The 53,092-nt window shown below is 66.3% G+C and carries 47 protein-coding genes and 1 pseudogene (1 of these 48 only partly in view); 38 read left to right on the top strand and 10 right to left on the bottom strand.

What is annotated here, in order from left to right:
* The 11 genes from gmd to K3A85_RS15995 all read left to right on the top strand — a co-directional run.
* Positions 1-59, top strand: partial view of a GDP-mannose 4,6-dehydratase gene (gmd, locus tag K3A85_RS15945; RefSeq protein ID WP_225207522.1) — the end only. The gene continues 1,015 nt to the left of window position 1, outside the view; only the last 59 of its 1,074 coding nucleotides appear in the window; the start codon falls outside the window, past its left edge; the stop codon is at positions 57-59.
* Positions 56-745 carry a hypothetical protein gene (locus K3A85_RS15950; RefSeq protein ID WP_225207523.1) on the top strand — a complete coding sequence of 230 codons (690 nt, stop codon included), beginning with the start codon at positions 56-58 and terminating at the stop codon, positions 743-745. Before gmd ends, K3A85_RS15950 begins: the two co-directional genes overlap by 4 nt.
* A 55-nt stretch (positions 746-800) precedes the next feature.
* A complete protein-coding gene (locus K3A85_RS15955) occupies positions 801-2,291 on the top strand; it encodes a lipopolysaccharide biosynthesis protein (protein WP_225207524.1) in 1,491 nt (496 codons plus the stop codon).
* A gap of 27 nt (positions 2,292-2,318) precedes the next feature.
* Positions 2,319-3,266, top strand: a complete 948-nt coding sequence (gene fcl / locus K3A85_RS15960) for a GDP-L-fucose synthase (RefSeq protein ID WP_225207525.1) — start codon at positions 2,319-2,321, stop codon at positions 3,264-3,266.
* Positions 3,263-4,504, top strand: coding sequence for a WcaI family glycosyltransferase (locus tag K3A85_RS15965; protein ID WP_225207526.1), 1,242 nt, complete (start codon positions 3,263-3,265; stop codon positions 4,502-4,504). The genes fcl and K3A85_RS15965 overlap by 4 nt, the downstream gene beginning before the upstream one ends.
* Before the next feature lie 63 nt (positions 4,505-4,567).
* A complete protein-coding gene (locus K3A85_RS15970; RefSeq protein ID WP_225207527.1) occupies positions 4,568-4,993 on the top strand; it encodes a hypothetical protein in 426 nt (141 codons plus the stop codon).
* Positions 4,990-6,771, top strand: a complete 1,782-nt coding sequence (locus K3A85_RS15975) for a hypothetical protein (RefSeq protein WP_225207528.1) — start codon at positions 4,990-4,992, stop codon at positions 6,769-6,771. The genes K3A85_RS15970 and K3A85_RS15975 overlap by 4 nt, the downstream gene beginning before the upstream one ends.
* Before the next feature lie 138 nt (positions 6,772-6,909).
* A complete protein-coding gene (locus K3A85_RS15980) occupies positions 6,910-8,139 on the top strand; it encodes a glycosyltransferase (protein WP_225207529.1) in 1,230 nt (409 codons plus the stop codon).
* Positions 8,136-9,611: a hypothetical protein gene (locus K3A85_RS15985; RefSeq protein ID WP_225207530.1), complete on the top strand. Its 1,476-nt coding sequence runs from the start codon at positions 8,136-8,138 to the stop codon at positions 9,609-9,611. The genes K3A85_RS15980 and K3A85_RS15985 overlap by 4 nt, the downstream gene beginning before the upstream one ends.
* On the top strand, positions 9,608-10,726 hold the full coding sequence (locus K3A85_RS15990; RefSeq protein ID WP_225207531.1) for a glycosyltransferase: 1,119 nt from the start codon (positions 9,608-9,610) through the stop codon (positions 10,724-10,726). Before K3A85_RS15985 ends, K3A85_RS15990 begins: the two co-directional genes overlap by 4 nt.
* 63 nt (positions 10,727-10,789) lie before the next feature.
* Positions 10,790-11,635, top strand: coding sequence for an ATP-grasp domain-containing protein (locus K3A85_RS15995; RefSeq protein ID WP_225207532.1), 846 nt, complete (start codon positions 10,790-10,792; stop codon positions 11,633-11,635).
* Between the two features lie 13 nt (positions 11,636-11,648).
* On the opposite strand, the gene galU is transcribed toward K3A85_RS15995, so the two are convergent.
* On the bottom strand, positions 11,649-12,536 hold the full coding sequence (galU, locus tag K3A85_RS16000; RefSeq protein ID WP_225207533.1) for a UTP--glucose-1-phosphate uridylyltransferase GalU: 888 nt from the start codon (positions 12,534-12,536) through the stop codon (positions 11,649-11,651).
* 134 nt (positions 12,537-12,670) lie between these two features.
* Between galU and murA the strand changes: the two genes are divergently transcribed.
* Positions 12,671-13,954, top strand: a complete 1,284-nt coding sequence (gene murA, locus K3A85_RS16005) for a UDP-N-acetylglucosamine 1-carboxyvinyltransferase (protein WP_225207534.1) — start codon at positions 12,671-12,673, stop codon at positions 13,952-13,954.
* Between the two features lie 19 nt (positions 13,955-13,973).
* Positions 13,974-15,296: a chromate efflux transporter gene (gene chrA / locus K3A85_RS16010; RefSeq protein WP_225207535.1), complete on the top strand. Its 1,323-nt coding sequence runs from the start codon at positions 13,974-13,976 to the stop codon at positions 15,294-15,296.
* On the opposite strand, the gene K3A85_RS16015 is transcribed toward chrA, so the two are convergent.
* Positions 15,216-15,533, bottom strand: coding sequence for a ribbon-helix-helix domain-containing protein (locus K3A85_RS16015; RefSeq protein WP_225207536.1), 318 nt, complete (start codon positions 15,531-15,533; stop codon positions 15,216-15,218). The genes chrA and K3A85_RS16015 overlap by 81 nt on opposite strands.
* A gap of 61 nt (positions 15,534-15,594) precedes the next feature.
* Here K3A85_RS16015 and K3A85_RS16020 point away from each other — a divergent pair, with 61 nt between their 5' ends.
* Entirely contained in the window at positions 15,595-16,362 is a 768-nt protein-coding gene (locus K3A85_RS16020) for a helix-turn-helix domain-containing protein (RefSeq protein ID WP_225207537.1), read from the top strand.
* Positions 16,363-16,404: 42 nt separating this feature from the next.
* Here K3A85_RS16020 and phbB read toward each other — a convergent pair whose 3' ends face one another.
* Entirely contained in the window at positions 16,405-17,127 is a 723-nt protein-coding gene (gene phbB / locus K3A85_RS16025; RefSeq protein WP_225207538.1) for an acetoacetyl-CoA reductase, read from the bottom strand.
* Between the two features lie 311 nt (positions 17,128-17,438).
* Between phbB and K3A85_RS16030 the strand changes: the two genes are divergently transcribed.
* On the top strand, positions 17,439-17,960 hold the full coding sequence (locus K3A85_RS16030) for an SAM-dependent methyltransferase (RefSeq protein ID WP_225207539.1): 522 nt from the start codon (positions 17,439-17,441) through the stop codon (positions 17,958-17,960).
* A 45-nt stretch (positions 17,961-18,005) separates the two neighbouring features.
* Here the strand turns inward: K3A85_RS16030 and K3A85_RS16035 are convergent, their stop codons facing one another.
* The 5 genes from K3A85_RS16035 to clpB form a co-directional block, all read right to left on the bottom strand.
* Positions 18,006-18,692: a hypothetical protein gene (locus tag K3A85_RS16035; RefSeq protein WP_225207540.1), complete on the bottom strand. Its 687-nt coding sequence runs from the start codon at positions 18,690-18,692 to the stop codon at positions 18,006-18,008.
* Between the two features lie 299 nt (positions 18,693-18,991).
* Entirely contained in the window at positions 18,992-20,062 is a 1,071-nt protein-coding gene (locus tag K3A85_RS16040) for a hypothetical protein (protein WP_225207541.1), read from the bottom strand.
* On the bottom strand, positions 20,062-20,925 hold the full coding sequence (locus K3A85_RS16045) for an SGNH/GDSL hydrolase family protein (protein WP_225207542.1): 864 nt from the start codon (positions 20,923-20,925) through the stop codon (positions 20,062-20,064). Before K3A85_RS16045 ends, K3A85_RS16040 begins: the two co-directional genes overlap by 1 nt.
* Before the next feature lie 26 nt (positions 20,926-20,951).
* Positions 20,952-21,878, bottom strand: a complete 927-nt coding sequence (locus tag K3A85_RS16050) for a hypothetical protein (protein ID WP_225207543.1) — start codon at positions 21,876-21,878, stop codon at positions 20,952-20,954.
* Positions 21,879-22,071: 193 nt separating this feature from the next.
* Positions 22,072-24,651, bottom strand: coding sequence for an ATP-dependent chaperone ClpB (clpB, locus tag K3A85_RS16055; protein WP_225207544.1), 2,580 nt, complete (start codon positions 24,649-24,651; stop codon positions 22,072-22,074).
* A gap of 278 nt (positions 24,652-24,929) precedes the next feature.
* Here clpB and K3A85_RS18205 point away from each other — a divergent pair, with 278 nt between their 5' ends.
* The 19 genes and pseudogenes from K3A85_RS18205 (at position 24,930) to K3A85_RS16150 (ending at position 44,022) form a co-directional block, all read left to right on the top strand.
* A complete protein-coding gene (locus tag K3A85_RS18205) occupies positions 24,930-25,052 on the top strand; it encodes an AtzG-like protein (RefSeq protein WP_225207573.1) in 123 nt (40 codons plus the stop codon).
* Positions 25,049-26,401, top strand: coding sequence for an AtzE family amidohydrolase (locus K3A85_RS16065; protein ID WP_225207545.1), 1,353 nt, complete (start codon positions 25,049-25,051; stop codon positions 26,399-26,401). The genes K3A85_RS18205 and K3A85_RS16065 overlap by 4 nt, the downstream gene beginning before the upstream one ends.
* Positions 26,398-27,735 (top strand): NCS2 family permease, encoded by a 1,338-nt coding sequence (locus K3A85_RS16070; RefSeq protein ID WP_225207546.1) that lies wholly within the window; start codon positions 26,398-26,400, stop codon positions 27,733-27,735. Before K3A85_RS16065 ends, K3A85_RS16070 begins: the two co-directional genes overlap by 4 nt.
* Positions 27,732-28,667 carry a 5'-methylthioadenosine/S-adenosylhomocysteine nucleosidase gene (locus K3A85_RS16075; RefSeq protein WP_225207547.1) on the top strand — a complete coding sequence of 312 codons (936 nt, stop codon included), beginning with the start codon at positions 27,732-27,734 and terminating at the stop codon, positions 28,665-28,667. The genes K3A85_RS16070 and K3A85_RS16075 overlap by 4 nt, the downstream gene beginning before the upstream one ends.
* Positions 28,668-28,704: 37 nt before the next feature.
* The gene (locus K3A85_RS16080; RefSeq protein WP_225207574.1) at positions 28,705-30,255 is read left to right on the top strand and encodes a gamma-glutamyltransferase family protein; all 1,551 of its coding nucleotides are present in this window, start codon (positions 28,705-28,707) and stop codon (positions 30,253-30,255) included.
* On the top strand, positions 30,249-31,499 hold the full coding sequence (locus K3A85_RS16085) for an allantoate amidohydrolase (RefSeq protein WP_225207548.1): 1,251 nt from the start codon (positions 30,249-30,251) through the stop codon (positions 31,497-31,499). The genes K3A85_RS16080 and K3A85_RS16085 overlap by 7 nt, the downstream gene beginning before the upstream one ends.
* Positions 31,486-32,727 (top strand): pyridoxal-phosphate-dependent aminotransferase family protein, encoded by a 1,242-nt coding sequence (locus K3A85_RS16090; RefSeq protein ID WP_225207549.1) that lies wholly within the window; start codon positions 31,486-31,488, stop codon positions 32,725-32,727. Before K3A85_RS16085 ends, K3A85_RS16090 begins: the two co-directional genes overlap by 14 nt.
* A complete protein-coding gene (gene puuE, locus K3A85_RS16095) occupies positions 32,724-33,626 on the top strand; it encodes an allantoinase PuuE (RefSeq protein ID WP_225207550.1) in 903 nt (300 codons plus the stop codon). The genes K3A85_RS16090 and puuE overlap by 4 nt, the downstream gene beginning before the upstream one ends.
* On the top strand, positions 33,623-34,003 hold the full coding sequence (hpxZ, locus tag K3A85_RS16100; RefSeq protein ID WP_225207551.1) for an oxalurate catabolism protein HpxZ: 381 nt from the start codon (positions 33,623-33,625) through the stop codon (positions 34,001-34,003). The genes puuE and hpxZ overlap by 4 nt, the downstream gene beginning before the upstream one ends.
* Positions 34,000-34,440, top strand: a complete 441-nt coding sequence (gene uraD, locus K3A85_RS16105) for a 2-oxo-4-hydroxy-4-carboxy-5-ureidoimidazoline decarboxylase (RefSeq protein WP_225207552.1) — start codon at positions 34,000-34,002, stop codon at positions 34,438-34,440. Before hpxZ ends, uraD begins: the two co-directional genes overlap by 4 nt.
* Positions 34,437-35,636, top strand: coding sequence for a urate hydroxylase PuuD (locus K3A85_RS16110; RefSeq protein ID WP_225207553.1), 1,200 nt, complete (start codon positions 34,437-34,439; stop codon positions 35,634-35,636). The genes uraD and K3A85_RS16110 overlap by 4 nt, the downstream gene beginning before the upstream one ends.
* Complete coding sequence (gene uraH, locus K3A85_RS16115) at positions 35,633-35,962, top strand: hydroxyisourate hydrolase (protein ID WP_225207554.1); 330 nt, start codon at positions 35,633-35,635, stop codon at positions 35,960-35,962. Before K3A85_RS16110 ends, uraH begins: the two co-directional genes overlap by 4 nt.
* Before the next feature lie 3 nt (positions 35,963-35,965).
* Positions 35,966-37,381, top strand: a complete 1,416-nt coding sequence (gene xdhA / locus K3A85_RS16120; RefSeq protein WP_225207555.1) for a xanthine dehydrogenase small subunit — start codon at positions 35,966-35,968, stop codon at positions 37,379-37,381.
* A complete protein-coding gene (gene xdhB, locus K3A85_RS16125) occupies positions 37,378-39,690 on the top strand; it encodes a xanthine dehydrogenase molybdopterin binding subunit (RefSeq protein WP_225207556.1) in 2,313 nt (770 codons plus the stop codon). Before xdhA ends, xdhB begins: the two co-directional genes overlap by 4 nt.
* Entirely contained in the window at positions 39,687-40,613 is a 927-nt protein-coding gene (gene xdhC / locus K3A85_RS16130) for a xanthine dehydrogenase accessory protein XdhC (protein WP_225207557.1), read from the top strand. Before xdhB ends, xdhC begins: the two co-directional genes overlap by 4 nt.
* Positions 40,610-41,911, top strand: a complete 1,302-nt coding sequence (gene guaD / locus K3A85_RS16135; protein ID WP_225207558.1) for a guanine deaminase — start codon at positions 40,610-40,612, stop codon at positions 41,909-41,911. The genes xdhC and guaD overlap by 4 nt, the downstream gene beginning before the upstream one ends.
* Positions 41,908-42,924, top strand: a complete 1,017-nt coding sequence (locus K3A85_RS16140; RefSeq protein WP_225207559.1) for an adenosine deaminase — start codon at positions 41,908-41,910, stop codon at positions 42,922-42,924. The genes guaD and K3A85_RS16140 overlap by 4 nt, the downstream gene beginning before the upstream one ends.
* A gap of 125 nt (positions 42,925-43,049) precedes the next feature.
* Positions 43,050-43,169: pseudogene (locus tag K3A85_RS18080) on the top strand (hypothetical protein); the annotation flags it as partial.
* Positions 43,170-43,401: 232 nt separating this feature from the next.
* Positions 43,402-44,022, top strand: coding sequence for a nucleoside hydrolase (locus tag K3A85_RS16150; RefSeq protein ID WP_225207560.1), 621 nt, complete (start codon positions 43,402-43,404; stop codon positions 44,020-44,022).
* Between the two features lie 3 nt (positions 44,023-44,025).
* Here the strand turns inward: K3A85_RS16150 and K3A85_RS16155 are convergent, their stop codons facing one another.
* Both K3A85_RS16155 and K3A85_RS16160 read right to left on the bottom strand, forming a co-directional pair.
* Entirely contained in the window at positions 44,026-44,556 is a 531-nt protein-coding gene (locus tag K3A85_RS16155) for a phosphoribosyltransferase (protein ID WP_225207561.1), read from the bottom strand.
* Between the two features lie 101 nt (positions 44,557-44,657).
* Positions 44,658-45,593, bottom strand: a complete 936-nt coding sequence (locus K3A85_RS16160) for a LysR family transcriptional regulator (RefSeq protein WP_225207562.1) — start codon at positions 45,591-45,593, stop codon at positions 44,658-44,660.
* A gap of 567 nt (positions 45,594-46,160) precedes the next feature.
* Here K3A85_RS16160 and K3A85_RS16165 point away from each other — a divergent pair.
* The 4 genes from K3A85_RS16165 to K3A85_RS16180 all read left to right on the top strand — a co-directional run bounded on the left by K3A85_RS16165 (position 46,161) and on the right by K3A85_RS16180 (position 52,674).
* A complete protein-coding gene (locus tag K3A85_RS16165) occupies positions 46,161-48,695 on the top strand; it encodes a TonB-dependent siderophore receptor (protein ID WP_225207563.1) in 2,535 nt (844 codons plus the stop codon).
* Between the two features lie 80 nt (positions 48,696-48,775).
* Complete coding sequence (locus K3A85_RS16170; RefSeq protein ID WP_225207564.1) at positions 48,776-49,891, top strand: purine nucleoside permease; 1,116 nt, start codon at positions 48,776-48,778, stop codon at positions 49,889-49,891.
* 26 nt (positions 49,892-49,917) lie between these two features.
* Complete coding sequence (locus K3A85_RS16175; RefSeq protein ID WP_225207565.1) at positions 49,918-51,276, top strand: 8-oxoguanine deaminase; 1,359 nt, start codon at positions 49,918-49,920, stop codon at positions 51,274-51,276.
* 6 nt (positions 51,277-51,282) lie between these two features.
* Positions 51,283-52,674 carry a uracil-xanthine permease family protein gene (locus K3A85_RS16180; RefSeq protein WP_225207566.1) on the top strand — a complete coding sequence of 464 codons (1,392 nt, stop codon included), beginning with the start codon at positions 51,283-51,285 and terminating at the stop codon, positions 52,672-52,674.
* The last annotated feature ends 418 nt before the right edge of the window (positions 52,675-53,092 follow it).

The raw sequence follows: 53,092 nt of genomic DNA on the forward strand, positions 1-53,092 counted from the left end.
ACATGGTGCTGGCCGACTTGGAAACGATGAAGAGCGCGCCGATCGCCAAGGACGCGTGATCAAGCCGCCCGGCGCGCAGTGCGCGCCGGGTGTTCCATCGAAGTGGGCGGACGGCGGATTGATGCTCAAGGACCCCTTCATCTTACCCGTCCCAGACCAGACCTACTTCGTCCATAGTCGTGTCGACGGCGCGCGAGCCGTGAAGTTGCTGTTGCTGCTTCTTCCTATGCTGACGAGCGTGGAACTGCGCAGGTTCGGAAGCGATGGTGACGGGGACGAACTGAGGCCGGACGGCATCGGGCGCATCGCAGTGCGAGTTGGGATCGAAAGAGGGCGACCTGCTCCCGAAGATGGACGCAGAGGGGAGGAATGGCCGGTCTTGCTCAACATCTCGTCCGAGCACCTGCCGAACTTCGGCGTGATTCTGCTCAAACTTCAGGCAGTCCCGCGTTGGATCGCAGGGTTCGCTTTGCGTACGAAGCGAGCCCTGCTTCGGCTGGTGGGCAAACTGTATCGCGTGGTACACGGACAACGCAACAGCAGGATGGCGTGCCAAGAGATCGGTGAAATCAAGGTTCCACACTCTTTGGGGTGCGCTCTGCTAGGCCGGGATCGCGCCGAGGCTATTGCGCCGGTGACCACCTTCTCCATCGGCTGGACTAGATCTCGGTGCCCTGGCGGCCGTATTTCCCGCTCCGCGCTTTCCTGCGCGGCATGGCAAACGGTGTGGATCACCTACGCATGACGAAGTGCACTAAGCCTGCTGCACCATCCAGGCTCCCCGGCTGTGGAGCAACGGAATGAGCTCAACACTGGCCCGGAACGCGGCCTCGGGTGTGGCCCAGGTCATCGTTTCGGCGGGCTCGCTATTCGTAACCTATCGACTGCTGATGGATTTCCTGTCGGTGCAGGAGATCGGCTTGTGGTCGCTGGTAGTCGGCACGACAGCCGTTGCGCGCCTGAGCGAGTTGGGTGTCGGGAACGGTGTGCTGCGTTTCGTTGCCGCGGACGTGGGTTGCGACGATCGCCCGATGGCAGCCAGCACGATCGGCATGGCTTTGACTGTCGTGTCTGTGGCGGTCGGACTCGTGGCTCTGGCCGCTTATCCGTTCCTGCTTCGCTACCTGCTCAGCACAACGCCGCTGGCGCTGCACGCGGGGGTCGAGACGCTGCTGCCGGCCGCGCTCGGCTCGTTGGTCGTGGGTACGACCGCGAACATCTTCATGAGCGGTCTCGACGGATGCCAGCGAATGGACGTCAGGGTCGGATTGCAGATGGCGTCCAGCGTCATCCAACTCGTGATGACTTATGTGGTTCTGCCCAGGTTCGGCCTGCTCGGACTTGGGGTCGTGCAATTGGCGCAGGCCGGATTTATCTTCGTCGCCGGAAGTATCGGCCTTGTCCTGCAACTGCGCCAGCCGTTGTCCGCCTACTTGTCCTGGCACGTGCCGCGCCTCAAGGAAGTGCTGACTTATGGGGGCAGCGTGCAGTTATCGAGCTTTGCGCAGCTGTTGTTCGATCCGGTCTTGAAGGTGCTGCTCAACCACTTCGGCGGGCTCGCCATCACGGGATACTACGATATTGCCAATAGGGTCGCGTTGCAGGCCAGATCGCTGATCGTCGCGGCGTATAACGCGCTCGTGCCCTACGTCGCAGCGAGAGCGGGGCGGGCTGGGCTCGGCCCGGAGGAGATCAGGAAGATCTACTTCGATGCACTCGCTGTGCTTTATCCGGTAATCGTCCCTTATTTTTCCATTGTGTTCGCCACGCTGCCGATGGCATTGATCGTTTGGAAGGGGCACTATGACCAAGTGCTGCTGGCAGTCACTTTTGTGCAGTGTCTTGCTTGGCTTCTTAACACTATCAATCCGCCAGCCTACCTCATCTACATGGCGCTCGGGCAGATGCGATGGATTGTGGCGACGCATCTGCTGGTCGGCAGTCTGGTCATTGTGCTGGGGTTGCTTCTGGGACCGATGTTTGGTTCTTACGGCGTACTCGCGGCAGGCGCACTGGCGCTTTCGGTGGGCAGCTTTTTCGTCGTCGTGATGTTCCACCGCGAGTATGGCATTGCCTTCCGGCTGCTGGTGCCGATGCAGCGGTTGCCCGACCTGGTGGTATTGCTGGCCGTGCTCGGCTGTGGCACCTGGCTCGCCCGCAGCCCTGAAGCACCCGCCTGGACCGTCCGGTTGGGCCTGCCGCTGGCCGTGGGCTTGTTCGCCGCGGGCAGATTCTGGTTCGACCCTGTACAACGCAACATTCTGACCAGGCTTAGAGGGGCGCTGCGCTGACGGCGCGGCGAACTGATGGAGTTCCGAATGCATAGTCTCGAAAACAGGCGCATCTACGTTGCGGGTCATCGCGGCATGGTCGGGTCCGCGATCGTCCGGAGGCTGGCGGACGAAAACTGTGAAGTCCTCACCTCGGAGCGGTCGACCGACTTGCGCGAACAGAGGGCAGTGGGAGACTGGTTCGCGCAAAACCGGCCCGATGTCGTCGTGCTGGCCGCCGCCAAGGTCGGCGGCATCCTCGCCAACGACACCTATCCGGCCGAGTTCCTCTACGACAATCTGATGATCGAGGCGAATGTCATCGAGGCGGCCCGGCAGGCCGGCGTCGAACGGCTGCTTTTCCTCGGTTCTTCCTGCATCTATCCCAAGTTCGCGACCCAGCCGATCGTGGAGGATTCGCTCCTGACCGGGCCGCTCGAGCCGACCAATGAATGGTACGCGATCGCAAAGATCGCAGGAATCAAGCTTTGCCAGGCTTATCGTCGGCAGTACGGCCTTGATTACATCAGCGCCATGCCGACGAACCTGTATGGGCCGGGGGACAATTTCGATCTTTCTGGAAGCCACGTCCTGCCTGCGTTGATCCGCAAGGCGCACGAAGCGAAACTGGCGGGGCGACCTTCGGTCGAGATCTGGGGTACCGGCACCCCGCGCCGCGAATTTCTGCACGTGGACGATCTGGCAGATGCCTGCGTCTTCCTCCTCAAGACCTATTCCGGGGAGAGCCACGTCAACGTGGGCAGCGGGACCGACATCGCCATCGCCGATCTTGCCGAACTCGTCTGCCGTGTCGTGGGTTTCGAAGGCGAGGTTACCAAGGACACGTCGAAACCCGACGGAACGCCGCGCAAGCTCATGGACGGAGGCATGCTGGCGCGCATGGGCTGGACCGCATCGATCTCGCTCGAGGACGGTGTCGAGGGAGCGTACCGCTGGTTTCTCGAAGGACTCGAGAGCGGGGCAATCCGGGCGTGACACGCGCGGCGCCGGTCCTTCTGCTCGGGATCAATTATGCGCCTGAGCCCGTAGGCACCGGTCCTTATACGGCCGGTCTTGCAGAGGCGCTCGCAGCGGCGGGGCACGAGGTCACCGTCGTTGCCGGGCACCCTTATTATCCACAATGGAAGCGTACGGACGGCTATGGCCCGTTCTGGCAACGCAGCTCGGAGAACGGGGTCGAGGTTATCCGGTGCCCACACTATGTCCCCCGGCGCCCGAGCGGGCTGCGGCGCATTGTGCACCTGGCAAGCTTTGCGGGGGCCGCGTTCGGGCCGATGGTTTCCTCGGCGCTCCGCCAACGCCCGCAAGTCGTGATCGTCGTTGCGCCAGCGCTGCTCTCGGTACCGGTCGCATGGTTCGCAGCCCGGCTGATCGGAGCCAAGCTGTGGATACATGTCCAGGATTTCGAGGTGGATGCGGCGGTCGCGACCGGGCTTGTCGGCGGAGGCGGTCCCCTGCTGCGACTGGCGCAGTGGTTCGAGCGGACGCTGCTGAGCTCGGCGGACCGCGTGTCGACCATCAGTCCACAGATGTGCGCCAGACTCGCGCTGAAAGGTGTAGCGCCAGACGCGATCGTCGAAGCGCGCAACTGGGCCAACCTGGCCTATGCCAAGCCTTCCGGGACCGGGTGCGACTATCGCGCACAGTGGGGGCTTTCCGACCGGCAGGTCGTTCTTTACTCCGGAAACATAGCCAATAAGCAGGGCATCGAAATCATCATCGAGGCAGCGCGCCTCGTCCGGCATCGGCGCGACATCGTCTTTGTCATCTGTGGCGAGGGGCCGAATCGCGCGAACTTGGCGCGCCTTGCCGAGACGCTCGACAACGTCCAGCTTCACGATCTCCAGCCGACCGAGCGGGTCGGCGATCTGCTCGCACTGGCCTCGGTTCATCTGTTGCCGCAGATTCCCGGTGCCGCCGACCTCGTCCTGCCGAGCAAATTGGCGAATATGCTGGGATCGGGTCGTCCCGTTGTCGCGACCGCAGCGCTTGGCACCGGCATCGCGGTGGAAGTCGAGGGAGCCGGCTTGGTTACCCCCCCGGGCGATGCGCCCGCCTTGGCGGAGGCCGTCGTCTACCTGATCGATAATCCCGAGGTTGCCCGCCGGCTTGGCGATGAAGGACGGCAGCGCTCGCTCGAGCGCTGGAGCAAATCCGCTTTGCTCGATCGAATGGTCGAGGGCATTGCTCAAGCCGCTCGAACTCTCCGATAGCGGCAACTTTCCTACAGATAACCAAATAGGTTATAAAATTGACCTCTTGCAACAGGAGGTCCCATGTCCCCTTCACCCATTGCAGCCCCCGCTGGCTATGCAACGCCCAATGCGGTGGCCTATGCCGATGTCGACGGCAATGCAGCCATCGTCAGCAAGGCACAACCGCTTCCGGTTCAGCTCAAGCCTGCACCGGTCAGCCCGCTTGCCGGGACCACCACCACCAGCGTCATTGTCGGCCCCTACGTTCCCGCCGTCGATCGGCCGATCATCTTGTCGCTCAACGGCACGTGGACGGGACTGGTCAAGGTTTCCCGTTCGACCGATGGCGGCGCAACCCGGCTGCCCTTGACCCTCGCCGGTACGGCATGGGCGCAGTTCTCCGCCAATGCCTGCGAGCCGATCTGGGAGGAGCCGGAAGCCGGAGCGACGCTATATCTTGAAGTGACGATGACGTCGGGCACGCTGATCTACAGGCTTGCACAATGAGCCTCGACGCAATCGCCCGGGGCCTGGCGAACAAGGCCCAGAACGCAATCGCCGAGGGCAATCTTCCCTACGCGATGTCGTCGAACTTCGGTTCCGGCACCGTCGGGCGAAAACTCCAGGAAGTGCTCAGTGCGCGCGACTTCGGTGCGAAAGGTGACGGCAAGTCCGCATTTTCGGGCGCCATGACCGCCGGCAGTGCCGTACTTGCCGTCAGCTTGTCGGGCTTTCCCGGCGGCTTCGTCGCAAGCGACATCGGCAAGATCGTGAGCGTGCCGGGCGCAGCGGCCGCAGGTGCCAATCTCACCACCACGATCGTGGCGGTCAACTCGACCTCGAGCGTAACCCTCGCTTCCCCTGCCGGGACCACCGTCTCGGGGAAGCAGATCACGTTCGGGACAGACGATACGAGCGCCATGCAGGCTTTCGTGACCTACCTTGCCAACAATATGCGACAGGGCTTCGTCCCGGGCGGGACATATTGCCTGAACGGTCCGATCAACACGCCCCACAGGCAGGGTTGGGGGATCTCCGGGAACGGCCCGGAATCGACCATTTTCAGCCAGTTCGCCGACAATGTACCGATCATCGACCTAGGCGCCGGAACGACACAGGCCGTCGATGCGGGAGGCTTTCACACCCTGCTGCTTGAGGACTTCCGCCTGTCCTATGCGGCACCGCAGCCGGTAACCAACACCAGCGCCGCATGTCTTGCGTTTTCCTCGATGGTCTACTGGTCGACAATCCGCAGAATCACGTTCGAGAAGGGCTACGACGGAATCAAGGTCCGCCCAACGCGCCCCGGGCCATGGGGGTCGAACTGGGATGATTTGCGCTTCCGCTCGTCGAACGGGGAGTATCTCTCAGGTTGTGCGATGGATTGGACCGGCGTGGTCCAGGGCTGCCCGAATAACCGTTGGGGTCGCATGACAATCGAGATGGGAGGCATGTCAAAGCCCGCTTTCAACCAAATCCGCGGGTATAACTGGGAAATCGATACGCTCGAATTCCTAGGAAACAAAGCACCTAACTCGGCAGGCGGGACCGGGCAGATGCTGCTAAATCTCCAGTCAGGCAGTCAGGTGAGCATCGGCTCGATCAAGCTCGAGACCTTCGACATCGGTGGTCCCGCTGGTTACTTTGCCAACAATTCCTTGATCTATGTGCCTTCGTGCATCATCAACATCCGGCATTTATCGTTCTCTGGTAATACTGCTACGAACGATGACCGATTTGCAACAACCGGGACATTGGCGATCATCGGCGGGCCGGCAACACAAGTTATCGTCGATACCTTTGTATCTCTCACGAACCAGGCCTCGAATATCGTCTGGTCGGCAATTTCCGGCGGCGTTGTCGAGCTGGGCAATTACTACAATGGTGGTTATGCAGGCATCTTGCCGCTCACTTCGATCGGAGGGGGCACCGGTGCCGAGTTCCTGACCTATCGGCCGAACGCGCAACGACGGCTTTCGCCGGACATCGGTGATGCGAACTACGCCATCGCGACCAACGGCGGCGCCAACGTGATCATGGCGCAGACGGCGCTTACCGCGTCGCGGACGGTCGAGATCATGGCCGACAGCAATTACCTGCACAACGGTTATACCGTCACCGTCATTTCGCGCGGCGCGGTCAACGGTGCTAATACGCTGGTAATCAAAGCGGGCGGGATCACCAAGGCTACGCTCACCGCCGACAACACCGCCGTTGAACTGACCTGGCGGCGCAATCCGACTGCGCACAACGGATGGGTCGTTACCCGGCAAGGAGCAGTCTGACGACTCTGTCCAGCAACGTCGATGCAAGGGGGCGGTGCTGCAGGCGCGTCGTCCCCTTGTTGCCGGATTTTGCCGACGGGCCGACGCCGCGACCTTTTCTGGTTGCAACGCAGCAAGGAATTGCCTTTAACGCGGCGCATGACCAACCGTGGGCGCCACCCGACGATCGGCCTGATATGGTCGCAGTTCTCGGCGTACCATGTCGACCGCCTCGAGGCGGTCGGCCGTCGCCTCGCAGGCCGCGCGCGCGTTCTTTCGGTTGAAGTCGCCTCCAAGTCGGCAACATATGCTTGGGATCCTTCCGGTGAAGTTGCCGGAACGGAAAAGATCCGGCTTTTTCCCGGCGAATCGCACGAACGGATTTCGATCTGGCGGCGGTTTCGCGCTGAGTGGACGGCGCTGCGAGCTTGCGATGTCGTTTTTGTCGGCGTCGCCTACAGCCAGCCCGACATCATTCTCCTGTCCTATGTATTGCGCGCGCTCGGAAAGCGCGTGGTCATGATGACGGCTTCCAAGTTCGACGACTTTCAGCGCAAGTCTACGCGGGAATTGTTCAAGCGACTGCTCCTCAGCCCCTATTCAGCAGCGATTGTCGGCGGTCGGCGGCAATTCGAATATGTGCGTTTCCTCGGGTTCGACGGCAGGCCGGTTCTTCCGGGCTACAACACCGTCAGCATGGAGCGGGTCCGCCATCAGGCCGAATCCGCAGATGCGAGATCTGACGCTACGCCATTCGACGCGCGCAGCTTTGTGTTCGTGGGTCGCTTCGTCGAAAAGAAGAACATCGAGCGCATGCTCAAGGCCTATGCCAGCTACGTGCATGCCCACGGAGGACCTCATGGCGCAGGGGTGAAGCGGCTGACGATGATCGGCGATGGCCCATTGCGTGCAGCAATCGACGCGCGATGCGCGGATCTCGGCATCGCCGAAATGGTCGATTTTCCTGGTTTCCTGCCGGCGGATCAGGTTTCAGCCCGCCTGGCGCGTTCGCTGGCGCTGGTTCTCGTCAGCGAGGAAGAGCAATGGGGCCTGGTCATCAACGAAGCGCTGGCGGTCGGCCTCCCGATCCTCGCCAGCGCCGAAGTCGGCGCCCGCGAGGCGTTGGTTCGCAATCTCGAGAACGGCATCGTGGTCGAGGCGGGCGCATTGGAGGGCATTGCGAGAGCTTTTGGGCAGATCGCTGACAATGAGGCAGCCTGGCAGGCCATGTCCTCTGCATCGCGTGCACGAAGCTGGCATGCCGATACCGAACGATTCGCCGACGCCGTGGAATTGATGGTGTTCCCGGGATCCGAGCCGGCCGCAGCGAACCACGCGCGCTTTGCTTCGGAGATCCTGATCGATGCCTGCCGGGTCGCCTGCGTATGATTGATGCCGGCGACCTCGACAGCAGCCGGCCCCGGTCCAGGGTGGGAGCGATGATCCGTCCCCGTGCCTTGGGAGTTCCCGCTGTCCGCCATGGCCAAGGGGAGACGAGCGCCCACAGTGCCCTGCTGATCGCGTTCGTCACCGCGGTCGGTGCCTGGATGCTGGACTTTCATGCCGATCAAGGAAGTGGCGGTGCGCGCAACATCCAGGCTTTGTTTCTCGGCACCTACGGTCTTTCGACGTTCGTTTTCCTGCTGCTTGATCAGGCGGACCGGTACCGTGCTCCGGGCCTAGGGCTATTTGTCATTTCTGGCGTGCTGTTCCTTACCGTCGGTCCAATAAGTGCTCTACTCAACGGGCAGGAATTGAGCGTTATAATCAGTGCCAGCGTGGGCACGCTGCTGTACTTTTCGGTAAGCTACATGACCTGCCGGATCGTGATGGTAAGCGATCCTGGGCGCGTCCGCCGGGCGCTCGCAGTCCTGTGCCTTGCCTTCATTCTGTTGGGCGTTGTCGTTCTAAGGTTTAACTCAGGCTCAATCGACTTTTCGAGTACGAGGTATGAGATCCTCAGCGGCGCGACCATTCCGGCGCTGGGCTATATCGAGTGCATGATCCTGTTTGGCCTTTCGATCACCGAGGCTGCAGGTGTATTCAGCGGGACGATCCTTGTTGTCCTCTCGGTCACGCGAACGTACCTCATCAGCGCTCTCGTGCAGTTCATTGCGCTGCTTCTTGGCTGGCGCACGCTGCTGCTGCCTCGGCTTCCACTGGTCTTCGCCGTTGGCACGATTGCGGCTGCCGGAATGGTCGTGTTCGGCGGGAGCGAACTCGATCGCTGGAGCGACCGCATATTTGCCCAGCGCACACGAAGCGGCGAGGACTACACCTACTACACGCGCAAGTCCGAGTGGGACTACATGATCGGTGCGTTCACCCGGAGCAATCGCACGATCCTCTTCGGCAACGGGATCGCGGCGCGGACGATCTGGTACAACCCGCGCGAGATCGGTGGCGGCGTCGCGCTAGGTTCGGTCGGCTTTGGCCATGGCGAGCATATCAGCTTGCTGTTCATCGGCGGGCTGGTCGGCGGCGGACTGCTGTTGGTGCTGCAGTTCGTCCAGGCGATCCAGTCGTTCCAGTTGCTGGCGCGCCTCGCCTTGCGCCCGCGGGAGAACTCCGACCTGCTGTTCCTGGCGGGCTGGGGTGCGACAATCATCCTCGGTGCGTTCGCGGCAAATTTCTTTTCCTCGATCCTCGGCAACCGAAGTTGGGCGCTGTGGTATGGCGTCGGGACCGGATTGTTTCTCGGCGCGCGCGCGCGATACCTGCGTGCGCACGAAACGCCGTCCGGGGCCACTGCCGCGGCCCGACCGAAAGGCCGGCAATTGTCCGGCTTGCGCCAGCCGCCCGGCGTTCCGTCCGCCGTCGCCCGCCGCAGGCGTGCTCTTGCTCTCCCTCCCCGCCCATGACCGGATTGCTTGCCGGTTTGCGGATCGGGCTGCTGACGGCCTGGGCCTCGCGCGCCGGAGGGGGCGTATTCGAAGCCGTCGCGCTTCAGGCGGAAATGATCCGCGCGGCAGGCGGAGAAGCTCCGATATTTGCTCTCGACCGGGGGCATGTGGCCGAAGACACTGGTCGGTTCGCGCCCGGTAGCCTCTTTCTGTGTCGGCAACAGGGACCGGCAGCCATCGGCTTTGCCGGAGAGATGGTGGAGCGGCTGGTCGAAGCCGACCTTCACGTGCTTCATCTCCACGGGATCTGGATGTACCCCTCTTCGGCCGGCGCCGCCTGGGCCCGCCGGACCGGGCGGCCCTACATCGTGTCGCCGCACGGCATGCTCGATCCGTGGATCACGGCGCGCGGCCGGTGGAAGAAGGCCCTCGCACGAGCAGGGTACGAGCGGCGCAGTTGGCGGGCGAGCACCTTCCTCCATGCGTTGACGCAGCGTGAGGCCGAAGACATCGCCCGGGAGTCGGGCCGCACCGACAGCGTGGTCATCCCCAATCCGGGACCCGAGCCCGCAGGCAAGGCGGTCCTCGCCATGCCCGCCGCCACCGTCGCCTATATTGGCCGGATCCATCCCAAGAAGAACCTGCTGCCTTTGGTGGCTGCGTGGAAGGTGGCGCGACTTCCGGCGGACGCGCGGCTGGTCATTGCCGGCTGGGGCGCGCAGAGCGACATCGAAGCTTTGCAGGCGGCGATCGGAGACGATCCGACCATTTCGTTCGTCGGCCCTGTCTTCGGCAAGGCAAAGGATGCCTTGATCGCGGGGGCGCGGTTCGTGGTCCTCCCCTCGTTGAGCGAGGGCCTGCCGATGGCGATCCTCGAAGCCTGGTCCGCGGCCGTGCCGACGATCATGACGTCACAATGCAACCTGCCCGAGGGTTTTGCCGCCAACGCTTCGCTCCAATGCGGTTTCGATGCGCCCGACATCGGGCGGGCGCTCGAGCGGGCCTTGCAGCTGGGTGAAGGCGAATGGGTGATCATGGCGGCTGCCGCGCAGGCGTTGTTTGCAGAACGCTTCAGCCCTGCGCGGGTCGCAGCCACCTGGGCGCGGACCTACGCATCCGTCGCCGTGCCCTAGCGACTCGCCAGCGCTCGTGACCAACGCCACCATCGCCTTGTTCCTAGACACCTGGAGGCCTGCGTGCTCCCGTTCTTGAAAGCGCTTGCCGAGCCGCGCAAGCTTCTGTTCTACGGTTCGCTCTACGCCATCTACGGCATGCGCCGGGTGACGGGGACAGGCGCGGTGATCGAAACCCGTGGGCCGGGCCACACACGCCCCAACCTGACCTGGAAGATTTTTGCCTACCTCGGCCTCAAGCCCGTGCGCGACGGCAAGGGCGCCTGCCCGGTCTACTATCATTACGACGACACCACGGTCGCGGCTTGCGAGGGCGCGATCAACGGACGTTGCGTCGACATCAGCAAGAGCACCGTCGGTCGCGTATTCGCCGAAGTGTTCGGGTATGCCCTCGACATCGATCCGCGCGAGCACCACGGCAAGATCGTCCGCAAGAGCGAGATCAACGCTGTCCACGACGGCGAAGTCCTTGAAGGACCGATCACCATGCCGCAGCCGGGCTCGGTCTATCAGCGGCTGATCGACAACACCACCGACGACGGCATGGTGCTCGACCTGCGCACAGGCATCGTCGGCAACGAGGTCCCTTACGTCTTCCTGAAGTATCGGCCCCGCGACATCCGCTTCTCGAACGACAACGCCTACGTCCGCTTGGGCCAGCCCGACCTCTTCACCCCAGAGGAAAAGGCTCTCATCCTGCGATTTTGTCGCGCGATCGGGCTGGACATCGGCGAGCTGGACATCCTGCGTGATCGCGAAAGCGGGAAAATCTATATCGTCGACGTCGCCAAGACTCCCCATTCGCCCAGCGACAACTTCATCACCCTTGGCGGATTGAAGGCCATCCGGGCCGGAGCACTCGCTTTCCGTCGGCAATTCCTTGAGGGAGGCGCGACGCTCCCGGCCTGAGCGGCTTTGTCGATCAGCTCGCGAGCAGGCGCCTCATGATCGCGCGCACCTCGTCGGCCATGTCGCTCCGCTCGAGCGCGAGCGCAATCGTTGCTTCGACGAAACCGGTCTTGCTGCCGCAGTCGAAGCGGCGACCTGCGAACGTCACCGCGTGGAACGGCTGGGCGCCGATCATTTTCGCCATGGCGTCGGTCAATTGGATCTCGCCCCCTGCGCCCTTCTCCTGGTTTTCGAGCGTGCGCATGACTTCGGGTTGGAGGATGTATCGACCCGAGATGATCAGGTTCGATGGCGCGTCCTCGCGCTTGGGCTTCTCGACCAGCCCGGTGACCTCGGTCAGCGTCTCGGAGACCTTCGCCCCAGGCGCGATGACGCCATAGTTCGAGACTTCCTCTTCCGGGACCTCGAGTACGGAGATCAGGTTGCCGCCGACCTCGTTGTAGGCATCGACCATCTGCTTCATGCAGCCGGGGGTGCCGACCATCATCTCGTCCGGCAGGAAGATTGCGAAGGGCTCGTCGCCGACGACCGCGCGTGCGCACCAGACGGCGTGCCCGAGGCCCATCGGCACCTGTTGGCGGACCGTCACCAGATTGCCCGGCTGGATGCGAGTCGGATCGAGCACCGAAAGGTTCTTGCCGCGTCCCGACATCGTGCTTTCGAGTTCGTACGCCGTGTCGAAATGCTCGACGATCGCAGTCTTGCCGCGCCCCGTCACGAAGATCAGTTGCTCGATCCCCGCCTCGCGGGCCTCATCGACCGCGTATTGGATCAGCGGCCGGTCGATGATCGGCAGCATCTCCTTGGGAATCGCCTTGGTTGCGGGCAGAAAGCGCGTTCCGAGGCCGGCAACTGGGAATACGGCCTTGCGGATCGGCTTGCGGGTGGTTGCGCTCGTCATGCAGCTTCATTTCCCCAGTTGTGTTGCAGTGCAGTTATGCCCCTCGCTTGCACCCTGACAAGCGACCTTTTTCTTGCACAGCGTGGAACTTCCCGGCTTTTGCGCGAACGTGACAAAGGCGCTAAGGCGCGTCGATGGACAAGATCATCATTCGCGGCGGCAAGCGCCTTTCGGGAACCGTGCCCGTGTCGGGCGCCAAGAACGCCGCACTCACCCTGCTACCCTGCGCGCTGCTGACCGACGAGCCCGTCACCTTGCGCAATCTGCCGCGACTGGCCGACATCGACGGCTTCCAGCACCTGATGAACCAGTTCGGCATTTCAACCTCGATCGCGGGAGCACGGCCCGAGGATTTCGGCCGGGTGATGACGCTGCAGGCGACGCGCCTTACCTCGACCGTCGCGCCCTACGACCTGGTGCGCAAGATGCGCGCCTCCATCCTCGTGCTCGGTCCGCTGCTCGCGCGCGCCGGCGAGGCGACCGTCTCGCTGCCGGGCGGCTGCGCGATCGGCAATCGTCCGATCGACCTCCACCTCAAGGCGCTCGAGGCCTTCGGTGCGAAGATCGAACTGGCAGCGGGCTACGTCCGCGCCATTGCGCCCGACGGCGGGCTGCCCGGCGGGCGCTACAGCTTCCCGGTGGTTTCGGTCGGCGCGACCGAGAACGCGGTGATGGCGGCGGTCCTCGCCCGCGGCACCAGCACATTGCACAACGCCGCGCGCGAACCCGAGATCGTCGACTTGTGCAACATGCTCGTGGCGATGGGTGCGCAAATCGAAGGCATCGGCACCTCCGACCTGACGATCCATGGGGTCGACCGCCTCCATGGCGCGACCTACATGGTCATGCCTGACCGGATCGAGGCCGGCTCCTATGCCTGCGCGGCGGCGATCACCGGCGGTGAAGTCACCCTTGCCGGCGCCCGCGCCAGCGAGATGGAGGCTACGCTGCAGGCGCTGCGCGATGCGGGCGTCCATGTCGAGGAGACCAAGGGCGGGGTCCACGTCGCCGCCAATGGCGCGCTCAACCCGGTCACGCTTTCGACCGCGCCCTACCCGGGCTTCGCGACGGACATGCAGGCGCAGTTGATGGCGATGCTGTGCCTGGCCAAGGGCTCGAGCGTCCTGACCGAGACCATCTTCGAAAACCGCTACATGCACGTCCCCGAACTCAACCGCATGGGGGCGCGGATCGAAACCAAGGGCCGCACCGCGATCGTTCACGGCGTCGACCGGCTGCACGGCGCCGAAGTGATGGCGACCGACCTTCGCGCCTCGATGAGCCTTGTCATCGCCGGCCTCGCCGCCGAGGGCGAGACGCAGGTGCATCGCCTGTATCACCTCGACCGCGGCTACGAGCGGTTGGAGGAGAAGTTCGCGCTTCTGGGCGCAGATGTCGAGCGCGTCGGCGGGGATTGAGAAGTCTGCGGAAGGGGCCATGGCCGAGATGCCGGACACCCTTCCCGAATCTCAAGCGGACGGGCCGGCGTTTCGCGACCTGGTTCGCGTCTTCGCTCGGATCGGCTGGATTTCCTTCGGCGGCCCGGCCGGCCAGATCGCGCTGATGCAGCACGAGATCGTCGACCAACGCGGCTGGGTCGACCAGCAAGCCTTCCTGCGCGCGCTCAATCTGTGTCACCTGTTGCCGGGGCCGGAGGCGCAGCAACTGGCGACGTGGATCGGTTGGCGGCTCCATGGAGTGCGGGGCGGGCTCGCGACCGGTCTGCTGTTCGTCGCCCCGGGGGCCCTGGTCATGCTGGCCCTGTCGCTCGTTTACGTAGCGGCAAGTGGCCTCGGGTGGTTCGTCGCCCTGTTCCTGGGGATCAAGGCCGCAGTCCTGGCCGTGGTGGCTCAAGCGCTGGTACGCGTTGCCCGGCAAGCGCTCGGCACGCGGTTCAAGTTTCTTCTCGCACTGCTTGCCGCGCTCGCGTTGACGGTTTTCGAGGCTCCCTTTCCGTTCGTCATCGCATTGGCAGGCGGAGCGGGCGCGTTGGTCGCCAAGTCCCGGCCGCAATGGCTTTCGTTGCATCAGGTCGTGCGGCGTGCGGTCCCGCAACCTCCCGCAACGCGGCTTGCCGGACAGACCGTTGCGACCGTTGCGATCTGGCTCATCGTCTGGTGGCTGCCGATGGGCCTCGTGCTGCTGGCGTTCGGTCCTCGGCACGTCCTATGGAACATCGGGCTGTTCTTCGCGCGATTGGCGATCGTGACGTTCGGTGGGGCCTACGCCGTCCTTGCCTACATGGCGCAGCAGGCCGTAGCCGGGTTCGGCTGGCTCGACGCCAGCGAGATGGCCGATGGCCTCGGATTGGCAGAGACCACGCCCGGACCGCTGATCATGGTAACCCAATTTGTCGGGTTCCTCGCAGGGTGGCGCAATCCCGGGCCGCTGTCCGCCCTCACGAGCGGCGTTCTCGGCGCACTGCTCACCACCTGGGTCACGTTTGCGCCCTGTTTCCTCTGGATATTCGCTTGCGCGCCATGGATGGAGCGCCTTGAACGTGCCCGGCGCCTGCAAGGCGCACTGGCCGCGATCACAGCTGCAGTGGTCGGCGTGATCGCCAACCTTGCCCTGTGGTTTGCACTGCACGTGCTGTTTCGAGACCGCTCTCCGTCGGGATGGCCGCTGCTGTCGAGCCTCGACACGCGCGCTCTTGGTCTTGCGCTCTTGGCGAGCGTGCTACTCCTGCGCTTGCGCCGCTCCGTTCCCGAGGTCCTCGCCATCTGTATACTGTGCGGATGGCTGCTCGCTCGGGCGTAGCAACCGGTTCGCGACCCACAGCCGGACGGCGCTGGCAAGGCCCGGTGGCGTTGCGACCGCGATGCGTTCGACGTCGATCCGCGCGACGAGCGCGTTGATCGGCACGCCCTCCGCCGCGGCCGCGGCCCGCAGCATGTCCCAGAACAGCGGTTCGAGGCTGATCGAGGTCTTGTGGCCGGCGATCTCGACCGATCGCTTGACCGGAGGATGGTAAGGCGAGGTCCGATCCGCGGGCATGGACGGCAGATACGAAAAATTCGGGGTGGCCCGCAAGTTGGGCCGATCCTACATCCGCGGCATGACCGGCAACTACCAGGCGCTCAGCGAAAAGGAGAAGGAGACGCTGCGCCTGCTGCTGGCCGGCCATGACGCAAAATCGATGGCCCGCCACTTCGGGCTTTCGGTCCACACGGTCAACGAACGCCTGCGCGAAGCGCGGCGTAAGCTCGCCGTTTCGAGCAGCCGCGAAGCTGCGCGCTTGCTCCACGAGATCGAAGGTCAGGCCCCCCAATCGTTTGGGGACAGGGCTTTGGGGGATGTGGCGGCGCAGGATCAGCGGCAACCCCTTGTTCCACCAGCGGGGGAAAGCGGCCAGCGGGGCCGGACCGGCTGGATTGCAGGAGGAATTGCGATGCTTTTGAGCCTTACCCTTGCGGCAGCCCTTGCAGCAGCCGGTGGTCCCGTGCCGGTGGCGCAGTCGGCCAGTCCCGATGCCGATGCCATCGCGCACAGCGCGGCCGAAACCGCAGCGGTCGCCGCCGCGCGTCATTGGCTCGAACTGGTCGACGCGCGCGACTGGAAGGCGAGCTACGGCCTCACGTCCCGCTCCTTCCGCACCAGCAACACACTCGATGGCTGGACGCAGGCGGCACTCGGCGTCCACGACAAGTTCGGTCCGGCCAGCAGCCGCGTGCTCGTCTCGGCAGAGGAAACGCCGGCACCGCCCGATGGCAACGTGGTGGTGAAGTTCCGCGCCCGGTACACCAACAAACCCGAAGGGTCCGAAGTGCTTACGTTGGTGCGCGAAGATGGAGCGTGGAAGGTTTCCGGGATATACGTAGGTTGAGATTCCGCGGATCGGCCCGCCGCGACGCGGCGGGCCTTTCGCTCAATACATGTGCTGGCCGCCGTTGATGCTCATCGTCGAGCCGGTCACGAAGCCGCCCTCGTCGGAGGTCAGGAACGACACGCCGCGTGCGATTTCACTCGCCTGGCCGAGTCGCCCGCAGGGAATCTTGGCAACGATCTTCTCGAGCACCGGCGCGGGGACGGCCGCGACCATGTCGGTATCGATGTAGCCGGGGGCAATCGCGTTGACGGTAACGCCGTACTTGGCGCCTTCCTGCGCCAGCGCCTTGGTGAAGCCGTGGATGCCCGACTTCGCTGCGGCATAGTTGACTTGGCCGTATTGGCCGGCCTGACCGTTGATCGAGCCGATATTGACGATCCGGCCCCAGCCGCGCTCGCGCATGCCGGGAAAGGTCGCCTTCGCCATGTTGAAGCAGCCGCCGAGGTTGATCCGCATCACCTCGTTCCAGTCGTCGAAGCTCATCTTGTGCAGCACGCCGTCGCGCGTGATGCCTGCGTTGTTGACGACGATGTCGATCGGACCGACTTCGGCTTCGACCCGGGCGCATCCTTCGAGCGTCGCTTCGTGGTCGCCCACGTCCCAGCGGTAGGCCTTGATGCCGGTGGCCTCGGTAAAGGCCCGCGCCTTGTCCTCGTTGCCCGCATAGTTGGCAACGACGATGCGACCTTCGGCCTGCAGCGCCAGGCAGATCGCTTCGCCGATTCCGCGTGTTCCGCCCGTGACGATTGCAACTCGTGTCATGCCTTACTCCCGTCTCCGCCCTCTCGCGGCTAGGGTAAATGCATGACGGACCTGCGACAAGCGCAAGCGGATCCAAGCGCATCCACCATCGATTGACCTCGCGCTGCGCCCTATCGTACCCATCACGTTGGAGCAGACAGGCTTCCGTCGCGTGTGTGACATGGGACAACAACTGGGCCTACTGGCTGCCCTGTCTGCTGCGGCGACCGCACCGATCCGGGGATGATCGAAATCGACGAATGGCACGTGTGGACGGCGCTCCCCTCCGCCAAGGACCAGCTCAGGATAGAGCGCCATGTCGATGGCTTCGCATGTCCGGTGCGCGCATACTTCATGTCGGCGTGGGCAACTCGCTTCTTGCAAGGCGCTTCTGCGCGCGTGGCGCGGAGGTCGTCGGCACCACGATCGCGCCCGAGGAAGTCGCGCATGGTCGGGCGATGGGCATCACCCGCTATGACTTGCGCCTGCACAACAAGTACCGCGGACACGACGGACAGGCTTGGGGGCACTTCGACTTCATCGTCGACAACAACCCTTCGAGCTTCGCCTGCTGTCTCGACCACTACATGACGATGCTGAAGTTCTATTCCGACGTGCTGAAGCCCGATGGCCAGTTCCTCGTCGACCGGGTCGGGCTCGGTTGGGCGCTGTCGGCAGACGGCGCACTTGCGCGCTGGGGGTTCTCGTCCGAAGATCTGGCCTCGACCGCGGCGTTGGTCGACCTGCGGGTCGAGCCGGTCACGGCCGATATCCTCGCGGTGTCGCGCGGCGAACCCGTGCGGCCCAGTGCGATCCGGCGGACTGCCTGGCGAATCATCGAGCGGCTCAAATAGGAGGCGGGCCGCGTTCGACACGAAGGCGCAGCCGGCGCAACGCGGTCAGAAGCGGAACTGGGTCCCGACGTAGACGGCTTGGCTGTCCTGCTTGCCATCGGTCAACGGACGCAGGCGATCGCGCTCGGACGAATAGCGAATACCTGCGATCGCGTTGAAATTGCGCGTCAGGCGATAGCTGCCGCCCAGATCGAGCTGGTAGTCGCCCTGCGTTTCGAGGGTGCGCGGCGCGCGGCCTGCGCGTTCCTTCTCGTCGATCTGGATGCGCGGGGCAAGGCGGCCGGGATTGACCGCGGCGGTTGCTCCGGCTGGCGTGAAGCTGCGCAGGTCGGGCACGTCGAGGCGCTCGATCTCGCGCGGCAGGACGGCCACGCTGCCGGCTGCGAAACTCTGGTAGCCGCGTGCGGCGCCGAGATTGTAGACCGTCGGCGCAATGCGCACCGCGGCAGAGCCGGGCGTCATCGCCGATGCCGGCAACGCGCCGCGCACCGAGATCACGCGGCCTTCGTCTCCGTCGACGCGGATCGCGACGGTCACCGCGTTGGGACGCGACGCCGAACCGGCCGGGGTGAAGCGGAAAAGCTTGCCATGGGTGGGCAAGCCGAATTGCGCGGCAAGGCGCGGATCGACCGAGGCCGGGGTGAACGACCCGATGCCGCCGCGCGCTGCGAGGCTGACCGGCACCGAATCGAGCTTTCCGGCAAGCACGTTGCCGAGAGCCGGAACCGCCACCAGAGCCGCCGCGGCAAAGCTTGCGGACAGCAGCGAGGCACGACGAAAGCGGCGCTTATCAGCACCCTTTGCCTGCCATGTCCCCTGCTTGCGCATGCCGTGAGCCAGTTCTCTTCCGTGTGCGGCGAGACCGCGACTCGCTTGTCAGCTCGTCCGACTCTCCCGACCAACTCTCCACATAGGCAAAGGTTCGTCCAAAAGCCAGCAATGGCGATGACGCAGCTCGGTTTCGCGCATGGTTGCGCGAGACCTGTGGCGCAATATCCACACGGGGTTTCGAGCCGGCGCGTCTGATGTCGTCAGCCGCCGCCGCGCCGCCGCGCCCGCTCCATGCGCGCGCTCGCGGTCAGATGTGGCAGGAGGCGGCGGGCGAGCCCGCGCATGCGCGCCTTGATCCAGAAATAGCGCGCCAGCAGCGGGTCCGTCTCCTCGGCGATCCGTCCGTTGATCAGCGCAATGCGATCCGCCGGCGCGCCACGCGCAAAGATCGAGGCGGCTGCAATCGTGGCGAAATGGGCGTTGTCCTGACCAACCACGCCGCCGCAGACGGAAAGCAGATGGATGTTCTTGAACGCCACCAGGGTTTCCTGCTCGACGAGTTCGGGTTGTTCCATCAGCATCTTGTGGTTTGCGTTGTTGAAGCGCTTTTCCTCCGCGTCGAAAATCAGTTCGACACCTTCGGGGCAGACGATCTCACGCGGGGCAGCGGGGCTGTCGCTTGCCAGGAACAGCTTGCGAAAGCGCCAGATCGCATGGATTTGCGCGATCCGCGCGTTGATCACCGAGGCCGGCACGAAGGCCGTCTCCACTGCCTTGTCGCCCCGGCGGAAGTGCACGCCGAGCGTCTCGGCATCGACGCCGAGCCGATCGCGCTGCTGCTCGTTCCATGTAGCCACGCGCGGCAGAACCCGCAGCCAGTTGAACACCAGTCCCTCTAGCAGCAGGCGGCTTTCCACCGGCGCGCCGATCCGCGCGGAGACGCGCTCGAGCAGCATCCTCTGGATCGAGGCATCGAACGGGGGGCTCACCCGAGGATCGTGGACGATCACCCGCTCGGCCTGGTCGGTGCCGATCGCGATCGGCGGAGCATGATCGAGTCCGCTCAGGTCTTCGATGGGACCATTCAAGGCAGCGAATGTCTGGCCGTAGGGCGGATCGGCGGGCGAAAGGAACACCGCCTTGCGATCGTGCGCTAAGGCCATCGCCAGCGTAAGGATGCGGCCGCTGAGCTGGCCGCCGAGGCCGCAGGGCACCGGACGAAAAACCAGCAGGCGCTCGCTGTCGCCGAACTGCAGCGCATCCAGCGCCTGCCCGAAGCGGGCCGTCAACGCTGCGCTCGCGGTGCCCTCGGCAGTTGCGTGGTGTCCCATCATGGCTCCTTGCGCGGCAAGTAGGGGGCGATCGCCTGCGCCATCAGCGCGGCGCCGCGCGCATTGGGGTGGATGAAATCGAGATAACAGTCCTCGCTCCAGCCTGGCGATTCGGCCGGAACGACCAAAGCTGTCCCCGGCCGCACCGCGACGAGTTCGTCGAGGAACCGATGTGCGCGGATATCCTCTCCGCGCATCGCGTGTCCGACGATGACCACGGTCTGTGGAAGGTGCGGGGCGAGCGCCGCGTATTCGGCAAGCGCCCGGTCGCGCAGCTCGGGCCGGGGCGGGCCGGGCGGGGCGACCCGCTCGCCCCAGGGCCACCACCAGGGATCATTGCGGTATATGTGGCGGCGAAGCAGCCAGAGGGTCAGGAGAAAGGGACGCCGCGTCGGGAACGACAGCTCGTTCTCGCCCCGGCCGATCGTATCGAAATCGCCGGTGTTCATCACCCAGACCAGCGCCGCCGCCTCGTCCCAGCCGGGGGTTGCGGCCAAGGCACCCAGTTCGTTGACGAGGGCCCAGCCGTGGCATGCAACGGGCGAGACCGGGTGCCCCGTCTCCCGCTCGAGCGCCGCCGCCAGCGTGTCGCGCTGGTCGAGGTGCAGCCCGCCTTCGACCACGCTGTCGCCGAGGACGACGATGCGACCGGCAAGGTTGTCCACATCGGCATCGCTGCGCATCCCGAAGCGATCGTAACGCCAGCGGGCGCGTCGTCGAAAGCGGCCCTGCTGATCGGACGCCATGCGGTAGATCGAGTGGGGATCGCGCGCATACAGCGCAAAGCCGCCCACGCCTGCAACACGCAGACCGGTTTCCGCGACGACAAGACCGACAAGAGCAAGGCCGCCCAGCGCCAGCATGGCGGCGATGGCGACGCCGGGCTCGATCATGCCAAACCCAGATAGCCGCGCAACCGCGCGATGCTGTCCGCGCCCCACTGGCGGGCGCGGCTGGCGGCGAGCGCCGGGTCGAGCCGAGGTGGCAGCGTCGCCGCATCGAAGCTTTCTACGTTGCCGTCGTAGGCAAGGTGCGGCAGGCCTTCGACAAGGCAGGTCTTCTCCAGCAGCGAGCCCTTCCGCACGATCACCGGCAGGCCCAACTGGATTGCGCGGCCGAACACTCCCGAGGCCTGGTCGTAGTCCGGCGCATAGCAGCACCAGACGGCATCGGCCGCGGCGTAGAGGTCGAGCAGTTCGTCATGGCTGATGTAAGTTGCGTGGGCCTGCCCGCCCGCCGCAATGAATTCCTTCAGGTGTTCACCGACGTCGCATTCGACCACCCGGCCGCCGAATGCGAAATGCCAGGTTTCGCGCAGGTCGGCGCGTGCCGTGTAGAGCCGCGCGAACATGTCGAAGCCCTTGGCGCTGTCCTGCCGGCCGATTGCGACGACGACGCCACGCGCGCCGGCGGTTTCGCGGATCGATTGCGCGAACGCGCCGGCGGGCCGATTGCCGTCGACGTCCTCGGGATAATGGAGATCCCAGTATTGTGGGTCGAGTATCCAGCCATTCGCGAAGCGCGCGAACCGGGGCTCCAGTGCGAACGGAAGGATCGTCAGCGTGTAGACACCGGGCAAGCGGTTGATCGTGGCGAGGAGCCAGCGCTTGATCCGGAGGCGCAGCAATCCGCCTTCGATCAACGGGAGCGGACGAAACAGGATGCCGGCGGTGCGGCGGCCCATCAACGCGCGCAACACGCACAGCATTACGTAGGAGCCGACCGAAGCCTCGATGGCCCCGTCGAGAACCGGCTGGCGTGCCCAGAGCGCGCGCCACAGCGAACTGGTGCGCGTGCTGCCGATCAGGCGCGCCATGAGCGCGTAGTATTCCGCCCGGTGCCCTTCGTCGCCGGGATAGTTGTCGTATATCACGACGGCTGCGGAGGAGGCTGCGTCTGCCATTGCGCCGCTTTTCGCAGGTGCGGCACGCGCGTCAAGACCCCCCGGCGCCAAGCATGTTGCAGTGCGGCAAAAGGAGCGGCCGCGGGCAATGCCGCGGCCGCTCCGTTCAGCGCATCCTGAAGGTCAGCGCGCCGTCACCTTCATCGACCATCACCGTGGAACCGTCGGGGATCTCGCCTCCGAGCAACTTTTCGGCAAGCGGGTCCTGCAGGTAGCGCTGCACCGCGCGCTTGAGTGGCCTCGCGCCATAGACCGGATCGTAGCCGACGCGTCCCAGCCAGCGCTTGGCGGCATCGGTCAGGTCAATGGTGATCTTGCGGTCCTTCAGCAGCCTCGCCACGCGCGCGACCTGGATTTCCACGATCGGCGCCATGTGCTCCTGGCCGAGGCGATGGAACAGGATGATCTCGTCCAGCCGGTTCAGGAACTCGGGCCGGAAATGCCCGCGCACCACGTCCATCACCTGCGGCTCGACGGTCTCGACCTCCTGCCCTTCCTCCAGGTTGGCAAGGTACTGGCTGCCGAGATTGCTGGTCAGGATGATCAGCGTGTTGGTAAAGTCCACCACGCGGCCCTGCCCGTCGGTCAGGCGGCCGTCGTCGAGCACCTGCAACAGCACGTTGAATACGTCCTGGTGCGCCTTTTCCACCTCGTCGAACAGCACGACCTGATAGGGCCGGCGCCGCACCGCCTCGGTCAGCACGCCGCCTTCGTCGTAGCCGACATAGCCCGGAGGCGCGCCGATCAGGCGCGACACGGCGTGCTTCTCCATGAACTCGCTCATGTCGATGCGCACCATCGCGTTGTCGTCGTCGAACAGGAAGCCTGCCAGCGCCTTGGTCAGTTCGGTCTTGCCCACGCCCGTGGGCCCCAGGAACAGGAAGCTGCCCAGCGGTCGGTTCGGGTCCTGAAGGCCTGCACGCGCACGGCGGACGGCCTTGGACACGGCGATCACCGCGTCCCTCTGCCCGATCACGCGCTGGCCCAGCACTTCTTCCATCTTGAGCAGCTTCTCGCGCTCGCCTTCCATCATCCGGTCGACCGGCACGCCGGTCCACTTGCTGACGACGGCGGCGATGTCCTCGGCGGTCACCTCCTCGCGCAGCATCGCGTTCTGGCTCACGCCCTGGGCCTCGGCCAGCTGGCGCTCCAGCTCGGGAATGCGGCCATAGGCAAGCTCCCCGGCCTTCGCCAGGTCGCCGTTCCTCTGCGCCACCTCCAACTCCACGCGCGCGGCGTCGAGCTGTTCCTTCACCTTGCCTTCGGCGGCGATCTTGTCGCGCTCGTTCTGCCAGCGGGTGGTCAGTTCGGCCGACTGCTGCTCGAGGTTCGCCAGCTCCTCGCGCAGCGCGGTCAGGCGGTCCTTGGATGCGGTGTCGGTTTCCTTGCCCAGCGCCATCTCCTCGATCTTCATCTGGATGATGCGCCGGTCGAGCTTCTCGATCTCCTCGGGCTTGCTCTCCACTTCCATGCGGATGCGGCTGGCGGCTTCGTCCATCAGGTCGATCGCCTTGTCGGGCAGGAAGCGGTCCGAGATATAGCGGTTGGACAGCGTCGCTGCCGCCACGATCGCGCCATCGGCGATGCGCACGCCGTGGTGCAGCTCGTACTTGTCCTTGATCCCGCGCAGGATGCTGATCGTGTCCTCCACGGTCGGCTCGCCCACGAACACCGGCTGGAACCGCCGCTGCAGCGCGGGGTCCTTTTCGACGTACTTCTGGTATTCATCCAGCGTCGTCGCGCCGATGCAGTGCAGTTCGCCGCGCGCCAGCGCGGGCTTCAGCAGGTTGCCGGCGTCCATCGCGCCTTCGCCCTTGCCCGCCCCGATCAGGGTGTGCATCTCGTCGATGAACAGGATGATCTCGCCCTCGGCGCCCTTCACCTCGTCGAGCACGGCCTTCAGGCGTTCCTCGAACTCGCCGCGATACTTCGCACCCGCGATCAGCGCGCCCATGTCGAGCGCCATCAGGCGGCGGTCCTTGAGGCTATCGGGCACGTCGCCATTGGCGATGCGCAGCGCAAGGCCTTCGGCGATCGCGGTCTTGCCCACGCCGGGTTCGCCGATCAGCGCCGGGTTGTTCTTGGTGCGGCGGGCCAGGATCTGCACGGTGCGGCGGATTTCCTCGTCGCGGCCGATCACGGGGTCGAGCTTGCCGTCGCGCGCTGCCTCGGTCAGGTCGCGGGCGTACTTCTTCATCGCGTCATAGGCGTTCTCGGCGCTCGCGCTGTCCGCGGTGCGCCCGCCGCGCAACGCGGTGATCGCTGCCTCCAGCGCCTGGGGCGTGACGTTCGCGGCCTTCAGCGCCTGTCCCGCGGTCGTGGTGGTGGCCAGCGCCAGCGCCACGAGCATGCGCTCGACGGTGACGAAGCTGTCGCCGCTCCTGGTCGCGACCTGCTCGGCCTGGTCGAGAACGCGTACGGCATCGTTGTCGAGCCCCGGCGTCTGTTGCGCGCCCGAGCCCGAAACGGCCGGCATCCTCGCCAGCACCTTGTCGACCTCGCTTTGCGCGAAGGCGGCGTTGCCGCCGGCACGGGCGATCAGCCCGCTCGCCATGCCCTCGCCGTCCTCGAGCAAGGCCTTGAGAATGTGATCGGGCGTGATCCGCTGGTGGTTCATGCGGATCGCCACTGTCTGCGCCGCTTGCAGGAATCCCTTGGCGCGGTCGGTAAATTTTTCGAGGTTCATGGGCCTGCTTTCCTCCTGTTCGCTCCAGAAGTAGTGTGGCCTTTAGGCAACACAAGGACGTGGATCAAAATTCGACCCTAGGTCCCAAGGGCTACTCCAAATCGACAGTCCTCCGTCTGCGGGAGTTGGTGCTCGCATTTTTGCAACGCTTGGGCGCGATCATTGCATTGGATCGGCAGCGGTGCCGGCGGCATAGACGGGGCATGCCGCTGCTCCCGCCCGCCGCCGATAGCCCCGACCCCGGTGCTCCGTTGCGCCCGGTCCAGGGCGAGGCAGCAATGCTCGCCCGGGCGGCAGAGCTTTCCTTGCCGATCCCCGCAGCGTGTCGGCCCGGGGTCGTGGCCAATCTGGATCTGCTCGCACAGCATGCGCGTGTCCTGCTCGAGGGCAGCCTACCATGAGCGCGCTCGCCATTGCACACGCTGTGCGGAGCCGTCGCGTTTTCGCCGCGGAGATCGCGGAGCACGCGATTGCCGCGTCCGCGGCCGACCCGCATTGCGCCGTGACCCGCGTCCTCTCCGAGCGGGCACGCAACGAAGCAGCCCGGATCGATGCTCTCGTCGCGGCCGGGGAAGACCCGGGCCCGCTCGCCGGCGTACCATACGGCGTCAAGGATCTTTTCGATGTCGCGGGCCTGCCCACGACCGCGGGGTCGGCGCTGCGCGCCAATGCGGCGCCCGCGACGTGCGATGCGGAGGCTATCGCGCGGTTGCAGCGCGCCGGGGCGGTGCTGGTCGCAACGCTGAACATGGACGAATTTGCCTATGGGTTCGCCACCGTCAACGCGACCTACGGTACGACCAGCAATCCGCACGATCGCACGCGTCTCGCTGGTGGGAGCTCGGGGGGATCTGCCGCCGTCGTAGCCTCGGGCGCGCTTGCCTTCAGCCTCGGGTCGGACACCAACGGATCGATCAGGGTGCCAGCGAGCCTCTGCGGGCTTTATGGACTGAAGCCCGCGCATGGGTCCTTGCCGCGCGACGGGACCTTCCCGTTCGCCGAAAGCTTCGACGACGTCGGACCACTCGCCACATGTCTTGAGGACCTTGCCTGCCTGTGGGAGGTCTTGCTCGGCAGAACCATCGCCGATGAAGCTTCGCAGGAGCCGATCCGCGTGGCGCGGCTTGGTGGTCGCTTTCGCGAGAATGCCCACCCCGCACAACACGCGGCGATCGACGCGGCAGCGCCGGCCGCCCCAATTCTCGAATTCCCCGATGTCGCTCGTGCACGCAGCGCCGCGTTCCTGATGACCGCATTCGAAGGAGGGCGTCTCCACCGAACCATGCTGGCGCGCGACGCCATGGCCTTCGACCCTGCCGTCCGCGATCGCCTGCTCGCCGGCGCCTTGTTGCCCGAGGGGCTCTACGATCGGGCGCGGCTATGGCGCAGCGCCTTCGCCGAAGAGCTGGCGGAACGTTTCGGGCAGTTCGATGTCCTGCTCGCGCCTGCCACACCTTGCGTTGCGCCGGAAATTGCCGATCCGTTGATCGAAATCGACGGCGTGATGCGCCCCGCCCGGGCAGAGCTCGGGATTCACACCCAGCCCATCACGTTTGCTGGCCTCGCTTCGCTGAACGTGCCGCTCAAACGCCCCGGCGAGCTTCCCCTCGGGCTGCAGGTCATCGCCATGCCCGGATGCGAAGCAAAGTTATTGCGCTATGCGGCGATGCTGGAAGAGAAGGGACTGACCGGGGTTACTGCGCCGATCGCCGGAAGCACATTCGGGGCGCACGTGGGGGAATTCAAATGACGGAGGCGCACTCCAGCGCACTCGACCGCCGTTTCAGGCTGAGCGAACGTGGCACCAGCGTGAGGACCGAAGTCCTGGCCGGGTTCACGACCTTCCTGACCATGGCCTACATCGTACTGGTCAATCCGGCGATCCTTGGGCAGGCCGGGCTACCGGTCGCCTCGGTGGCATCGGCGACCTGCTTTGCCGCGGCCTTCGCTTCGATCCTGATGGGGCTGGTGGCCAACACACCGCTCGCGCTCGCTCCGGGCATGGGGCTCAACGCCTATTTCAGCTTCACCGTCGTGCAGCAGATGGGCGTGCCCTGGCCGATCGCGCTCGGCTGCGTGTTCATTTCGGGTGTCGCATTCCTGATCCTTACGCTGACCGGGGTCCGCCAACTGATCGTCTCGGTCATTCCATCTCACCTGTTCGGCGCCGTTGCGGGCGGCATAGGCCTGTTCATCGGCTTCATCGGGTTGAAAGACGCGGGCATCGTCGTCGCCAACCCGGCAACGTTCGTGGGGCTCGGCCCGGTGACTCAGCCGGGACCGGCATTGGCACTGTTCGGCCTCGTCGTGATCGGCACTTTGAGCGTATGGAACGTGCGTGCGGCTATGCTCATCGGCATTGTCCTCACCACGCTCGCCGCCTGGGTGTTCGGTCAGGTCGCACCGCCCACCGAACCCTACAGTCTCGCTGCGCTGACCGGCACCGCTTTCAAGCTGGACATACCAGGCGTGTTCGGCCTGACCGGCAGCCACGGCCTAGGCCTGCTCGAAATCCTGTTCGTGTTCCTGTTCGTCGATCTGTTCGACAACATCGGCACGCTGGTCGCGGTGACGAAGCGGGCAGGATTGATGGACGGTGCCGGGCGCATCCCTGGCCTCAACCGCATCCTGATGACCGACGCCGTCGCCACGATGGTGGGCGCCATGGCGGGGACCAGCACGGTCACCAGCTACGTCGAGAGCGCGGCAGGCGTGCAGGCGGGTGGCCGCACCGGCCTGACCGCTGTCGTTACCGGCGTGCTGTTCCTGGCCACAATGTTCGTCGCCCCTTACGCGCAGCTCGTGCCACTCGCCGCGACTGCGCCGGCCCTCGTCGTCGTCGGCGGGCTGATGCTGCTGCCGCTGACCGAGGTCGACTGGGAGGACCCGATGGCGGCGATCCCCGCCTTCCTCACCGTCGCGATGATCCCGCTGACCTTCTCGATCGCCAACGGCCTTGCCTTCGGCATCACCGCGCACGCGCTGCTCAAGCTGCTCAAGGGGCAGGCCACGCGCGCCGACTGGTTCCTCTTCACGCTCGCGGCGCTGTTCGTCGTGCGCTTTGCCTGGATGGCCGCTGCATGAATTTCCGACTGATTCTTTCCGCCGCCGCTCTAGCGCTCGCGCTGCCTGCCAGCGCGCAGGCCCAGCGGCTCGACGAAACCCCGCGCACCGTGGTGATGACGGCGTTCCGGCCGGAATGGAACGCGCTGGTACCGGCGATCAAGGACGCGCACGAGCATACGATCAACGGCGGCACGTTCCTGACCGGCACGCTCGAAGGCAAGCCGGTGATCCTGATGCAGAGCGGCGTTTCGGTGGTGAACGCGGCAATGAACACGCAGGCAGTACTCGACCGGTTCGCGGTCAAGCGCATCGTCTTCTCGGGGATCGCCGGCGGCGTCGATCCCAAGCTTTCGATCGGCGACGTTGTGGTGCCGGAGGACTGGGGGCAGTACCTTGAAGCCTCGTTCGCGCGAAAGACCGACGGCGGATGGATGCCGCCCGACAAGGGCGACCCGGAAAGCCCTGCGAACTGGAATTTCATCTTCCCGCGCGGCACGATCATCGGCAACGCGGCAACGCCCCCGAAGCGGATCTACCGCGTGCCGGTAGACGCCGCGCTGCTCGACCTTGCGCGCAAGGTCGTGCCGACGATCACGCTCGAACGCTGCGTTCCGCCTTCCGAAAAGATGCGTCCCGGCTCCGAGCTTTGCTTGCCGCGCACGCCGAAGGTTGAAGTCGGCGGCACCGGTGTCACTGCGGGCATCTACGCCGACAATGCCGAATTCCGCATCTATCTCCAGAAGGCTTGGTCCGCGCGCGTGCTCGACATGGAAAGTGCCGCAGTGATGCAGGTCGCCTATGCAAACCAGGTGCCGGCGATCGTCTTCCGCAGTCTGTCGGACCTTGCCGGCGGCGATCAGCACAAGAACATGGAGGACACTTTCGAACACCTGGCCTCGGTGAACTCCGCGCACGTCGTTCGAGCCTTCCTCGCGGCGCTCGCGGACTGACCAGGTGACGCTCGCGACCGTCACCGGAGCGAAGGGCATGGTCACCGCGCCGCATTACCTTGCGGCAGAGGCGGGGCTTTCGGTCCTTCAAGACGGTGGATGCGCGATCGAGGCGACGGTGGCCGTGCAGGCCTGCCTGGCGGTAGTCTATCCGCACATGACCGGCATCGGCGGGGATGGCTTCTGGGTCATTGCCGAGCCGGACGGAAAGGTTCACGGCATTCACGGCTGTGGCAGTGCGGCTGCGATGGCTACGCTCGAGCTGTACGATGGGCTAGACGCGGTGCCCTTCCGCGGGCCGCTTGCCGCCAACACCGTCGCCGGCACGATCTCGGCGTGGGAAGCGGCGCTCGCCAGCGACCACGGCAAGCTCCCGCTCGCGCGCCTGCTGCGCGATGCCATTGCCCATGCCGAAGCGGGGGTTTCGGTTACTGCCGGCCATGCCGCGCTGGCTGCGAGCAAAGGCCCCGAGCTGCGCGTGCAGCCGGGCGCCTATGCCGCGACGTTCGAGCCCGAAGGGCGCCCCTTGCGCGAAGGCGACGTGCTGCGTCAGCCGCTCCTCGCGCAGACCTTGCGCCGCCTGTGCGAGGAAGGTCTTGCCAGCTTCTATACCGGCGCGCTCGCCAAGGACATCGCCGCCGATCTCGCCGCGCTGGGAAGCCCGGTCTCCGCCGACGACCTCACGGCCCACGCGGCTACGCGGCCCGAGCCGCTGACCACCCGTTTGCGCGATGCGCAACTGTGGAACAGCGCACCGCCGACGCAAGGGGCGGCCTCGCTGCTGATCCTCGCCCTGTTTGACCGGCTTGCCGCGGGCGCGGCAAATGGCTTCGATCACGTCCACGGACTAGTCGAGGCGACAAAACAGGCGTTCCTGCTGCGCGACGCGCACCTCGGCGATCCGGCGTGGAGTCCGTTCGACTGGCAGGCCTTGCTGTCGGACGCGCCCGCGCTCGATGCCCTGGCAGCGAAGATCGATCCGGCGCAGGCATTGCCCTGGCCGCAGCCGGCGCAATGGGGCGATACCTGCTGGTTCGGCGCCGCCGATACGCAAGGGCGCGTCGTCAGCGCGATCCAGTCGACCTACTTCGAATTCGGCTCGGGGCTGGTCCTGCCGGGGACGGGGATCACCTGGCAGAACCGGGGCAGCAGCTTCCGCCTTGCCGAGGAAGGCTGGAACGCGCTCAAGCCCGGCCGCAAGCCGTTCCATACGCTCAACCCAGCGCTCGCGCGGTTCGACGATGGCCGGGTCATGGCCTATGGCACGATGGGCGGCGAAGGCCAGCCGCAGACACAGGCCGCGCTGTTCAGCCGCTATGCCCGCTTCGGCAGCGACCTGCAGGCGGCGATCTCCGCCCCGCGCTGGTTGCTGGGCCGGACCTGGGGCGACCAGTCGACCACGCTGAAGCTCGAGGACGGTTTCGACGAAGGGCTTTACACCGCACTCGCGGCCGCCGGGCACCAGGTTGAACGGGTCGGAGCGCTGACCGCGACGATGGGGCATGCTGGCGCGATCGTCCGCCATGCCGACGGCCGGCTCGAAGGCGCGACCGATCCGCGCAGCGACGGGAAGGTGGCGGCATGGTAGCGCATGTCGTCCAGGCAGGCGGCGCCCGAGCCGTCGCGCGCTGCGATGCGCTCGCCCGCCCGCCGTACAGCGACAGCGCCCACGGTCTTACCCGCACCTGGCTCTCTCCCGCCTTCACCGCCACGCAGGAGCGCATCGCGCGCTGGATGGAGCAGGCGGGCATGACCGTCTCGCGCGATCCGGCAACGAACCTCGTCGGCCGCTACGAAGGCGCCGATCCCGCCGCGCCGGCCCTGCTGGTCGGCAGTCACATCGACAGCGTGCATGGCGCCGGTGCCTACGACGGCCCGCTCGGCGTGTTGCTCGCGATCGAAGCGGTCGCCGCGCTGCATGCAGCGGGCAAGCGCTACCGCTTTCCGATCGAGGTGATCGCGTTCGGCGACGAGGAAGGCTCGCGCTTTCCCGCCGCCATGCTCACCAGCCGCGCCGTTGCCGGCACGCTCGATCCCGCCGCGCTCGATGTCCGCGATCGCGATGGCGTGGCGCTCGGCGATCTCGTCGATCTCGCGGCCTATCCCGCCGCCGCCCGCGCGCCCGGTTCGGTGCTCGCCTATCTCGAGGCGCATATCGAGCAAGGGCCGGTGCTCGAAGCGCAGGGGCTCGCGGTGGGCACCGTCACCGGCATCGCCGCGCAGATGCGCTACGAGGTCGAACTGGTCGGCAGCGCGGGGCATGCCGGGACCACCGCGATGGGTCTGCGGCGCGATGCAGTGGCCGGCATGGCGGAGATGGTTCTGGTCGCCGAAACCGTCGCCCGGGACAGCCTGGGGGACGTTGTGGCGACGGTAGGTGTCGTTCAGGTACCTTTAGGTGCCGCCAATGTCATCGCCGGAAAATGCGCCTTCACGCTCGATGTCCGCGCCGGCTCGGACGCCCGGCGCGACCGTGCGGCCGACGAAATCCTGCGTCTTTTCCGGCAGATAGCCGATTCGCGCGACCTCGGCCTCGCGGTGCGCAAGGTCCATGACCTGCCTGCCAGCCCCTGCGCGCCCGCGCTGATGGACCTGCTCGACGTCGCGACCCGTTCTGCCGGCCACAAGCCCTTCCGCCTCGTCTCGGGCGCGGGCCACGACGCGATGATCATGGCCGCGCTCTGCCCCACCGCGATGCTGTTCGTGCGCTGCCGGGGCGGGGTGAGCCACAATCCTGCCGAACATGTCGATCCGGTCGACGCCGAAGTGGCGCTGCGGGTCATGCTCGGCTTCATCGACCGTCTGGGAGCTGTCCATCATGCCGCCGCTTGATCCGACCCTGTTCGGCGACATCGACCCGCCGCAGCGCCTGCTGATGGGGCCGGGACCGGTCAACGCGCATCCTCGCGTGCTGCGGGCGATGGCGGCCGATCTGCTCGGCCAGTTCGATCCCGAGATGACCGGGTTCATGAACCAGGTCATGGCGCTCTACCGCCCGGTTTTCGGCACGCAGAACCAGTGGACCATGCTGATCGACGGCACCGCCCGCGCCGCGATCGAGGCTTCGCTCGTCAGCCTGGTCGAGCCGGGCGAGACGGTGCTGGTGGTCAACTTCGGCCGCTTCGGCCTGCTCCTGACCGAAATCCTCGCCCGCATCGGCGCGAAGATCGAGACGGTGAGCGCGCCGTGGGGCGAAGTCGTGCCGCTCGACGCGATTGCCGAAGCGATCGAGAGCTTCGGGCCGAAGGTCGTGGCGAGCGTCCACGGCGACACCTCCACCACGATGGCGCAGCCGCTGGAAGGGCTGGGCGCGCTGTGCCGGGCGGCGGGCGCGTATCTCTATGTCGATGCCTGCGCGACGCTGGGCGGCATGGAGATCGCGGCGGACCGCTGGGGCGTCGATATCGTGACCGGCGGCCTGCAGAAGTGCCTCGGCGGGCCGTCGGGCTCCGCCCCGATCACCATTTCCGACCGCGCCGCGGAGCGCATCTTCGCGCGGCGGCACGTCGAGCAGGGCATTCGCCGCGCCGACATCGTGGATGGCGCAGGCCCCCGGATTCCGTCCAACTACTTCGATCTGGCGATGATCATGGACTACTGGTCGGAAAAGCGCCTCAACCACCACACCGAGGCGACCTCGATGCTCTACGCCGCGCGCGAATGCGCCCGCGTCGCGCTGGGCGAGGGGCTCGAGGCGCGCTTTGCCCGCCACCGCAAGGCGGGGGCGGCGATGACCGCCGGCGCGCGGGCGCTGGGCCTCGTCGTCTATGGCGACGATGCGCACCGCATGACCAACGTCACCGGCGTGTACATTCCCGCAGGTATCGATGGCGAAGCTGTGCGCACGATGATGCGCGAGAACTTCGAGATCGAGATCGGCACCGCCTTCGGAGCGCTGCAGGGCAAGATCTGGCGGCTGGGCGCGATGGGCTACAACGCGATGAAGCACAAGGTGCTGCTGACGCTCGGCGCGCTCGAAACCTGCCTGAAGGCGCAAGGGTTCAGCCTTCCGCTCGGCGAGGCGGTACCCGCAGCGCTGGCGGCGTGGGAGGTGGCGTGAAGCCCCAGCGCGATCTCGTCGGCTATGGCGCCACCCCGCCGCAGGCCGCCTGGCCCGGCGGCGCGCGGGTGGCCGTGCAGGTCGTGATCAATTACGAGGAAGGCGCGGAGAATTCCGTGCTCAACGGGGACAAGGGGTCGGAAGCGTTCCTGTCCGACATGGTCGGCGCCGCCTCGCACCCGGCGCGCGCGATGGCGATGGAGAGCCTCTACGAATACGGCAGCCGCGCCGGCTTCTGGCGCCTCCACCGCCTGTTCAGCGAGCGGCGCGTGCCGGTGACGGTGTTCGGCGTGGCGGCGGCGATGGAAATGAACCCGGCGGCCGTGGAAGCGATGCTTGCCGCCGACTGGGAGATCGCCAGCCACGGCTATCGCTGGATCGACTACCAGTATGTGCCCGAGGACATCGAGCGCGAGCATATCGCCCGCGCGATCGAAGTGCACACGCATGTGACCGGCAGCCGCCCGCTCGGCTGGTATCAGGGGCGGACCTCGCCCAACACTGCGCGCCTAGTCGTGGAGGAAGGCGGCTTTCTCTACGATGCCGACAGCTACGCCGACGACGTGCCCTACTGGGATGTGCGCCACGGCAAGCCGCAGCTGATCGTGCCCTATTCGCTCGACGCCAACGACATGAAGATGGTCGCGCTTAACGGCTTTACCGAAGGCGAGCAGTTCTTCCGCTACTTGCGCGACACCTTCGAGCAGCTGCGCGAGGAAGGCGGGCGGATGATGTCGATCGGGCTTCACGGCCGCATCGCAGGGCGTCCGGCGCGTGCCCGCGCTGTCGCCCGGTTCCTCGACCATGTGATCGCCAGCGGCGATGCCTGGATCGCCCGCCGGATCGACATCGCGCGGCACTGGACCGACCTTCACCCTTATGCGGCAGGCGCGGCATGACGATCGACGAGCCCGCCTTGCTGGCCGAAGTGACCGCGGCGTTCTACGCCTATGAAGCTGCGCTTATGGCCGATGACATCCCGGCGATGGACGCGCTCTTCCACGATGCGCCGACGACCAACCGTTTCGGCGTGGGCGAAGTGCTGTGGGGGATCGAGGCGATCCGCGCGTTCCGCAAGGGGCGCGGCGGATCGCCGCAGCGGCGGCTCGGCCACGTGGCCATCACCGTCTATGGCGACCGCTTCGCCACCACCGACGCCGAATTCTTCCGCCAAGGCGCGGAGCGGCGCGGCCGGCAGTCGCAGGCCTGGGTCAAGTTCGACGACGGCTGGAAGGTCGTTTCCGCGCACGTGAGCCTCGAAGGGACGACCTCGTGACCGCGCTGTTCGAGCACAGCCCCTGGGTCGAAGCGAGCGCCGATGCACTGCCATCGACCGGCAACCGCCACGCCGATCTGATGGCGGTGGTCCACGCCGCCTCGCCCGACGAGCAGCTCGCGCTGATCCGCGCGCACCCGGAGCTCGCCGGGAAAGCGGCGATCGATCGCACGCTTACTGCAGCTTCGGCCGCCGAGCAGGCGAGCGCCGGGCTCGACCGGCTGAGCGAGGCGGAGTTCGCCCGGTTCCACGCGCTCAACGCCGCCTATCGCGAGCGCTTCGACTTCCCCTTCATCATCTGCGTCCGCCTGACCGACAAGGCCGGCATTCTCGCCGCAATGGAGCGGCGCCTGCGCAACGACCGCGAAACCGAGATCGCCACCGCGCTGGCGCAGATCGGCGAGATCGTCCGCCTTCGGCTGGAGGACCAGGCATGACCTTCGACCTGCTCGAATGGCTGAATCTTGCGATCCGCTGGTTCCACCTGACCGCGGGCATCGCCTGGATCGGCTCGTCGTTCTACTTCGTCTGGCTCGACAACCATCTCGTGCCGCCGAAGCAGGGTGATGCCTCGGGAGAGGTCTGGTCGGTCCACGGCGGCGGCTTCTACCACAAGCAGAAGTACCAGGTGGCCCCGGCGCACATGCCCGAGGACCTGCACTGGTTCAAATGGGAGGCCTACACCACCTGGATCACCGGCTTCCTGATGCTGGTGCTGGTCTACTACGTGGGCGCGGAGAGCCTGCTGATCGATCCCGCCAAGGCGCGGATGACGACTTCGGACGCGATCATGCTGGGGCTCGGATCGCTGCTGGCGGGATGGGGCTTCTACGACACCGCCTGCCGTTCGCCGCTGGGCAGGGACAACCGCGTCCTCGGGCTCGTCTGGTTCGCGTTCCTGCTGTTTGCCGCCTGGTTCCTGAACTGGGTGTTCAATGCGCGCGGGGCCTACCTGCATGTCGGCGCGATCATGGGCACGGCGATGGTCGGCAACGTGTTCTTCGTGATCATCCCCAACCAGCGCAAGGTCGTTGCCGCGCTGATGGCGGGGCGCGAGCCCGATCCTGCGCTGGGCAAGGCCGCCAAGCAGCGCTCGCTCCACAACAACTACATGACGCTGCCGGTGCTGTTCATCATGATCAGCCACCACTACCCGATGACCTATGGCGCGGCGCGGCCCTGGCTGGTGCTGGCGCTGGTCGGGCTGACCGGCGTCGCCGTGCGCCACGTGTTCAACTTGCGCCACCGCGGCGCGCCGACCGGCCGGGCCACGCTGGTGGCAGGCGCCATGGTGCTGGTCATGGTGACCTACGTTTCGGCCGAAAAGCTGACGCTGCCGGCCGAGGCCAAGGCCGCCGAGGCGGATGCGGCGCCTGCGAATTACGCCAGCGTCCAGCCGCTGTTCGCCAGGCACTGCATCGCCTGCCACGCGGAGCACCCGGCCAATGCCGCGTTCACCGCGCCGCCGCTGGGGGTCGAGCTCGACAGCTACGAGCATGTGCGCATCTATGCGCCCCGGGTGAAGAAGGTTGCAGTCGACAGCGAGATCATGCCGCTCGGCAACACGACCGGCATGACCCGCGCGGAACGCGACACGATCGGCCGCTGGATCGCGGCGGGAGCCCCGCAATGAGCACGCTTTCGACCCATGTCCTCGACACGATGCACGGTCGACCCGCCGCCGGCGTCAGGCTGCGGCTGGAGGATGCCTTCGGCGTAACCCTGTTCACCGGGGAGACCAATGCCGACGGGCGCTGCCCCGGCATGCCCGAACTGCCGCCGGGGCGTTATGCCCTGACCTTCGAGGTTGCCGTCTACTTTGCGGGCGCAGGTGTCACGCTGCCCGATCCGCCGTTCCTCGACGACGTGCGGATCGCCTTCGGGATGGCCGAGGCTGGGCATTATCACGTGGCGCTGCTCGTCTCGCCCTTCGCCTATTCGACCTATCGGGGCAGCTGAGGCATGGCGGTGCGCTTCGTTCTCGACGGGCAGGTGGTGGAAATCGCCGAGCCCGATCCGACCGGGACCCTGCTCGAATATCTGCGCGGACCGCTGCGCCGCACCGGCACCAAGGAAGGCTGCGCCGAAGGCGATTGCGGCGCGTGCACCGTGCTCGTCGGCGAAGCGGCGGGCGAGCGGGTCGCATGGCGCGCGGTCAATGCCTGCATCCTGTTCCTGCCGATGATCCACGGCAAGGCGCTGATGACGGTCGAGAGCCTGTCGCGCGGCGGTAGTCTTAACCCGCTGCAAGCCTGCATGGCCGGCAACGGCGCGTCGCAGTGCGGCTTCTGCACGCCGGGCTTCGTCATGTCGCTGCACGGCCGCGCGATCGGCGCGCTCGGTTGCGAGTTGCCGGTGGCGGACGTGATCGCCGGCAACCTGTGCCGCTGCACCGGCTATGGTCCGATCCTCGAAGCGGGCGAGAAGGTCGCGAGCCTGGCACAGGACGACAGCGCGACGCTGGCCGCGCTGCGGGCGCTTGGCGCAGATGACGCGAGCGGCGTCTTCGGCGCGCGCCGTTGGTTCGCTCCTCGCTCGTCGGACGAACTCGCCGCTCTGCTGGCCGAACACCCGCAAGCGCGGATCGTGGCCGGGGCGACCGATGTCGGGCTGTGGGTGACCAAGGGCCTGCGCGAACTCGATACGCTGGTCTTCATCAGCGATGTGGCAGACCTGAGGGCCATCGAAGAGAGCGACGCGGGCGCGCGGCTGGGCGCAGGCGTGCGCTATGCCGAGGCCCATCCGGCGCTGGCGCGGCTGCACCCTAACCTTGGCGAGCTCGTCCGCCGCATCGGCGGCTTGCAGGTGCGCAATTCGGCGACCGTCTGCGGCAATATCGCCAATGGCTCGCCGATCGGCGATGGTCCGCCCGCGCTGATCGCGCTCGGCGCCGAACTGACCCTGCGCGGGCCCGAAGGGCGCCGGACGATCGCGCTCGAGGACTATTTCCTCGGCTACGGCAAGCAGGATCGCCGCGGGGGCGAATACGTCGAAAGCGTGTTCGTGCCGCGCCCCGGTGCGGCTACGCGCGTGCACATTTCCAAGCTTTCGCGCCGCTTCGACAGCGACATCACTGCGGTGCTCGGCGCGTTTGCACTGACCGTCGAGGCGGGCACGGTCGTCGCCGCGCGCGTGGCCTTCGGCGGCATGGCCGCGACGCCGCGGCGCGCGCCCGCCTGCGAGGCGGCGCTGGTGGGCCAGCCGTTCGACGAAGCGACCATCGCGTCCGCCGCCGCTGCGCTGGGCGAAGACTTTGCGCCGCTGACCGACGTTCGCGGCAGCGCCGCCTATCGCGTCGAAGCCGCCAGGGCGCTGCTGTGGCGGCTGTGGCATCGCGAACAGGGCGTGGCCGTCTCGGTGCTGGAGATCGCCGGATGAACGCCGAAGCCGCACCGCTCTGGCCGGTCGAGACCAAGCCTTCCAACCCGCACGACAGCGCGCATCTTCATGTCGCCGGCCTCGCCCGCTACGCCGATGACGAGCCTGAACCAGCGGACATGCTGCACCTCGCCTTCGGCCTTTCCGGCGAAGCGCGGGCGCGGATCACCGGGATGGACCTGTCCGAAGTCCGCGCCTTCCCCGGCGTCGTCGCGGTCTACACCGCGGCCGACATTCCGGGCGAGAACAACGTCGGCCCGATCGCGCACGACGACCGCGTCCTCGCCGATGGCGAAGTCATCAGCCACGGCCAGCCGGTGTTCCTCGTCGCCGCGACCAGCCGCCTTGCCGCGCGCAAGGCGGCGCGCCTGGGCAAGATCACCTATGAGCCGCTGCCGCCGATGGTGACGGTCGACCGGGCCCGCGCCGAAGGCAGCCGGATCGAGGCGGACCAGCGCATGGCGCAGGGCGATGCGGCCGCCGCGCTCGCTGCCGCGCCGCACCGGCTGTCGGGCACGTTGCGCATCGGCGCGCAGGACCACTTCTATCTCGAAGGGCAGATCGGCCTCGCCCGCCCCGGCGAGGACGGGCAGATCCATGTCGTCAGTTCAAGCCAGCACCCGAGCGAGGTGCAGCATCTCGTCGCCCACCTGCTGAACAAGCCCAGTGCCGATGTGACGGTCGAAGTGCGGCGGATGGGTGGCGCCTTCGGCGGCAAGGAAAGCCAGGCCGCCCTGTTCGCCGCTGCCGCCGCGCTGGTCACCCACCACACCGGCCGCCCTGCCAAGTTCCGCTGCGACCGCGATGACGACATGATCGTCACCGGCAAGCGCCACGATTTCGAGGTCGCCTACGAAGCGGGATATGATGGCGAAGGCCGCCTGCTGGCGGTCCGGCTGCGCTTTTCGGCGCGGTGCGGCGCGACGATGGACCTGTCGCCGGGCATCAATGACCGGACGATGTTCCATGCCGACAACTGCTATTTCCTGCCCGACGTCGAGATCCTGTCCGAACGGCTGAAGACCAACACCGTCTCCGCCACCGCCTTCCGGGGGTTCGGCGGGCCGCAGGGGATGCTGGCGATCGAGCGCGTGTGCGATCACGTCGCCGCGCGGCTGGGGCTCGATCCGCTGGCGGTGCGGGCGCGCAATCTCTACGGGCCGGGGCGCGACGTCACGCCCTATGGCATGCCGGTTGAGGACAACATTGCGCCGCAACTGATCGGCCGCCTGCGCGAAACCTCGGACTACGATGCGCGCCGTTCCGCGATTGCGGCGTTCAATGCGGGCAGCCCGGTGCTCAAGAAGGGCATCGCGCTCACCCCGGTGAAGTTCGGCATCAGCTTCACGACAACCCACCTCAACCAGGCGGGCGCGCTGGTCCACGTCTATGCCGACGGTTCGATCCAGGTGAACCACGGCGGGACCGAGATGGGGCAAGGGCTCTACATCAAGGTCGCGCAGATCGTCGCCGACGCTTTCGGCGTGCCCGTGGCGCAAGTGCGCATCACCGCCACGCGCACCGACAAGGTGCCGAATACATCGGCGACGGCCGCCTCTTCGGGCGCCGACCTCAACGGCATGGCGGCGCACAACGCGGCGATGGCGATCCGGGAACGCATGGCCACCTTCCTTGCCGGCGCCCACGGCTGCGCCCCGGACGACGTGCGCTTCGCCGGGGGCGAGGTTGTCGTCGGGAGCGAGACGATCCCGTTCGGCGATGCCGCCCGGCGTGCGCACCTCGGGCGCATTTCGCTGTCCTCGACCGGATTTTACACCACGCCCGACATCGCCTACGACCGCCCGAGCCACAAGGGCCGCCCGTTCTACTACTTCGCCTATGGCGCGGCGGTGAGCGAAGTGGTGGTCGATACGCTGACAGGCGAGCACAAGGTCCTTGCCGTCGACATCCTCCACGATGTCGGCCGCTCGCTCAATCCCGCGATCGACCGGGGCCAGATTGAAGGCGGCTTCGTCCAGGGTCAGGGCTGGCTGACCACCGAGGTGGTCGAATGGGATGCCAAAGGGCGGTTACTCAACCATTCGCCCGCCACCTACAAGATCCCGACGGCCAGCGACCGGCCCAAGCGGCTGCGCATCGATCTGTGGGACGGCGAGAACCTGAAGCCCACCATCCACCGCTCGAAGGCGGTAGGCGAGCCCCCGCTGATGCTGGCGAACTCGGTATTCTGCGCGATCTCCGCCGCGATTGCTGCCACCGCGCCCGACAAGGCGGACCTCCCGCCGCTCGATGCCCCGGCCACGCCCGAGGCAGTCCTGCACGCGCTTGCACGGCACCGGCCTGCGTGATCGACTGGCTCGTCCATATCCGCGATCACGCGTCTGTCGAACCGGTGGCGCTGGTCAGCGTGCTCGCGACCGAAGGCTCCGCGCCGCGCGGCGCGGGCACGCGCATGGTTGTGACCGCGCACGCCGAATACGGCACGATCGGCGGCGGCGCGCTCGAACTGCGCGTGATCGAACAGGCGCGTGCGATCCTGGCCCACGCGCCTGGCACATGGCGGGTGCAGGACTATCCGCTGGGGCCGCTGCTCGGCCAGTGCTGCGGCGGCCGCGTGCGCGTGCTGGTCGAACACCTCGACCGCGAAGCGCTCGGCTGGCTCGCGAATGCCTCGGAGGGGCGCACGCTCGTCAGCCTGCTCAAGCCGGGCCGGATCGAGCGGCTGGTCGACGGCGGCCCTGCTGTTGCGCTCTCGGCGCGAGGCGACCGGCCGCGGGAAGGCACGCGGCTTGCCGAAACCATCGGCACCTATCGCCGCCCGCTCTACCTGTTTGGCGCTGGCCATGTCGGGCAGGCGATCGCCCGCCACGCCGCCGGACTGCCCGTCCGGCTCGCCTGGTTCGATACCCGCCCCCTGTTCGAAACGATCGACGGCGTCGCCATCGTGCCCGAATCGGATATCGAACAATGCGTGGCCGAAGCGCCCGAGGATGCCGCCATCGTCATCCTGACGCACGATCACGGGCTCGATTACCGCCTGACCCGCGCGGCGCTGGCCCGCCCGCCGGTCGCCTTCACCGGGCTGATCGGTTCGATGACCAAGCGCGCCCGCTTTCTCTCGCGGCTCGAACGCGATGGCGTGTCCGCACCGGCGCGCGGGCGGCTGACCTGCCCGATCGGCCTCCCCGGCGTGACCGGCAAGGAGCCGGACGTCATCGCCATCGCCGTACTCGCGCAGCTGCTGCAGATGCGGGCTAGGGAAGCGGCATGACCTTTCACGCCTATCGCGGCGAGATCCTCAGCCTTGCCCACGATGCGGCCGAAGCGCCAGACGCGCTGCGCCATGATCTGGACGGCGTGCTGGTCATCGAGGACGGCTTTATCGTGGCGCGTGGGCAGGCTGGCGAGGTCCTGCCGCGCTTTCCCGGGGTGGAAGTCGAACATTTGCCCGGCCTGATCGTCCCGGGCTTCATCGACGCGCACGTCCACTATCCCCAGCTCGACCGCATCGCCAGCCATGGCGAACAGCTGCTCGACTGGCTCGACCGGCATATCTTCCCTGCCGAGAAGGCTTTCGCCGACCCGGACCACGCGGCAACCGTGGCCGACGCCTTCCTCGACGAGCTGCTGCGCCATGGCACGACCAGCGCGCTGGTCTTCGCAACCGTACATGCCACTTCGGTCGAGGCCTTCTTCGCGGCCGCCGAGCGGCGCAATTTGCGCATGGCCTGTGGCAAGGTCCTGATGGACCTCGGCCCCGAAGGGCTGCGCGACGATCCGGCAAGCGGGCTGGCCGAAAGCGAGGCGCTGATCGCGAAGTGGCATGGCAGGGGCCGGTTGACGTACGCCGTGACCCCGCGCTTCGCCCTGACATCGAGCGACGAACAACTGGCAATCGCCGGACGCCTGCTGGCCGATCATCCCGGCGTCCTGCTCCACACTCACCTGGCGGAAAACGCGCGCGAGATCGCCGAAGTCGCCGAGCGCTTTCCCGATGCCGCCGACTACCTCGATGCCTATGACCGGTTCGGCCTGGTCACAGACCGGTCGGTTTTCGCGCATGGGGTCCACCTGCCCGATCGCTCCTGCGCCCGGCTGGCCGAAAGCGGGGCGGGGATCGCGGTCTGCCCCACTTCGAACTTCTTCCTCGGTTCGGGCATGTTCGATTTCGCGCAGGCCGAAGTCCACAAGGTGCGACTGGGCCTGGGCAGCGACATCGGTGCGGGGACCAGCCTGTCGCTGCTCCACAACGGCGGCGCAGCCTATCAGGCAGGGCTGTTCAAGGGCTATCGGCTCGATCCCTTCCGCGCGCTCTGGCTCGCGACGGGGGGCAGCGCCCGGCTGCTGCACATCGACGACAAGGTCGGCACCCTTGCGGAAGGGCAGGAGGCTGATTTCGTCGTGCTCGATGATCGCGCCACGCCGCTGCTCGCGCGCCGCACTGCGGGGGCGAGCCTCGCCGAACGGCTGTTCGCCATGCAGGTGCTGGGCGATGACCGCACCGTGCGCCGGACCTACGTGCTCGGCCGCTGCGCATGGGACCGCGATGCGCTAGGATCAGCGCCATGACCGACCTCGACCGCTTCATCGCCGGCCTGCCCAAGGCCGAACTCCACCTGCACATCGAAGGCAGCCTCGAACCCGAACTGATGTTCGCGCTGGCCGAGCGCAACGGCGTGACCATCCCCTACGCCAGCGTCGAGGATGTCCGCGCGGCCTATGCCTTTTCCAACCTCCAGGATTTCCTAGACATCTACTACGCCGGGGCGAGCGTGCTGGTGACCGCGGCCGACTTCCACGACCTCGCCATGGCCTACTTCGACCGGGCGGCGGCTGATGGCGTGCGCCATGCCGAGATCATGTTCGATCCGCAGACCCACACCGATCGTGGCATTGCCTTTGCCACCGTGATCGAAGGGCTGCTGTCCGCCATGGCCGAGGCGGAAGCCAAGCACGGCCTGACCAGCGCGCTGATCCTGTCGTTCCTGCGCCACTTGTCCGAAGAGGCCGCGTTCGAGACGCTGGCCATGGCCGAACCGTGGCTCGACCGGATCGCCGCCGTGGGGCTGGACAGCTCCGAAGTCGGCCATCCGCCGTCCAAGTTCGCGCGCGTCTTTGCCGCCGCGCGCGCCAAGGGCCTCAAGCTCGTCGCGCATGCCGGTGAGGAAGGGCCGCCTGCCTATGTCTACGAGGCGCTCGACCTTCTTCACGTCAATCGCATCGACCACGGCAACCGGGCCTTGGAGGATGCCGCGCTGGTGCGCCGCCTGGCGGCAGAGGGCATGACGCTCACTGTCTGCCCGCTCTCCAACCACAAGCTCTGCGTGGTGGGCGACCTTGCCGATCACCCGATCGACCGCATGCTCGCCGCAGGGCTGAAGGCGACGATCAATTCGGACGATCCCGCCTATTTCGGCGGCTACGTCGCGGACAACTATCGCGCGGTTGCACAGGCGCGCGGGCTGTCCCGCGATGCCCTGATCCAGCTCGCGCGCAACAGCTTCACCGGCTCGTTCCTTCCGTCCGAGGCCATCGACCGTCACCTTGCCGACCTCGACGCCTACGCGGCGCAGGCGACCTGAGGAGTTCCATGCGCCGCCTGTTCGTCGCTCTCGCGCTGTTCCTCGTCGCCCTTTCTCCCGCGGAGGCGCAAGAGGCGCGCCGCAAGGTCATCATCGACGACGAAGGCTTCGCGCTGATGCACTTGATGCTGCTGGAGGATGCCGGCACCGACGTCGTCGGCGTCACCAGCGTTTCGGGCAATGTCTGGGCCAATCGCGCCACCGCCATGGCGCTGCGCGGGCTCGAACTGACGGGACATGACAAGGTGCCGGTGGCGCAGGGTGCGACCTTCCCGTTGCTCAATTCCGAAGCGCGGACCGAGCGGTGGGAGGCGCTTTACGGCAAGCTCACGTGGAAGGGCGCGTTCATGAAGCAGTGGGCCGAGCCCACCGCGCAATCGACGCCGCCCTATCACGGGCCGTTCGATCCGGTCGACCTGCCCTGGGGCAATGCCGAGCTCAAGCCGCTCGCCGAGCCTGCGGCGGCGTTCATGGCGCATGGTCCACGCACATCCGCACGAGATCACGATCATGGCCTGCGGGCCGTTGACCAACCTTGCGCTGGCCCAGCGGCTCGATCCGGAATTCGCGGCGCTGGTCAAGGAACTCGTGGTCATGGGCGGCAGCCTCAATCCGCGCCAGACGCTCGACAACCGCGCCGCCGCCGACTTCGCGCGCGAATTCGTCAACACGCCGCGCCGCGAATTCAACATTCGCTTCGATCCGGAAGCTGCGAGCATGGTAGCCCACGCCCCCTGGCCAAAGGTGACCATCGTCCCGGTCGACCCCTCCACCGCGACGCAGCTGAGCCCGGCGCTCGTCGATCGGCTTGCCAAGGCGGCGCGACCGCCCGTTGCGGCGATGGTCCGGCGGATGGAGCCCGGCTTTCCGATGTGGGACGAGATCGCCGCCGCCGTCTGGCTCGACCCCGCACTCGTCACCGACCGGGAGCAGCTGTGGTACGACTTCGATACCCAGTTCGGCCCGGGCTACGGCGACATGCTGACATGGCGCGATGCCTATCGCCCGGGATTGGACGAGGGCCACGCGGACATCGTCCGCCATGTCGACGTGCCGAGGATGGAAGCGCTGATCGAGCGAATTCTCGCCCGGCGCTAGGCGTCAGCCGAGGCGTTCGGGAACGGCCTGCGCTTCCTCGGTCAGGGTTTCGGCGGTCATCACCGCTTCCCACGGGAACACGAACCAGCGCTTGTCCTCGGCGCGGTCGATCGTCTCGGCGGCATAATCGACCCGTGCCTGCGAGCGGATGTTGTCCATCAGCACCGCGAACTTCAGGTTGTCCGGGTTGCAGCCGTTCTCGGCGAGCAGCTTGCGGATGTAGACGATCGTGCCGCCGCTGTCGTTAATGTCGTCGACGAACAGCAGGCGCGTGCCCTCGCTCGACTTGGTCGCGACCTTGCCGAGCAGTTCGTCGGCGAAGCCCGGAACCTTCGACGAATGGTCGATCGACAGCATCGGCACCTGCAGCTCGTGGCTGATGTAGACCGCGGGCACCAGTCCGCCCCGGCCGATGCCGATGATGAAGTCAGGCTTCCACGCTCCCCCTGCCAGAGCCTTGGACAGCCCGCGCACCTTGGCGAGGAAGTCCTCGTAGGCAATGTAATTGAGAACAGGGACAGAAGTATGGGTCATGGCCTGGTAAAGGTCCGTCAGCGATTGCGGGGAAGCCGCCCGGATAGCCATTTTCGGGGCTTTCGGCAATGGCGGCACGGCCGATCGGAATGTCGGCGCGGCTAGGGCCCGGTCACCGACGGCTCGGGCAAGGGCAGGGCGAACTGCGCAAACGCGGTCTGGATCTCGCCGAGCACGATGTCTGCGGCATAGGACGGCGGGCGCGCCGCGGCGGTGCATAGCGCCAGGGTCATCGGTCGCAGCACGGGATCGCTGATCCGCGTAAAGGCAAGGTGCCGCGCGCGGACCTCGGTCATCACGTCGAGCGACGTGAGGATGCCGATGCCGCCACCTTGCTGGACCAACGACGTGATCATCTGGATGTCGTCGGAGGTGAACTTCTTGTCCAACGGCGCGCGGGTCGTACCTTCGAGCACCGCGATCTGCTGGTGCACCGCCAGCGGCGGCGCCGGCACGACCACCGGCGATCCGATGCAGGCGGAAAAGCGTGCTTCATCGAGCCTGGCGAGCGGATGGTCGAGCGGGGTCACGAACCCGAGATGCACCTCGGCAAAGGCGTGCACGGTAATGTCGCGATACGATTCGGGATCGAAGAAGATGCCGAAGTCCACCGCGTTGCTGGCGATCATCTGGCGCACGGCGTCGTTCCCGCGGACCCGCACGGCGATGGAAATGCCGGGATAGCGGCTCTGGATCGCGGCGAGCGCACGCGGCACCACGCCTCGCGCCAGCGCATCGATGATCGCGATTTCCACGTGCCCGCGCTTCAATCCGCGCAGATCCTCGATCTGTCCCCGCACTTCCGACAGGTTCTTCTGCCAGCGCCCGCCGGCGGCCATCATGATTTCGCCCGCTGCGGTCAGCCTCAGCCCGGTGGACAGCCGTTCGAACAGCGGCATGCCGAGTTCGGCTTCTGCGTTGAGAATCTGGCGGTCGATCGCCGAAGCCGAAACGTTGAGCTCGTCTGCAGCCTTGCGGATCGACCCGAGCCTGCCGACGGCCATGAAATAGCGGAGAAAGCGCGAGAACGCGGGCATCGCCGGGGCGACCTCTTTTTTGCAACGCAGCGTGGAAATCATTGCAATTGCGGGCAACGCGTCAAGACCTTAGGCGTCTTTTCAACGCATTTCACAATGCCTTTCAGCGAACCGGCGGGGCGATCAACGGGCAATGTCCAATGCAGGCGATGTTGCACGAACCACCGATTCGCTGACCTTGGCCGGGCCGGCCGGTAAGCGCAGGCAAGGCACGTCTCGAGCGACGCGGAACGATCGTCGAACTGCGCTGCGGCCTGCGCATCCGGTGCGGTCTGCAGGCGGCTTCCGTATCGGCGGGCGCAAGCCTTTCGCGGAAAAGGGAAAGCCCGATCGTGCTGCAGGTGCGAGCGGCAGGTTCGCCGCGCGAGCGAATAAGTCACCACTGTGGCAGCAGGGCCTCAACTGAAAGAAAAGTTTCAAATGTGCATATCTGGCCTATGGATTGCCGCATTGCAGCATGGTTGAAGGGCCGGCAGCACGCGCTTGGGGAGAGAGGCGCATCGCAGCGAATCACGCAGCCGGAGCCAAAAGCGGACCGCGCCGCGAACTACAGGGGGGTTTCAAGGAATGACCGTTCGTAATCACGTTTCCGACGTCGCAGCGCAGGCGCGTCTGCGTCGTGCCATGCTGGCCGCCGGCCTGATGGCCTGCACCGCGATGACGGTGCCCGCCTTCGCTCAGGACGCGCCGGCGCCAGCCCCGGCCGACGAGCCGAAGGAAGAGATCGTCGTGACCGGATCGCTCAACGCGCTGCCGCTCAAGGACGTCGGCACCATCTTCGGCTTCGACAAGAATCTCGTCGAGACGCCGCGTTCGGCTTCGACAGTGTCGAAGGAGCAGATCGAGCGGTTCGGCATCACCGACATTCACGATCTCGTCGCCCAGGCGCCGGGCACCTTCACCAATTCGTTCTTCGGCGTTTCGGGGTCGCTCGACATTCGCGGCACGCCCGGCGAATCCTACTTCCGCGGCATGCGCCGCCTCGACAATCCGGGCAACTACCCGACGCCGATCGGCGCGGCCGACCGTATCGACATCGTGCGCGGCCCCGCATCGCCGATCATGGGGCCGGCCAAGACCGGCGGCTACATCAACTTCGTGCCCAAGACCGCCCGTGCGGCGAACGGTGGCTTCCTCGCCGATCCCAAGGCCGAGATGACCTACACAAGAAGCGCCTGGAACGGAAACGACCTGTCGGCGAGCGTCGTCGGGCCGGGCAAGATCGGCGACAAGGAATTCGGCTTCAGCCTTTACGGCGAAGTGAACGATTCCGACAGCTACTACCGCTATGTCTTCACCCACCGGACGCTGCTGCAGGCCTCGATCGATACCGATCTGGCGCCCGGCCTGCGGCTCGAACTCGGCGGGATGTACGACAACTTCAAGGGCGTGCAGAACGGCGGCTGGAACCGCGTCACGCAGGACCTGATCGACAACGGCACCTATATCACTGGTCAGGCAAAGCCGCTCGATACCGATGGCGACGGCAAGATCTCGCCGAGCGAAGCGCGCGCCGCCAACGGGGGCAAGGGGCTCGGCCTGTTCGGTTCGTTCGGCTGCGGCGGCGGCCTGTCTTCGGCCAACCTCAACGACGCCTGCCTCAAGGCAAGCTATCCGGATCTCGGTCTCACCAATGTCGGCACCACCAAGCTCAGCTTCCGTGACACGCTCACCGGTCCGAACGACAAGCTGAACTCGATCGCCAAGACCGCCTATGCCGACCTCACCTGGGGCGACATCGACAGCCTCGAGATCAAGAACCAGTTCTTCTACGACGGCTACACCAATCTCAACGAGAACGCCTATGGCTTCTCGCAGTTCGCCGACTCGTACGTCATCGAAGACAAGCTGCTGTTCAGCAAGAAGTTCACCACCGACGCGGGCAAGTTCTCGTTCCAGGTCGCGCCGGCCATTCGCTACACGAAGTTCAAGCATGGCGACGATTTCGGCTACGAATATTTCAGCCGCGTCGATGTATCCAAGGGCTACGATCAGTATTCCACCCGCCTGCTCTCGACGCAGACCGATTCGGAGTATTCGAGCTACTTCAAGGGGCACTACACTGACGCCTCGTTCAGCGCGCTGGCCGATCTCGATTTCGACTTCGGCCTCGATCTGACCCTCGGCGGGCGCTACGACCACATCGACGTCGCTTCGACCGCAGTGCTGTCGAAGATGGATCTCACCCAGCAGTTCGTCGTCTTCAGCGACGCCGCGCGTCCGGCAATTCTCTCGCCGGCCAACATCGCCAAGGGGTCGGCGACCGTTCGCGACAGCGAAGGCGCCTGGTCGTGGAGCGCAAGCGCCAACTTCCGCGCCCCGTTCGGCCTGGTCCCCTACGCAACGATCTCGAAGCAGTCGGTGATCATCGCAGGCCAGGGCGCCGAGGTGGACATCAGCAACGTCTACAGCCACCAGTGGCTGACCGCGTCGAAGCTGTATGAAGGCGGCATCAAGGGCAGCTGGCTCGACAACAAGCTCTACGCTGCGCTGTCGGTCTACAAGCAGACCCGCACCGACTACTCGATCGCTTCGCTGACCGTGAACCAGGCGATCGAGACCAAGGGCGTCGAAGCCGAAGTCCGCTGGTCGGTCGACAGGCACCTGCTCCTCACCGGCGCCTATACCCACACCAAGGTGGTCAACCTCGCCTTCCTCAACGGCGGCGGCTCGTTCTTCTACTACACCGGTTCGGAGTATGCGAAGGCCAACGGCATCGACCCGACCCTGCTGCTCGGCGGCGCGCCGAGCGGTTTTGTCGCGCTGACCAGCAAGTCCATGGCCGAACGCCCTGGCATCCCGCGCGACCTGTTCTCGGGGACGGCCTCCTATGGCTTCGACAACGGGCTGGCGCTGACCGCCAGCGCCAGTTTCGTGCCCTCGGTCTGGGCGGACTACCCGCACACCGTGCGTTTGCCCGCCTACCAGTTGGTCGACCTCGGCGTCAGCTACGAGAACGACCACTGGCTGTTCCGCTTCAACCTGAAGAACGCGCTCAACAAGCGCTACTTCCGTGCGAACTTCGTCGAGCTCTACGCCTCGCAGAACGTCCTGCCCGAGCTGCCGCGCAGCTGGCAGGCCTCGATCAAGTACAAGTTCTGATGTCCTGACGCGGGGCAGGGGGCGTTCTGCAAGGAGCGCCCCCATTCGCCGCGATGCCTTACTCTTCCCGAGGTTTCTCGATGCACCTGCTGGTCCGGGCCCTTGTTTTTGCCGCCGCGCTGTTCGCGACGGTTTCGCCCGGCCTCGCAACCCCGGCCGCCTCTCCCGCGCTGGTCGCCACGGTCAAGGCTTGTGCGCCGGCGCGCCCCTGCGCCGCCAAATTGCCAGTGCGCGTCGTCGTCGTCACGATGTTCGAAATCGGTCGGGACAGCGGCGACAAGCCGGGCGAATTCCAGTTGTGGAACGAGCGGCGCAAGTTCGACGTCAGGTTGCCCTTTCCGCAAGGCTGGCACGATCTCGCCTACGATCCGCAGACCGGCGTGCTGGTCATCGTCACCGGCATGGGCTCGATCAGATCGGCCACTGCGGCGCTTGCGCTCGGGCTCGACGAGCGGCTCGACCTGTCGAGGGCGTACTGGCTGGTTGCCGGCATCGCCGGGATCGACCCCGCCGATGCCTCGGTCGGCTCGGCGGCCTGGGCCCATTTCCTCGTCGATGGCGACATGGCGCACGAAATCGATGCGCGCGAAATTCCGGTCGACTGGAAAAGCGGCTACTTCGCCCTGCACAGCAAGGGGCCGTCCGACCCTACGCCGCTCGATCCGGTCGATGGCGAGATGTTCGAACTCAATCCCCACTTGCGCGACTGGGCCTTCGAGCTGACCAAGGCCATCAAGCTGCCCGACGACGCCGCGATCACGGCGGCGAGGGCGCGCTATGCCGGCTACCCCAACGCGCAGAAGCCGCCCTTCGTGCTGAAGGGCGACAACCTCGCCGCGATGACCTTTTGGCACGGCGCCAGGCTCACCGACTGGGCCAACGACTGGACCCGCTTCTGGACGCGCGGGCAGGGCGAGTTCGTGACCTCGGCGATGGAGGAGACCGGCACCTTCCAGTCGATCGAATATCTGACGCGCATCGGCCGCGCCGATCGGAACCGGGTCATGGTGCTGCGCGCCGGCAGCAACTTCACCATGCCGCCCCCGGGCACCGCGCCGGCGCCCTATCTGCTTGCCGAAAACCAGGGCTATGCCGGGATGACCGCGGCGCTCGAAAACCTCTATCTTGTCGGAGGCAAGGTGGTCGATGAACTCACCGCCCACTGGGACCGCTACGAAAAGGCGCCGCCCAAGTGAGCCTGGCTGGCTGAGGATCCCCGATCATGGCGCTCACGCTGATCCGCAACGCTGCCGTGGTCGCCACGATCGATGATGCCGGGCGCGAAATCCCCGATGGCGCGCTCGCCTTCCGCGATGGCGTGATCGTCGCGGTCGGCACGACTGCCGAACTGGCGCCCTTTGCCGCCGACGCCGACAACATTATCGACGCCCGCGGCTGCGTGATCACGCCGGGCCTCGTCAACACCCATCATCATCTCTACCAGTCGCTTACCCGCGCGTTGCCCGGCGCGACCGAGGCCTCGCTGTTCGGCTGGCTCAAGCGGCTCTACCCCATCTGGGCGCGCTACACGCCCGACGACATGTTCGCCGCGACGCAGCTGGGCCTTGCCGAACTGGCGCTGTCGGGTTGCACCACCAGCTCGGACCATCTCTACCTGTTCCCGAACGGCGTCACCCTCGACGATACGATCCACGCTGCCGCCGGGATCGGCCTGCGCTTCCATGCCACCCGCGGCAGCATGAGCGTCGGCGAAAGCATGGGCGGCCTGCCGCCCGACAGCCTGGTCGAACGCGAGGACGCAATCCTTGCCGATTGCATCCGCGTGATCGACCGCTTCCACGATGTCGCCGAAGGCGCGATGGTCCGCATCGGCGTTGCGCCTTGTTCGCCCTTCTCCGTCAGCCAGGGCCTGATGCGCGATGCGGCGCTCCTCGCGCGTGACAAGGGCGTGATGCTGCATACGCACTTAGCCGAAGATACCGACGACGTCGCCTTCAGCCTCGAACGGTTCGGCTGCCGCCCCGGCCAATATGCCGAGGAACTCGGCTGGACCGGCCCGGACGTCTGGCACGCCCACTGCGTCCAGCTCGACCATGGCGAGATCGACCTCTTCGCGCGGACCCGGACCGGGGTCGCGCACTGCCCGGGCTCGAACTGCCGTTTGGGTTCGGGCATCGCGCCGGTCCGCGCGATGCGCGATGCCGGCGTTCGCGTCGGTCTCGGCGTCGACGGCTCGGCCTCCAACGACGCCGCAAATCTGCTCGGCGAGGCGCGGCAGGCCATGCTGCTCCAGCGCGCGACGCGTGGCGCGAGCGCGATGGCGGCGCGCGAGGCGCTGCACATCGCTACGCGCGGCGGCGCCGAGGTTCTTGGCCGTGGCGACCTCGGCCAGCTGCGCCCGGGCCTCCGCGCAGATTTCGCGATCTGGGACATGGCGCAGCCTGCCTCCACCGGCGCGTGGGATCTGGTCGCCGCGCTCATTCTCGCACCGCCTCATCAGGTACGCGACCTGTTCGTCGAGGGGAGGGCGGTGGTCCGTGACGGCGATCTCGTCCGCACCTCGCGCCATCGCATCATCGCTGCCGCGCAAGCGTCGCTCGCGCGGCTCATGCAGGAGTAGCCGCCGATGTCGGGAATTCAGCGCAAGGCCGTCGTCACCCGCGAGCAGAGGCGCAATCCCGACTATTTCCCCGGTTATGCCACTGCGATCCCGCTTGGCATCCAGCATGTCCTGGCGATGTTCGTCTCGAATCTCACGCCTCCGATCATCGTCGCGGGAGCGGCCGGGTTCGGCTTCGGCTCGGCGGACCCCGCGCCACTCATCTACATGATCCAGATGTCGATGTTCTTCGCTGGGCTCGCCACGCTGATGCAGACGGTGGGCGCGGGGCCGGTCGGCGCCCGGCTGCCGCTCGTTCAGGGAACCAGCTTCGCCTATATTCCGATCATGATCCCGATCGTCGCCGGGCGTGGGACTGCGGCGATGGCTGAGCTATTCACCGCCGCGCTCGTCGGCGGATTGGTCCATGCCGGATTGAGCCGCTTCGTCGGCCGGATCCGCTTCGCTCTCCCGCCCCTCGTCACCGGGCTCGTCGTGCTGATGATCGGCCTCTCGCTGGTCCGGATCGGCGTGCAGTATTCGGCGGGCGGCGTTCCCGCGATCGGCACCCCGGCCTTCGGCGCGGCGCAGAGCTGGCTGCTCGCCGGCGTCGTCGTCTTCGCCACGCTCGCGCTCAAGTTCTTCGCCCGCGGCTTCTGGTCGACCGCCTCGGTGCTGCTCGGCCTGCTTGCGGGCTATGCCGTGGCTTTCGCGATGGGGCGTATCTCGTTTGCCCCGGTGGCCGACGCACACTGGACCATGCTGCCGACGTTGCTTCCGTTCGGTGTCGCGATCTCGGCCTCCGCGGTCATCGGCTTCATCCTGACCGGTTTCGTCTCCTCGATCGAATCGATCGGCGATGTCGAGGCGATCTGCGAGGGAACGGCCGGTCGCCGGGCGAGCGATGCCGAACTGCAAGGCGCGGTCGCCGCGGACGGGGTGGGCACCGCGCTCGCCGCAGCGTTCGGCGCGATGCCGAACACAACCTTCAGCCAGAACGTCGGTCTCATCGCGATCACCGGGATGATGAGCCGGCACGTCGTCACCTTGGGCGCAGTGTTCCTCGTCGTCTGCGGTCTGGTGCCGAAGATCGGCGCTCTGGTGACCACGATCCCGATCGAAGTGCTCGGCGGCGGAGTGATCGTGATGTTCGGCATGGTGGCATCGGCGGCCCTGTCGATGCTCGCCACCGTCGAGTGGAACCAGCGCAACATGCTCGTCTTCGGGGTGAGTCTGTCCCTCGCGCTCGGGCTTCAGCTGGAACCCGAAGCGCTCGCCCACCTGCCGCAGACGGCGAGGGTCCTTCTCGCATCAGGCGTCCTGCCCGCCGCATTCCTGGCACTCGTGCTCAATCTCGTCCTGCCCGCGACAACCGCCGAGGATGTCGAGGAGCCGTCGGTCCTTTCCGCGACCGTGTAGGATTCCGGGGCTTCAATTCCGACAGGAATCACCCCTCCCGAATCGTATTTTATCCGATTCTCGACCGCGCCGGCGCCGCGGCAAAGCTGGTGAAAGCGGAAAAGCCGCAGAAAACCGTGGGTTTCGGAGGGCGCGCAACAAAATTGCAAAAACCGTTTGACGGTAGAGAATCCCCTCCATATATGCGGCGTCACCGGCAGGGACGCTGCTTCGAAACGCTTCGAAGGGATGGTTCAGCTGGTCGCCACATAGGACGGACACCTGGTTCCCCCGATCGCAAGAAAGCGGGGAGGGATGGTTGTCCGCCTGATTTTGTCTCTTTCGGGTCCTTTGGCCTGGGGATGGGACGGGGTTGAGTGGTTCTTTGACATTGTTGGTTTAGATGAAGGGACATGTGGGCGACGGCGCCCGGTCCGGG

It is taken from the genome of Novosphingobium huizhouense (genome assembly GCF_020179475.1).
Lineage (GTDB): Bacteria > Pseudomonadota > Alphaproteobacteria > Sphingomonadales > Sphingomonadaceae > Novosphingobium > Novosphingobium huizhouense.

Coding starts and splice junctions, on each gene's coding strand:
- K3A85_RS15955 (WP_225207524.1), top strand. CDS start 801: ATGAGCTCAACACTGGCCCGGAACGCGGCCTCGGGTGTGGCCCAGGTC.
- fcl (WP_225207525.1), top strand. CDS start 2,319: ATGCATAGTCTCGAAAACAGGCGCATCTACGTTGCGGGTCATCGCGGC.
- K3A85_RS15970 (WP_225207527.1), top strand. CDS start 4,568: ATGTCCCCTTCACCCATTGCAGCCCCCGCTGGCTATGCAACGCCCAAT.
- K3A85_RS15975 (WP_225207528.1), top strand. CDS start 4,990: ATGAGCCTCGACGCAATCGCCCGGGGCCTGGCGAACAAGGCCCAGAAC.
- K3A85_RS15980 (WP_225207529.1), top strand. CDS start 6,910: ATGACCAACCGTGGGCGCCACCCGACGATCGGCCTGATATGGTCGCAG.
- K3A85_RS15985 (WP_225207530.1), top strand. CDS start 8,136: ATGATTGATGCCGGCGACCTCGACAGCAGCCGGCCCCGGTCCAGGGTG.
- K3A85_RS15990 (WP_225207531.1), top strand. CDS start 9,608: ATGACCGGATTGCTTGCCGGTTTGCGGATCGGGCTGCTGACGGCCTGG.
- galU (WP_225207533.1), bottom strand. CDS start 12,536: ATGACGAGCGCAACCACCCGCAAGCCGATCCGCAAGGCCGTATTCCCA.
- murA (WP_225207534.1), top strand. CDS start 12,671: ATGGACAAGATCATCATTCGCGGCGGCAAGCGCCTTTCGGGAACCGTG.
- chrA (WP_225207535.1), top strand. CDS start 13,974: ATGGCCGAGATGCCGGACACCCTTCCCGAATCTCAAGCGGACGGGCCG.
- K3A85_RS16015 (WP_225207536.1), bottom strand. CDS start 15,533: ATGCCCGCGGATCGGACCTCGCCTTACCATCCTCCGGTCAAGCGATCG.
- K3A85_RS16020 (WP_225207537.1), top strand. CDS start 15,595: ATGACCGGCAACTACCAGGCGCTCAGCGAAAAGGAGAAGGAGACGCTG.
- phbB (WP_225207538.1), bottom strand. CDS start 17,127: ATGACACGAGTTGCAATCGTCACGGGCGGAACACGCGGAATCGGCGAA.
- K3A85_RS16030 (WP_225207539.1), top strand. CDS start 17,439: ATGTCCGGTGCGCGCATACTTCATGTCGGCGTGGGCAACTCGCTTCTT.
- K3A85_RS16040 (WP_225207541.1), bottom strand. CDS start 20,062: ATGGGACACCACGCAACTGCCGAGGGCACCGCGAGCGCAGCGTTGACG.
- K3A85_RS16045 (WP_225207542.1), bottom strand. CDS start 20,925: ATGCTGGCGCTGGGCGGCCTTGCTCTTGTCGGTCTTGTCGTCGCGGAA.
- K3A85_RS16050 (WP_225207543.1), bottom strand. CDS start 21,878: ATGGCGCGCCTGATCGGCAGCACGCGCACCAGTTCGCTGTGGCGCGCG.
- clpB (WP_225207544.1), bottom strand. CDS start 24,651: ATGAACCTCGAAAAATTTACCGACCGCGCCAAGGGATTCCTGCAAGCG.
- K3A85_RS18205 (WP_225207573.1), top strand. CDS start 24,930: ATGCTCGCCCGGGCGGCAGAGCTTTCCTTGCCGATCCCCGCAGCGTGT.
- K3A85_RS16065 (WP_225207545.1), top strand. CDS start 25,049: ATGAGCGCGCTCGCCATTGCACACGCTGTGCGGAGCCGTCGCGTTTTC.
- K3A85_RS16070 (WP_225207546.1), top strand. CDS start 26,398: ATGACGGAGGCGCACTCCAGCGCACTCGACCGCCGTTTCAGGCTGAGC.
- K3A85_RS16075 (WP_225207547.1), top strand. CDS start 27,732: ATGAATTTCCGACTGATTCTTTCCGCCGCCGCTCTAGCGCTCGCGCTG.
- K3A85_RS16080 (WP_225207574.1), top strand. CDS start 28,705: ATGGTCACCGCGCCGCATTACCTTGCGGCAGAGGCGGGGCTTTCGGTC.
- K3A85_RS16085 (WP_225207548.1), top strand. CDS start 30,249: ATGGTAGCGCATGTCGTCCAGGCAGGCGGCGCCCGAGCCGTCGCGCGC.
- K3A85_RS16090 (WP_225207549.1), top strand. CDS start 31,486: ATGCCGCCGCTTGATCCGACCCTGTTCGGCGACATCGACCCGCCGCAG.
- hpxZ (WP_225207551.1), top strand. CDS start 33,623: ATGACGATCGACGAGCCCGCCTTGCTGGCCGAAGTGACCGCGGCGTTC.
- K3A85_RS16110 (WP_225207553.1), top strand. CDS start 34,437: ATGACCTTCGACCTGCTCGAATGGCTGAATCTTGCGATCCGCTGGTTC.
- uraH (WP_225207554.1), top strand. CDS start 35,633: ATGAGCACGCTTTCGACCCATGTCCTCGACACGATGCACGGTCGACCC.
- xdhA (WP_225207555.1), top strand. CDS start 35,966: ATGGCGGTGCGCTTCGTTCTCGACGGGCAGGTGGTGGAAATCGCCGAG.
- xdhB (WP_225207556.1), top strand. CDS start 37,378: ATGAACGCCGAAGCCGCACCGCTCTGGCCGGTCGAGACCAAGCCTTCC.
- guaD (WP_225207558.1), top strand. CDS start 40,610: ATGACCTTTCACGCCTATCGCGGCGAGATCCTCAGCCTTGCCCACGAT.
- K3A85_RS16140 (WP_225207559.1), top strand. CDS start 41,908: ATGACCGACCTCGACCGCTTCATCGCCGGCCTGCCCAAGGCCGAACTC.
- K3A85_RS16150 (WP_225207560.1), top strand. CDS start 43,402: ATGGTCCACGCACATCCGCACGAGATCACGATCATGGCCTGCGGGCCG.
- K3A85_RS16155 (WP_225207561.1), bottom strand. CDS start 44,556: ATGACCCATACTTCTGTCCCTGTTCTCAATTACATTGCCTACGAGGAC.
- K3A85_RS16160 (WP_225207562.1), bottom strand. CDS start 45,593: ATGCCCGCGTTCTCGCGCTTTCTCCGCTATTTCATGGCCGTCGGCAGG.
- K3A85_RS16165 (WP_225207563.1), top strand. CDS start 46,161: ATGACCGTTCGTAATCACGTTTCCGACGTCGCAGCGCAGGCGCGTCTG.
- K3A85_RS16170 (WP_225207564.1), top strand. CDS start 48,776: ATGCACCTGCTGGTCCGGGCCCTTGTTTTTGCCGCCGCGCTGTTCGCG.
- K3A85_RS16175 (WP_225207565.1), top strand. CDS start 49,918: ATGGCGCTCACGCTGATCCGCAACGCTGCCGTGGTCGCCACGATCGAT.
- K3A85_RS16180 (WP_225207566.1), top strand. CDS start 51,283: ATGTCGGGAATTCAGCGCAAGGCCGTCGTCACCCGCGAGCAGAGGCGC.